The 44642-nt window shown below is 63.3% G+C and carries 48 protein-coding genes; 19 read left to right on the forward strand and 29 right to left on the reverse strand.

Translation table 11 applies throughout. The annotated features are described in order from the left end of the window. Position 1 precedes the first annotated feature (1 nt). Both gmd and fcl read left to right on the forward strand, forming a co-directional pair. Positions 2 to 1093, forward strand: coding sequence for a GDP-mannose 4,6-dehydratase (gmd, locus tag ACSQ3E_RS27745; protein ID WP_310321596.1), 1092 nt, complete (start codon positions 2 to 4; stop codon positions 1091 to 1093). Continuing rightward, the gene (gene fcl / locus ACSQ3E_RS27750; RefSeq protein WP_436125134.1) at positions 1086 to 2030 is read left to right on the forward strand and encodes a GDP-L-fucose synthase; all 945 of its coding nucleotides are present in this window, start codon (positions 1086 to 1088) and stop codon (positions 2028 to 2030) included. Before gmd ends, fcl begins: the two co-directional genes overlap by 8 nt. Positions 2031 to 2068: 38 nt before the next feature. Here the strand turns inward: fcl and ACSQ3E_RS27755 are convergent, their stop codons facing one another. Next, positions 2069 to 2530, reverse strand: a complete 462-nt coding sequence (locus ACSQ3E_RS27755) for a L,D-transpeptidase (RefSeq protein ID WP_310321591.1) — start codon at positions 2528 to 2530, stop codon at positions 2069 to 2071. A gap of 301 nt (positions 2531 to 2831) precedes the next feature. Between ACSQ3E_RS27755 and ACSQ3E_RS27760 the strand changes: the two genes are divergently transcribed. Together ACSQ3E_RS27760 and ACSQ3E_RS27765 are read left to right on the forward strand one after the other, a co-directional pair. Next, positions 2832 to 3245: a hypothetical protein gene (locus ACSQ3E_RS27760; RefSeq protein WP_436125135.1), complete on the forward strand. Its 414-nt coding sequence runs from the start codon at positions 2832 to 2834 to the stop codon at positions 3243 to 3245. A 44-nt stretch (positions 3246 to 3289) separates the two neighbouring features. Next, the gene (locus ACSQ3E_RS27765; protein WP_310321587.1) at positions 3290 to 3454 is read left to right on the forward strand and encodes a hypothetical protein; all 165 of its coding nucleotides are present in this window, start codon (positions 3290 to 3292) and stop codon (positions 3452 to 3454) included. A 22-nt stretch (positions 3455 to 3476) separates the two neighbouring features. Here the strand turns inward: ACSQ3E_RS27765 and ACSQ3E_RS27770 are convergent, their stop codons facing one another. Then, positions 3477 to 4202, reverse strand: a complete 726-nt coding sequence (locus ACSQ3E_RS27770) for a response regulator transcription factor (protein ID WP_310321585.1) — start codon at positions 4200 to 4202, stop codon at positions 3477 to 3479. A gap of 199 nt (positions 4203 to 4401) precedes the next feature. On the opposite strand from ACSQ3E_RS27770, the gene ACSQ3E_RS27775 reads away from it, so the two are divergent. Together ACSQ3E_RS27775 and ACSQ3E_RS27780 are read left to right on the forward strand one after the other, a co-directional pair. Then, entirely contained in the window at positions 4402 to 5181 is a 780-nt protein-coding gene (locus ACSQ3E_RS27775; protein WP_436125136.1) for a response regulator, read from the forward strand. A 128-nt stretch (positions 5182 to 5309) separates the two neighbouring features. Then, positions 5310 to 7394 carry a PAS domain S-box protein gene (locus ACSQ3E_RS27780; RefSeq protein WP_310321581.1) on the forward strand — a complete coding sequence of 695 codons (2085 nt, stop codon included), beginning with the start codon at positions 5310 to 5312 and terminating at the stop codon, positions 7392 to 7394. Between the two features lies 1 nt (position 7395). Here the strand turns inward: ACSQ3E_RS27780 and ACSQ3E_RS27785 are convergent, their stop codons facing one another. The 5 genes from ACSQ3E_RS27785 to ACSQ3E_RS27805 form a co-directional block, all read right to left on the reverse strand. After that, positions 7396 to 8169 carry a glucose 1-dehydrogenase gene (locus ACSQ3E_RS27785; RefSeq protein WP_436125137.1) on the reverse strand — a complete coding sequence of 258 codons (774 nt, stop codon included), beginning with the start codon at positions 8167 to 8169 and terminating at the stop codon, positions 7396 to 7398. A gap of 189 nt (positions 8170 to 8358) precedes the next feature. Continuing rightward, the gene (locus ACSQ3E_RS27790) at positions 8359 to 8769 is read right to left on the reverse strand and encodes a hypothetical protein (protein ID WP_436125138.1); all 411 of its coding nucleotides are present in this window, start codon (positions 8767 to 8769) and stop codon (positions 8359 to 8361) included. Between the two features lie 335 nt (positions 8770 to 9104). Continuing rightward, the gene (locus ACSQ3E_RS27795; RefSeq protein ID WP_436125139.1) at positions 9105 to 9404 is read right to left on the reverse strand and encodes a GNAT family N-acetyltransferase; all 300 of its coding nucleotides are present in this window, start codon (positions 9402 to 9404) and stop codon (positions 9105 to 9107) included. Continuing rightward, on the reverse strand, positions 9401 to 10027 hold the full coding sequence (locus ACSQ3E_RS27800; RefSeq protein ID WP_436125140.1) for an alpha/beta hydrolase: 627 nt from the start codon (positions 10025 to 10027) through the stop codon (positions 9401 to 9403). Before ACSQ3E_RS27800 ends, ACSQ3E_RS27795 begins: the two co-directional genes overlap by 4 nt. Before the next feature lie 10 nt (positions 10028 to 10037). Then, positions 10038 to 10970 (reverse strand): VOC family protein, encoded by a 933-nt coding sequence (locus ACSQ3E_RS27805; RefSeq protein WP_436125141.1) that lies wholly within the window; start codon positions 10968 to 10970, stop codon positions 10038 to 10040. A gap of 231 nt (positions 10971 to 11201) precedes the next feature. Between ACSQ3E_RS27805 and ACSQ3E_RS27810 the strand changes: the two genes are divergently transcribed. Continuing rightward, positions 11202 to 12758 (forward strand): alkaline phosphatase family protein, encoded by a 1557-nt coding sequence (locus tag ACSQ3E_RS27810; protein WP_436125167.1) that lies wholly within the window; start codon positions 11202 to 11204, stop codon positions 12756 to 12758. Between the two features lie 115 nt (positions 12759 to 12873). Here ACSQ3E_RS27810 and ACSQ3E_RS27815 read toward each other — a convergent pair whose 3' ends face one another. Both ACSQ3E_RS27815 and ACSQ3E_RS27820 read right to left on the reverse strand, forming a co-directional pair. Next, positions 12874 to 13815 carry a PRC-barrel domain-containing protein gene (locus ACSQ3E_RS27815; protein ID WP_436125142.1) on the reverse strand — a complete coding sequence of 314 codons (942 nt, stop codon included), beginning with the start codon at positions 13813 to 13815 and terminating at the stop codon, positions 12874 to 12876. Positions 13816 to 14026: 211 nt separating this feature from the next. After that, positions 14027 to 14197 (reverse strand): hypothetical protein, encoded by a 171-nt coding sequence (locus ACSQ3E_RS27820; RefSeq protein WP_310321568.1) that lies wholly within the window; start codon positions 14195 to 14197, stop codon positions 14027 to 14029. Between the two features lie 126 nt (positions 14198 to 14323). Here ACSQ3E_RS27820 and ACSQ3E_RS27825 point away from each other — a divergent pair, with 126 nt between their 5' ends. Next, positions 14324 to 15760, forward strand: a complete 1437-nt coding sequence (locus ACSQ3E_RS27825; RefSeq protein ID WP_436125143.1) for a sensor histidine kinase — start codon at positions 14324 to 14326, stop codon at positions 15758 to 15760. Positions 15761 to 15772: 12 nt separating this feature from the next. On the opposite strand, the gene ACSQ3E_RS27830 is transcribed toward ACSQ3E_RS27825, so the two are convergent. Together ACSQ3E_RS27830 and ACSQ3E_RS27835 are read right to left on the reverse strand one after the other, a co-directional pair. After that, positions 15773 to 16225: a hypothetical protein gene (locus ACSQ3E_RS27830; RefSeq protein WP_436125144.1), complete on the reverse strand. Its 453-nt coding sequence runs from the start codon at positions 16223 to 16225 to the stop codon at positions 15773 to 15775. Positions 16226 to 16297: 72 nt separating this feature from the next. After that, entirely contained in the window at positions 16298 to 16624 is a 327-nt protein-coding gene (locus ACSQ3E_RS27835) for a DUF883 family protein (RefSeq protein ID WP_436125145.1), read from the reverse strand. Positions 16625 to 16747: 123 nt separating this feature from the next. Here ACSQ3E_RS27835 and ACSQ3E_RS27840 point away from each other — a divergent pair, with 123 nt between their 5' ends. Further along, entirely contained in the window at positions 16748 to 17860 is a 1113-nt protein-coding gene (locus ACSQ3E_RS27840; protein WP_436125146.1) for an AI-2E family transporter, read from the forward strand. A gap of 28 nt (positions 17861 to 17888) precedes the next feature. Here the strand turns inward: ACSQ3E_RS27840 and ACSQ3E_RS27845 are convergent, their stop codons facing one another. Continuing rightward, a complete protein-coding gene (locus ACSQ3E_RS27845) occupies positions 17889 to 18650 on the reverse strand; it encodes a Crp/Fnr family transcriptional regulator (RefSeq protein WP_436125147.1) in 762 nt (253 codons plus the stop codon). Between the two features lie 159 nt (positions 18651 to 18809). Between ACSQ3E_RS27845 and ACSQ3E_RS27850 the strand changes: the two genes are divergently transcribed. Further along, positions 18810 to 19193 (forward strand): response regulator, encoded by a 384-nt coding sequence (locus tag ACSQ3E_RS27850; RefSeq protein WP_310321556.1) that lies wholly within the window; start codon positions 18810 to 18812, stop codon positions 19191 to 19193. Here ACSQ3E_RS27850 and ACSQ3E_RS27855 read toward each other — a convergent pair. Both ACSQ3E_RS27855 and ACSQ3E_RS27860 read right to left on the reverse strand, forming a co-directional pair. Beyond that, entirely contained in the window at positions 19179 to 19727 is a 549-nt protein-coding gene (locus tag ACSQ3E_RS27855) for a sigma-70 family RNA polymerase sigma factor (protein ID WP_310321554.1), read from the reverse strand. The two genes, ACSQ3E_RS27850 and ACSQ3E_RS27855, sit on opposite strands and share 15 nt — an antisense overlap. 6 nt (positions 19728 to 19733) lie before the next feature. Beyond that, positions 19734 to 19931, reverse strand: coding sequence for a NepR family anti-sigma factor (locus tag ACSQ3E_RS27860; protein WP_154385735.1), 198 nt, complete (start codon positions 19929 to 19931; stop codon positions 19734 to 19736). Between the two features lie 195 nt (positions 19932 to 20126). On the opposite strand from ACSQ3E_RS27860, the gene ACSQ3E_RS27865 reads away from it, so the two are divergent. The 5 genes from ACSQ3E_RS27865 (at position 20127) to ACSQ3E_RS27885 (ending at position 23167) form a co-directional block, all read left to right on the forward strand. Next, on the forward strand, positions 20127 to 20921 hold the full coding sequence (locus ACSQ3E_RS27865) for a response regulator (protein WP_436125148.1): 795 nt from the start codon (positions 20127 to 20129) through the stop codon (positions 20919 to 20921). 75 nt (positions 20922 to 20996) lie between these two features. Then, positions 20997 to 21161, forward strand: a complete 165-nt coding sequence (locus ACSQ3E_RS27870; protein WP_018429836.1) for a DUF1328 domain-containing protein — start codon at positions 20997 to 20999, stop codon at positions 21159 to 21161. 170 nt (positions 21162 to 21331) lie between these two features. Continuing rightward, on the forward strand, positions 21332 to 22342 hold the full coding sequence (locus tag ACSQ3E_RS27875; RefSeq protein ID WP_436125149.1) for a sensor histidine kinase: 1011 nt from the start codon (positions 21332 to 21334) through the stop codon (positions 22340 to 22342). 98 nt (positions 22343 to 22440) lie between these two features. Beyond that, the gene (locus ACSQ3E_RS27880; protein WP_436125150.1) at positions 22441 to 22761 is read left to right on the forward strand and encodes a hypothetical protein; all 321 of its coding nucleotides are present in this window, start codon (positions 22441 to 22443) and stop codon (positions 22759 to 22761) included. 160 nt (positions 22762 to 22921) lie between these two features. Beyond that, on the forward strand, positions 22922 to 23167 hold the full coding sequence (locus ACSQ3E_RS27885; RefSeq protein ID WP_067957313.1) for a YMGG-like glycine zipper-containing protein: 246 nt from the start codon (positions 22922 to 22924) through the stop codon (positions 23165 to 23167). Positions 23168 to 23235: 68 nt separating this feature from the next. Here the strand turns inward: ACSQ3E_RS27885 and ACSQ3E_RS27890 are convergent, their stop codons facing one another. The 4 genes from ACSQ3E_RS27890 to xylF all read right to left on the reverse strand — a co-directional run bounded on the left by ACSQ3E_RS27890 (position 23236) and on the right by xylF (position 28299). Next, a complete protein-coding gene (locus ACSQ3E_RS27890) occupies positions 23236 to 24837 on the reverse strand; it encodes a CHASE domain-containing protein (RefSeq protein WP_436125151.1) in 1602 nt (533 codons plus the stop codon). 118 nt (positions 24838 to 24955) lie between these two features. Beyond that, positions 24956 to 25744 carry an ATP-binding cassette domain-containing protein gene (locus tag ACSQ3E_RS27895; RefSeq protein ID WP_436125152.1) on the reverse strand — a complete coding sequence of 263 codons (789 nt, stop codon included), beginning with the start codon at positions 25742 to 25744 and terminating at the stop codon, positions 24956 to 24958. A gap of 21 nt (positions 25745 to 25765) precedes the next feature. Next, a complete protein-coding gene (locus ACSQ3E_RS27900) occupies positions 25766 to 27118 on the reverse strand; it encodes a sugar ABC transporter permease (RefSeq protein ID WP_436125153.1) in 1353 nt (450 codons plus the stop codon). 140 nt (positions 27119 to 27258) lie between these two features. Continuing rightward, positions 27259 to 28299, reverse strand: a complete 1041-nt coding sequence (xylF, locus tag ACSQ3E_RS27905) for a D-xylose ABC transporter substrate-binding protein (RefSeq protein WP_436125154.1) — start codon at positions 28297 to 28299, stop codon at positions 27259 to 27261. A gap of 249 nt (positions 28300 to 28548) precedes the next feature. Here xylF and ACSQ3E_RS27910 point away from each other — a divergent pair, with 249 nt between their 5' ends. Beyond that, on the forward strand, positions 28549 to 29790 hold the full coding sequence (locus ACSQ3E_RS27910) for an ROK family protein (RefSeq protein WP_436125155.1): 1242 nt from the start codon (positions 28549 to 28551) through the stop codon (positions 29788 to 29790). A 30-nt stretch (positions 29791 to 29820) separates the two neighbouring features. On the opposite strand, the gene phoB is transcribed toward ACSQ3E_RS27910, so the two are convergent. The 8 genes from phoB to ACSQ3E_RS27950 form a co-directional block, all read right to left on the reverse strand. After that, positions 29821 to 30510, reverse strand: coding sequence for a phosphate regulon transcriptional regulator PhoB (phoB, locus tag ACSQ3E_RS27915; RefSeq protein WP_067957297.1), 690 nt, complete (start codon positions 30508 to 30510; stop codon positions 29821 to 29823). 98 nt (positions 30511 to 30608) lie between these two features. Then, complete coding sequence (phoU, locus tag ACSQ3E_RS27920; protein WP_436125156.1) at positions 30609 to 31313, reverse strand: phosphate signaling complex protein PhoU; 705 nt, start codon at positions 31311 to 31313, stop codon at positions 30609 to 30611. Positions 31314 to 31351: 38 nt separating this feature from the next. Then, a complete protein-coding gene (gene pstB / locus ACSQ3E_RS27925) occupies positions 31352 to 32176 on the reverse strand; it encodes a phosphate ABC transporter ATP-binding protein PstB (RefSeq protein WP_436125157.1) in 825 nt (274 codons plus the stop codon). 24 nt (positions 32177 to 32200) lie between these two features. Then, positions 32201 to 33517: a phosphate ABC transporter permease PstA gene (pstA, locus tag ACSQ3E_RS27930; RefSeq protein ID WP_310321467.1), complete on the reverse strand. Its 1317-nt coding sequence runs from the start codon at positions 33515 to 33517 to the stop codon at positions 32201 to 32203. After that, positions 33514 to 34980 carry a phosphate ABC transporter permease subunit PstC gene (pstC, locus tag ACSQ3E_RS27935; protein WP_436125158.1) on the reverse strand — a complete coding sequence of 489 codons (1467 nt, stop codon included), beginning with the start codon at positions 34978 to 34980 and terminating at the stop codon, positions 33514 to 33516. Before pstC ends, pstA begins: the two co-directional genes overlap by 4 nt. A gap of 101 nt (positions 34981 to 35081) precedes the next feature. Then, complete coding sequence (locus ACSQ3E_RS27940) at positions 35082 to 36119, reverse strand: PstS family phosphate ABC transporter substrate-binding protein (RefSeq protein ID WP_310321463.1); 1038 nt, start codon at positions 36117 to 36119, stop codon at positions 35082 to 35084. Positions 36120 to 36409: 290 nt separating this feature from the next. Continuing rightward, positions 36410 to 39355, reverse strand: coding sequence for a response regulator (locus tag ACSQ3E_RS27945; RefSeq protein ID WP_436125159.1), 2946 nt, complete (start codon positions 39353 to 39355; stop codon positions 36410 to 36412). Positions 39356 to 39600: 245 nt separating this feature from the next. Next, on the reverse strand, positions 39601 to 39957 hold the full coding sequence (locus ACSQ3E_RS27950; RefSeq protein ID WP_310321752.1) for a putative quinol monooxygenase: 357 nt from the start codon (positions 39955 to 39957) through the stop codon (positions 39601 to 39603). 698 nt (positions 39958 to 40655) lie between these two features. On the opposite strand from ACSQ3E_RS27950, the gene ACSQ3E_RS27955 reads away from it, so the two are divergent. From ACSQ3E_RS27955 to ACSQ3E_RS27965, 3 genes are all read left to right on the forward strand, one after another. Further along, positions 40656 to 40883, forward strand: coding sequence for a hypothetical protein (locus ACSQ3E_RS27955; protein ID WP_067957276.1), 228 nt, complete (start codon positions 40656 to 40658; stop codon positions 40881 to 40883). A gap of 357 nt (positions 40884 to 41240) precedes the next feature. Continuing rightward, entirely contained in the window at positions 41241 to 41735 is a 495-nt protein-coding gene (locus ACSQ3E_RS27960) for a hypothetical protein (RefSeq protein ID WP_436125160.1), read from the forward strand. 58 nt (positions 41736 to 41793) lie between these two features. Further along, positions 41794 to 42564, forward strand: a complete 771-nt coding sequence (locus tag ACSQ3E_RS27965; RefSeq protein WP_436125161.1) for a TylF/MycF/NovP-related O-methyltransferase — start codon at positions 41794 to 41796, stop codon at positions 42562 to 42564. 61 nt (positions 42565 to 42625) lie between these two features. Here the strand turns inward: ACSQ3E_RS27965 and ACSQ3E_RS27970 are convergent, their stop codons facing one another. The 3 genes from ACSQ3E_RS27970 to ACSQ3E_RS27980 form a co-directional block, all read right to left on the reverse strand. Beyond that, on the reverse strand, positions 42626 to 43300 hold the full coding sequence (locus ACSQ3E_RS27970; protein ID WP_436125162.1) for an outer membrane protein: 675 nt from the start codon (positions 43298 to 43300) through the stop codon (positions 42626 to 42628). A 125-nt stretch (positions 43301 to 43425) separates the two neighbouring features. Then, complete coding sequence (locus tag ACSQ3E_RS27975) at positions 43426 to 44388, reverse strand: hypothetical protein (protein WP_436125163.1); 963 nt, start codon at positions 44386 to 44388, stop codon at positions 43426 to 43428. 19 nt (positions 44389 to 44407) lie between these two features. Further along, positions 44408 to 44642 (reverse strand): hypothetical protein (locus tag ACSQ3E_RS27980; protein ID WP_436125164.1); only part of this gene is annotated, 235 nt, incomplete at its 5' end.

A 44642-nucleotide genomic window follows, 5' to 3' on the forward strand; every position in this document is an offset into this window, starting at 1 on the left:
AATGTCGAACGAGCAGAAATCAGCGCCAGCAAAAAACGGCAAGGTAGCGCTGATCACCGGTGTGACCGGACAGGACGGCGCCTATCTTGCCGAGATCCTGATCTCAAAGGGTTACGTCGTCCACGGCATCAAGCGCCGCTCGTCGTCCTTCAACACTGGCCGCATCGAGCATCTCTACGAGGACCCGCATGTCGCCGACCCCAGGCTGATCCTGCATCACGGCGACCTCACCGACGCCACCAACCTGATCCGCATCGTGCAGGAAACGCAGCCCGACGAGATCTACAATCTCGGCGCTCAGTCGCACGTCCAGGTCAGCTTCGAAACGCCTGAATACACCGCCAACTCAGACGCGCTCGGCCCGCTCAGGCTGCTGGAGGCGATCCGCCTGCTCGGCCTCGTCGGCAAGACGCGCTTCTATCAGGCCTCGACGTCCGAGCTCTATGGCAACATACCGGCGCCGCAGAACGAGACCTCGGGCTTCGCTCCACGTTCGCCCTATGCGGCCGCCAAGCTCTACGCCTACTGGATCGTTGCCAACTACCGCGAGGCCTATGGCATCCACGCTTCCAACGGCATCCTGTTCAACCACGAAAGCCCGTTGCGCGGCGAAACCTTCGTCACCCGCAAGATCAGCCGCGCCGTGGCCGCCATCGAGGCCGGCATCCAGGATCGGCTCTATCTCGGCAATCTCGATGCCCGTCGCGACTGGGGTCATGCCCGCGACTACGCGCTCGGCATGTGGATGATGCTGCAGCAGGACAAGCCCGACGATTACGTGCTCGCCACCGGCGAGGCCCACAAGATCCGCTCCTTTGTCGAAAAGGCCTTCGCCGAGATCGGCACCAACATTGAATGGCGTGGCGAGAGCGTTGGCGAGACCGGCATCGACAGCGCCACCGGCCGCGTTCTCGTCGAGATCGACCCGCGCTATTTCCGCCCCACCGAAGTCGATTACCTGCTCGGCGACGCCTCCAAGGCGCGCAAGGCGCTCGGCTGGCACCACAACACCAGCTTCGACCAGCTGGTGGCCGAGATGGTGCGCGAGGACCGTCGCGCGCTGGCAAGAACCAGTGAGCGGACGAATGGCTGATGTTCTCTACCCGCTTGCCGGCAAGCGCGTCTGGGTCGCCGGACACCGCGGCATGGTCGGCACAGCCTTGGTGCGCCGCCTGGCGCAGGAAGACTGCGAAGTCATCACTGCCGGGCGCGACATTGTCGACCTAACCCGACAGGCCGAGGTCGAGGCCTGGTTGGGCGAGACCCGTCCCCAGGCCGTGCTGCTTGCTGCGGCCAAGGTCGGCGGCATCCTGGCGAACGCCACCTACCCTGCCGAATTTCTCTACGAGAACCTCGCCATCGAGACCAACGTCATCCACGCTTCACACAAGGTCGGCGTGGAGAAGCTGCTGTTCCTCGGTTCGAGCTGTATCTATCCGAAGTTCGCGGCCCAACCGATATCGGAGGATTCGCTGCTTACCGGCGCGCTCGAGCCGACAAACGAGTGGTACGCCATCGCCAAGATCGCCGGCCTCAAGCTTGCCGAGGCTTATCGCAAGCAGCATGGCGTCGACTTCATCTCGGCAATGCCGACCAATCTCTACGGCCCGGGCGACAATTTCGACCTGACGTCCAGCCATGTCCTGCCGGCGCTGATCCGCAAGGCGCATGAGGCTAAGCGATCTGGCGCGTCCGAGCTGACGATCTGGGGCAGCGGCACGCCGCGCCGCGAATTCTTGCACGTCGACGACGCGGCCGACGCCATGGTATTCCTGCTCAAGTCCTATTCCGGCGACCAGCACGTCAATGTCGGTTCCGGCAGCGACGTGACCATTCTCGAACTGGCGGAAACCGTGGCGCGTGTCGTCGGCTTCGAGGGCCGCATCGCCCTCGACACGTCCAAGCCGGACGGCACGCCGCGCAAGCTGATGAGCGGCGACAAGCTCGCCCATCTCGGCTGGCAGCCGCGCATCGAACTCGAAAATGGCATCCGATCGACCTACGACTGGTTCGTCAAAAACGCGCTTTAGCTAAAACCGGACGCGCCGGCCTCGGCTGGCGCGTCCGCCTACTTGACGATCTGGATGCTGGTGTTGGAGGGGCCGTTGGCCTGGACCAGCTGGTAGAAGTCGGCCGCATTGTCGGGGTGCAGGCGCACGCATCCATGCGAGGCCGGACGGCCGAGGCGGCTGATGTGGTTGGTCGCATGCACCGCATAGCCGCCGTTGAAGAACACCGAATGCGGCATCGGCGCGTTGTCGTACTTCTTCGAGTACCACATCTCGTGCATGCGGGTCGGCTTGTAAGACCCCTTCGGCGTGACGTAGCCGCGGCCAGCCGTCGACACCTTCCAGACGAAGGCCGAGCGGCCGTCGATGATGACATGCATGCGCTGCTGGCTGATCGACACCCGCGCCACGATCTTGCTTGCCGCAAATGCGCTGCCCTGGCCTGCTGCCAGCAGCAGTGCCGCGCCGGTCATCGCAATGGCGGCAATGTTGATGATGCGCTTCTTCAGTTCGGAATTCATGACGTCCCCCTTGAGCCGGCCGCGCCGGCAGTAAAAATGCATTTCGGAATGGACGTCTTTTTGCCAGTGTCGTGTTTCAGACAAATTTCGTTTAGCTATTCTTTCCGTTTCATATTCGTTTCCAGATTACTGGATTTGGTTTCGCTGCAGCCGTGTCTCCGGGGTTGTAACCGTCCCAAATCCACGCGAATTGACCTGAAACAATGCCTCCAGGCAGCCACACCCTTATGAATCCCTTGCTGCATCGGCGCATTATGCCGCTGAAAGCGCAGCGCAAGCGCCTGCCGGTCTCGCAACGTGCTTGAAACATTCGGAAGCACTAAAAGCCATCCGGCGGCATCTTCCCGATACAGCCGGCCGGCACATTCAGCCACGACGAAACGAACGTTGCGAAGGTTGGATGAGCGCGAAACGGTTGGCTGCAAGATGGTTCCTGCGGGTGGGCGTCGCTACGGCGATTCTGTCAGGAATCGGCTTTCTGGCCAATCCGGGCAACGCCATGGCAGCTGAATTGCCACCGGTGCTGGACATGACGCCGGTGGCCTCCGCCGCCATCTTCTTCGCAGCAGCCTTGTTCGTCGCAACTCTGCACATCGGCCGGGTCCATGGGCGTGGGTGCCTGGCCTGGGTGAGCAGAACCTCGCGCGTCACTCGCAGCGAGGACAGGATACCCGCGCCGTCCACGGCAGGTCAGGCGGCGCGGGTATCTCGGTAGCCGCATTTGGTTGAACCCCCTGAAACGGAAACGGGGCCACTGCAATGAAGAGACAATTCGCAGCATCGGTGCTTTCGGCACTGCTCTATGCCCAGGGCCTGCTTGGCTTCGCTGGCGTGGCGAGCGTGCTCCTCAAGGACAGGGCCCATGCCGAAGAGATGGCGATTGTCGAGATGGCCGCGCCGGCGGTCGTTGCTCCGGCACGCTGACATTTTGGTCAGTTCGGCGTCATCAGCTCGGATTTTCGGTTGGAGTGGTTGTGCCGGCCTCCTGGCCGGCCGTCCTTGTCGGGGGATCGAAACGATAACCCGAACCCCGGATCGTCGTGATGCTCTCGGTGTCGAGCTTGCGGCGCAGGCGCACGATGCGCGAGTCGATCGAGCGGTCGAATGCGTCGGCACTCTCAGCCGGCGCCGCCGCCATGATGTCGTCGCGCGTCAGCACGCGCCTCGGCTGCGACAGGAACAGCTTGAGCAGCGCGATCTGGCCAGGCGACAGCTGCTCCTCCTCGCCGGTGCTGTGCATGACGAGTGCGGAGCGCAGGTCGACCGTCGAATTCTCCAGCACCACCAATTCCTGCGTGCCGCGTCCCCGGCGCGCGAGGAGGCCGCCGATGCGCGCGGCGAGCTCCCTCACATTGAGGGGGCTCTCCACGACATCGGCGGCGCCAAGTTCGAGCGCCAGCACCTTGTCGACGAGTTCGCCGGGCCGGCAGATCAACACGAAGTCGGGACCGCCCTCGCCACCGAAACGGCGCAGCAGGTCGCGCCCCTCGGCCGGCGTCACGCCGTCGCCGACCACGACGACATCGATGCCTTTCGCCGACAGCAGCGGCTCGGCCTCCCACAGCCGCTTGGCGCAGCGCACGTCGTGGCCGCGCCGTTCGAGATGATCGGTCAGGTCGGAGGCGATGACCTCCGCGATGGCGATAAGCGCTACGACCGATCTTCCAGCCACGTTCCACCCCGCATCGTCAGCCTCAGTGCGACCATTGCATGCCGGCGCGGACTGCGCGGTGCATGCCGTGGCAAGAAAATGCCCAGGGACGCGCTCGGCCGGGGATGGGTCCCCAGTCGCCTCGCCCCTAGCCCAAAATCGCCCCTAACGAGGCAGGACGCCATTGGCAACTGCCCATCCGAAATGATCGCTGGACATCATGTTTATACCCAATCTACTTTCCGCCGGTAGCGGAGGCGAGACTAAACTGCGCGCTCGGATTGTCATCGTCGAAGATGAGCCCGACCTGAGGGATGCCGTTGCCGAGTATCTCGGCGCGAACGGCTTCGACGTGACTGCTGTCGAGAGTGCCGCTGCCCTGCGCACCCTCATCGAAACCGAACAATTCCAGCTTGCCATCCTGGACATCGCCATGCCCGGCGAAGACGGGCTGTCGCTCGGCCGCTGGCTGCGGGCGAAGATGCCGATCGGCATCATCTACGCCACTGCCGCGGGCACCGCGCTCGACCGCATCGTCGGCCTCGAGATCGGCGCCGACGACTACATGGTCAAGCCCTACGAACTGCGCGAGCTGCTGGCCCGCGTGCGCTCGGTCATCCGGCGCGTGCCGCAGCCTGAAAGCTACAGGCAGTCGCTGCTGGCCGCCCAGCCGCCACGCCGCACCATCGCCTTCGGACCGTTCCAGGCCGACCTCGACGGCCGCCTCGTCACCGGCAGCAGCGGCGCCATCATCGACCTCGCCAAGAGCGAATTCGACATGCTTGAGGTCTTCCTGACGCGGCCCAACCGGCTGCTCAGCCGAACCACCATCTCCGAGGCCATCGGCTTTGCCGAAGACCCCGAATCCTCGCGCGCCGTCGACATTCGCATCATGCGACTCAGGAAAAAGATCGAAGACGATCCGGCGAACCCGAAATTTCTGCGCACCGTGCGTGGCGAAGGCTACATCTTCTCCTTGCCCGGCAGCGAAGGCTACTAGCGCATCGGCCCGAAGATCGGACTCGATTTTCGCAAAGCACGATGCGCAGAATCAGAAACTGGAGCGTCCTTCGTGCGTCCGATTGGACGCACGGCGCTCCAAAGCCTCCGGCCCCGCCAGGAACCGCGATGACATTGTTGACAGTCTCACGCACCGACAACCCGTCGGGCACGCCGAGCCCAACCATCGTGGCCGGGCAGATCGTACGCCGCCTGCGTGCTGCCCAGGATTGGCAGATCGAGATCGACACGATCCTGCGCAGCCTTGCCACTGGCTTTGGCGGTCATCGCACCATCCTGTTTCGGCTGCGCGACGTGCCCGGCCAGGGTTTCGCGCAGTCGATCGCCGCCTTCTGGGTCGACCCCAAGATCGACGCCATTGCAGCACCACCGACGACGATCAACCAGACACTTGTCGATTCCGACCCGCTGCTCGAACGCCTTGCCGAGGAAGGCCGCCAGGGCAAGATCTTCACCGGCCTGACCCGTGACCTCAGCGGCTTCCTGCGCAATGACTTCGAAAAGCAGCACATCAAGTCGTTCCTGTCGGTGTCGGTGTCGGCGCATGGCCATCTCTGGGGCACGCTCGCCGTCAACGACTGCGTCGTCGAGCGCCACTGGAACGACGACGAGATCGCAGCGCTCGAAATCATAGCTGCAGCCCTTGGCGATGCCATCGAGCGTTCGCTGTCGGAGTATCATGTCAGCGAGATCATCCGCCGCACCATGCTGCAGGCGTCGCTCGACGCCATCATGGTGGTCGACGAGACGGGCTCGATCATCGAGTTCAACCCGGCGGCCGAAAAGATGTTTGGCTGGACCCGAGACGAGATCCTGGGCAAGGACCTGCTCGACACGGTGATCCCCACCTACTACCGCAAGGGCTACAACAACGGCGCCGAATATTTGGCCGGGCGCGGTTCGCCGATGGTCGGCCACCGCCTCGAGACAGTGACCCAGAACGCGTCAGGCGAGATCATCCCGATCGAGCTCACCGCCAACGAGATGCGGCTTGCCGACCGGCGGCTCGTCCTCGGCTCGATCCGCGACCTCAGGGAAAAGCACCGCGCCGAAGAAGAGATCAACCGCCAGCGCGAAAAGCTGCACCAGAACGAAAAGATGGCGGCCATGGGCTCGCTGCTCGCCGGCGTCTCGCACGAGCTCAACAATCCGCTCGCCGTGGTGGTGGCGCAATCGACGCTGCTGCACGAGTTCGCCAACGACCCGCAGACCAAGATCCGCGCCGAAAAGGTGCGGGCCGCCGCTGAACGCTGTGGCCGCATCGTCAAGAGCTTCCTCGGCATGGTCCGCCTGCACCCGACCTCGCGCGCAGAAACCGACCTCAACCAGGTCATCCGCGCCGCCCTCGAAGTCACTGCCTATGGCGCCCGCTCCAGCGGCATCAGCATCACCACCGAGCTTGCAGCAGGCACGCTGAGCGTCATGGCCGATGCCGATCACATGACCCAGGTCGCGGCAAACTTCCTGGTCAACAGCCAGCATGCGCTGGCCGCGGCGCCCGGCGATCGCGTCATTCGGGTCAGGACCTTCCGCAATGCCGACGGCAGCGCCGGCTTCTCGGTCGAGGACTCCGGGCCCGGCATCGCCGAGGCGATCCGCGACCGCATCTTCGAATCCTACTTCACCACCAAGCCGGTCGGTGTCGGCACCGGCATTGGCCTGTCGATCTCGAAGGCCATCGTCGACCGCCACAACGGTAAGGTCTGGTTCGAACCGGTGGCGCCGACGGGCGCGCGTTTCATCGTTGAACTGCCGCCGATGGGCGACGGCCACGGCACGATATTGGAAGCGACGCCGAAGTCGAGCGGACTGCGCAATGCTGTCATCATCGACGACGAGCCCGATGTTGCCGCCTCGCTGGCCGACATTCTCGAACTGATGGGCGTCAAGTCACGCATCGTCTCGACCTGGGATTCGGTCTCGGAAGCGCTTGCCGACCAGCCCGACATCATCTTTTCCGACCTGCGCATGCCCGACCGCAGCGGCATCACCATCTTCCGCGAGATCGTCACGACACAGCCCGAGATGGCGCCACGCTTCGTGCTCGTCACCGGCGACCTGATCGGCGCCAAGGCCGAACTCGAGCAGCTGCCGCCCAACCTCAAGCCGCACATTCTGGAAAAGCCGTTCAGCACCTTCGACGTCCGCAGCGCCTTGAGCGCGGTCAGCGAACAGGTCGCCGACGGCGCATGACTCACTGGGCCGTGTAGCCGCCGTCGATGACGAGTTCGGTGCCGGTCACGAAGCCAGACTCGTCCGAGGCGAGATAGAGCACGCCATAGGCGACGTCGTCGGGTTCGCCGACCCGGCCGAGCGGTGTCAGCTCGACCGCCTTGTTGCCCGCGCCGCTGGCCGCAAGCTTGTCGAGCGCGCCCGACGACATCGGCGTACGGATCCAGCCCGGACAGATCGAGTTGACGCGGATGCCGTAGCGCTCCTTGGCGCAATGCAACGCCGCTGACTTGGTGAACAGCTTCACCCCACCCTTGCTCGCGACATAGGCTGCGGTCGACGGGCTGCCGACGATGCCCATCGTCGACGAAAAGTTGACGATCGACCCACCCTTGCCGGTCTTTCGCATCGCCTCGATGCCGCATTTGGTGCCGAGGAACACGCCTTCCATGTTGACGGCCATCACCTTGCGCCAGTCGTCGAGGCTGAGATCTTCGACGCTGCCGAAGGGAGCACCTACGCCGGCATTATTGACCAGGATGTGGAGCCCGCCGAACGCCTCGAGCGTCTTTGCCATCACGCCCTGCCAGCCAGCTTCAGAAGTCACGTCATGTTCGGCATAGAGGCTGCGACCGCCAGCGATCCGGATGGCTTCGGCGACCTGGCGGCCCTTGTCGGCCTGCAGGTCGCTGACGACGACGGCCGCACCGTGGCGCGCCAAAAGCCTGGCGCTCGCCTCCCCCATGCCCGACGCGGCACCGGTCACGATCGCAACTTTTCCTTCGACGCGGCCCATCGCTGATCCCCCTGCATGAGGAACTCATGGTCGCGCGGTGAAGATCGGCCCTGCATCGTCCTGAGGGACTAACAAGACGCTCGCATCAGAACAAAAAAAGCCCCCGCAGCCGAAGCCGCGGGGGAGGTACGCGCTGGAGGATCTGTGTGCAGGCGCGGGGATAGTGGCGGCGCTCGGAGCGCCGAAACGTCAGAAAATGTTGGGCGTGGTGCGGACCGGCTCGGCGCTGGCGATCAGCCTGACCTTGCGGGCCTCGCGCATGCCGGTTTCCTTGGCGATGGTCTCGACGCAGGTCTTGCTTTCCGCACCCCAGGCCTGCCCACGGCAGGCGATATCGGTCTCGGACAGCGGCAGCCGGTCGGTCTTGGCGGTGGTGTGCGTACCCTGGATCGCACCGAGCCCGGAACCCATCGAGGCAAAGGCCGGGCCGCTGGTCGGCGCCAGGGCCATCGACGACAGCGAGGCAATCACGAAAATCGAAAACATGGCCATCGGGTGCTCGTTGGCACGCTGGCGAATGGCAAGGCGCGGGCGGCGGTAGATATGCGAACGCGGCTGGAACTTGTGGTCGAACTCGGAAAGCTGGGTGGAACCGGACATTGGGAAGCTCTTTTCGTTAAATTTCATTCCCCTGTTGATATGAATGTAACCGCGCTTTGTAACACACCGATGCTGATCAGTGACACCTAATGCAACAACCGATAAACGTCATAAACGGTCAGTATTTCTGTCTAATCGGGCATAATCAGTCGTCATTTCAGTCATTTCCGCCTGACGGCTGTACCAATTCGAGAAACAGCCAAAATCGCCTTTGTAACAGCCTGCCTGAAATTCAGGCACATACGAAAATAACGAAAGGCCGATGCAGTCGCCTGCACCGGCCTTTCAAATCATCAACCATGCTGCCGGCCTGAGCCCGGCAACGGCGGCCAATGTCAGCTGTTGAGCACGTCGGCCCATTCGGGATGGCGACGGAATTGCGCCGCGGCAAACGGGCAGAGCGGGATGATCTTCTTGCCCTCAGCACGCGCGTCCTCGACCGCCCGCGTCACCAGCCTCAGGCCGGCGCCCTGGCCGCGAAATGCGTCGGGCACCTCGGTGTGGTCGATGATGAACAGCGTCTCGCTGACATTGCTGTAGGTCATCTCAGCCTCGGCCCCGTCGGCGCCGCGTATGACATAGCGCCCCTTGCTGCCGCGGTCCTCGCGTTCGATCGCCGCCAGTTCTTCAGTCATGCTGCCGCTCCTTTTGTCGCGCTGGCGAAAAGGCTTTTCACCGCTTCGATTTCGTTGGGCCGTACCTCATGGCCGCCGTCATGCCATTCGAGACTGACATCGGCGCCGGCTTGCCGCAAATAGGCGTCGAGCCGGGTCGTAAGTTCCGGCGGACAGATCGGATCTCGCCGCCCGGCGGTGACAAGCACTTGCCGGCCGGCAAGGCTGCCCTTCACCTCAGGCGCAAACGGGATCAGCGGATGCATCAGCGCAACCGCGTCGAACAAAGCGGGCTCGGCAAACAGCACCGAGGCCAGGATGTTGGCGCCGTTGGAATAGCCGAGCGCCAGCACCTGCGACGGCTTTGCCGCCGCAATATGCGCCTTGACGAAACCAGCCATCTTGCTGGTTGCCCTGATGAGATCGTCCATGTCGTAGACGCCCTCACCGGTGCGGCGGAAGAAGCGCGCCGCCCCCATTTCGGACACGTCGCCGCGGGGCGACACAACGGTCGCCCCCGGCACCAGCTCGCGGGCAAAGCCCAAAAACTGGTTCTCGTCGCCGCCGGTACCGTGGAAGGCGAAAATCAGCGGGCTGCCGGGTTCCCCCGGCAGCAGCTTGTGGATGTAGCTATCCTTGCTCATCGGTCTCTCCTCAGTCGCTCAGCGGCTGCAGGTTGTTTTCCAGATAGTCCCGCAGATGCGCATGCTGCGACGGCAGCTTCAACGCCTCGCCGAGATGGGCAGTGTCCTCGTCGCGGTCGAAGCCAGGCTCGTTTGTCGCGATCTCGAACAACACGCCGCCCGGCGTGCGGAAGTAGATTGCCCAGAAATAATCGCGGTCGATGACAGGCGTCACCTGGTAGCCCGTCTCCATCAGCGCCTTGCGCACCTCGAGCTGCTTTTCCCGATTCTCCACCGCGAAGGCGATGTGGTGCACCGAACCCGCGCCGAGACCGGCGAAGGATGCCCCTGGCAACGTCTCGATGTCGATGAAGTCGGCGCCATTGCCGTCCTTGACCGCCAGCCGCTTGATGTTGCCAGACGTGTCGACGGCCTCATAGCCCATGAACTTCAAGAGCTCCTCGGTCGCTCCGCCATCACGCAGCCTGAGCGTAGCCGAGTGAAAGCCGCGGATGGCCTCGTCATTGCCGACGCCGCCCTTGATCCAGGGTGCGCGGGTATCGCCCTTGGCCTCGACAAGAGCGAAACCATCGCCGTCGGGCCCGGCGAAGCTCAGGCGCTTCTCGCCGAACTGCTCGTCACGAGACAATCCAGCCACGCCCTGCTCGGCAAAGCGCTTTTCCCAGAAAGGCAACGTGCCCTCGGGAACGGAGAACACAGTGGTGCCGACCTCGCCGACGCCGGGGCGGCCCTTGCCGATGTTGTGGAACGGGAAATAGGTCATGACAGAACCGGGCGTGCCCAGCTCATCGGCATAATAGAGGTGGTAGACGTCGGGCGCGTCGAAATTGACGGTCTTCTTGACCCGGCGCAGGCCGAGCTTGTGGGTGAAGAACTGGTTGTTCTCGGCCGCATCGCTGGCCATCGAGGTAACGTGGTGCAGGCCCTTGATCTGGTTGAGCATCGTCTTGCTCCTTTCGCATGCTGCGGCCCCTGCCGCTCTGTTGGGGCGAATATGGGCGCATCGATTGGGAGCGGATAGTGGCCGGTCACAGAATGGTCCGTATTCAAAAAGTGAACAATGAAAGTGAATTCGTTCACACTTTCTGGCCTGACCGCTGCGACGGCAAAGACGCTTGCGCACATCGGTGAATCCGGCTTCCTTGGCCCGCGATTTCAGTTCCAGGGGGCGAGCTTGGCAGGCACCGGCAGACGGCAGAACATTCTTCTCATCACGTGCGACCAGTGGCGTGGCGACAGCCTGTCGGCGGTCGGCCATCCCGTGGTGAAGACGCCAAACTCGGATGCGCTGGCGCGCGAGGGTGTGCTGTTTTCGCGCCATTATGCCGGAGCAGCCCCCTGTTCGCCGGCGCGCGCCTGCCTCTACACCGGCCTCTACCAGATGAACAACCGCGTCTGCCGCAATGGCACGCCGCTCGACGACCGCCACGACAACATCGCCCGCGCCGCGCGCCGCGTCGGCTACGACCCGACATTGTTCGGCTACACTGACGTCTCGCCCGATCCACGCAACCGCGCGCCCGGCGACCCGTTCCTGCGCACCTATGAAGGTGTCCTGCCCGGCTTCACCACGCGCCAGCTCTTGCCCGAGCACCAGAAGGGCTGGCTGTCCTGGCTCGCCGCGCGCGGCATCGATTCCAGCGCCGGCTTCCCGGATATCCATCGCCCGGCCAATGCCGATGCTCAGGAAGTCAGCAATGCGGTTCCCGTCTATTCGAAGGACGAAACGCCTGCCGCCTTCCTCACCGGCGAATTCCTGCGCTGGCTCGGCGAGCAGGACAAAGGCGAGCCATGGTTCGCCCATGTCTCCTTCCTCAGCCCGCACCCGCCCTTCATCGTGCCCGCGCCGTTCAACACCATGTACGACCCGGCCGAAGGCCCGGCCTATGCACGTGCGCCAAGCCTCGAGGCGGAGAAGGCGAGCCACCCCTTCCTCGCCTACCACCTCGAGCGCCACCAGGGTAAGTCGAGCTTCATCCCCGGTGCCCCGGGCAAGGTCGGCGACTGGAGCGAGGAAGAGTTCCGCAAGATCCGCGCACTCTATTACGGCATGATCTCGGAGGTCGATTCCCAGCTCGGCCGCATCTGGCAGGGCATCAAGGACAAGGGCGACTGGGACGGCACGATCGTCATCCTGACCTCCGACCACGCCGAGATGATGGGCGACCACCACATGCTCGGCAAGGGCGGCTGGTTCGACGGCTCCTACCACATTCCGCTCATCGTCAAGGCTCCCGGCCACGAGCGGGCGGCGGGCAGCACCGTCGACAGCTTCACTGCTGCCGTCGACATCATGCCGACGTTGCTCGAGCTGATCGGCGGCGCAGCAGAGCCTCATCTCGACGGCCAGTCGCTAAAACCCTTCCTCGACGGCGAAGAGCCGGCCGTCTGGCGCGATGCCGCCCATTGGGAATACGATTTCCGCTCGGTCGCCGACGGCACCACGGAGGCTTACTTCGGCACCGGCTCGCGGCAGCTCAACCTGTCGGTCATCCGCACCGAGACGGTCAAATACGTGCATTTCGGCGGCGGCCTGCCGCCCCTGCTCTACGACCTGACCAACGATCCCGGCGAAACGCGCAACCTCGCCAACGATCCGGCGTGGCTGGCCGTGCGGCTCGAATTTGCCGAAAGGCTGCTCGCCTGGCGCGCCAGGCACCTCGACCAGTCACTGGCGCTGTCGGAGCTGGCGGAGAATGGTCCAACCGGCCATTTCTTGCGCCTGCCCTAGAGCAATTCCAGGAAAAGTGCGCGGCGGTTTTCCGCCCGGAATTGCGCAAGCATTTTGTCACGCCAAGAAAAGGCCCGCGCCGAAGCGCGGGCCTCTCCTCTCAGGTACACCGCATCTACTGAACGATGATCAGACGCTGCTCGTCGCGCTTTTCGGCCCAGCTGCTGGCGTCATAAGCGGGCTGGCCTTCGAGCTGCTCCTTGGTGAAGGTCGTGTAGAGATACTTCTTGCCGTCGGCATCGACCATGAAGGCGAGGTTATCGCTGCCAACCGCAACCTTCTTTTCACCAATGCCAAGGAAGCCGCCAACGTCGATGACATAGGCATCGATCTTGCCGTCGGCCGTCATCAGGATATCGCCGATCTCGCCGATGTTGGCATCATCCGCGCCATAGACGGTGGTGCCCATCAGCTCTTCGGCACGCAGGTCGGCAGCCGGCAGTTCCTTCAGCGTCGACTTGTCGATCGCCGCCGTCTTGGTGTCGTCGGTTGTCGCTGCATCAGGCGTGGCGGCGGGTGCCTGGGCGGTCTCATTTGTTGTTGCAGGCGGTGTCGCCTCAGGCGTTGCCGGCGCCTGCGCCGTCTGGTCGGTCGCCGGAGCCGCCGGATCGGTCGCGGCTACCGGCGCGGGAGCCGGATCATAGGCGCGGCGATTGAAGTCGGGCAGTGCCTGCAGCTGTTCCTTGGTCGTCGACATCACCAGCCAGCGATCGCCATTCTTCTCGGCCCAGTCGAACTTGTCGAAGCTGACGGCGACGTTCTTTTCGCCGATGCCGAGGAAGCCGCCAACGCCGATCACCAGCTGGTCGGCCTTGCCGTCGGCGGTCAACACGATGTCGTTGACGTTGCCGATGTTCTCGGCGTCGTCGGCGGTGCCGTTATAGACCTTCTCGCCAATGATGTTTGCGGCGAGGAAGCCATCGGCGTGCGGGACCGGGGCTGCCGGAGCTTCCATAGGCGCTGCCGGAGCCGGCGCTGGCGCAGTGGTGTCCTGCGCATAGGCGCCCGTCGCAAGCAGGGCGGTGATAGCGGTCGTGGCCAAAAGATTGCGGATCATGATAATCTCTCCTCGTGCGTGTTTTCATGCATGCCGCGCCTCGACCAGTCTTTTGCGGGAAGGGTCCGGCGCGGCCCCTTTACGGGTTCACAACGTCGTGACCCGGTCATGGTTCCGAATTTGTGGCAGGCTTATTTTCGGCCGATGCCGGGAACCGAAGCGTCACTCGCATTTCTGCAAGCATTTCAAATTCCTCATTCCCCGAGGGCACTTAGCCGGGGACGGCAGTGGTCTGATTGGCGTTTTTGTCGATCATCTCGCCATAGAATTCCGCGGCACCCCATGCCGCCATTGCCAGCATCAGCGCCGCCAGAAGCACCAGCAGGACGTGACGGCCGCGCGTTCCCTGGCGCGCATTTCGGGCTGGAATGATCCTCGTCATCTTTGCTCTCCCAAATGGTTCCAGGAGGGCTAACGACAGCATCACGGCATGGTTCCCAAGTTTCGGCCGAGGCTTTTCAAGTGTGCCGCGCCCGTCTAGTTTCCCCGAGCCAAGAGGGATGGCTAAGTGCAGGACGACAGAACCAACGCGGTAAGCAGCGCCGGCGACAGCGCCAACGATGTGCGCAGCCGCGCGCAGCACGACCCTGATTTCGACCGGCTGGCCAAGCTTGCGGCAACGCTGATGTCGACACCCGCAGCCCTGATGACCCTTGCCGACGCGGACGGGCGGCAAGTCGTCTATGCTCATGTCGGAATGTCTCCGGCAGAGGCCGCTGAAGCCCTCGCCCTTACAGAAAGGTTCCTGGCAAACGACCCTGTTGAAGCGCGTGGTCGTACATTTCTCCTGCATGCCGGCGCGCCGATCCTCATCTCAGGTCGTATCGTCGGAGCACTGCTGGTCCTCGACGGCGAGCAGCCCCCTGCCCCAGATCCGGACAAGCTCGCGCAGTTGCAGGATGTCGCAGCACTTGCCGGGAGCCTCGTCGTCCTGCGCGACCGCTCGCAGGCCGGCGCGCGCGCAGAGGCGGCCCTGGTACATGCCGAAACTCGCCGCGCGCTGGCGCTCGAAGCTGCTGCCCTCGCCAGCTGGGTCTGGGATCCGCGCACGGGCGTCGTCGAATGCGACACGCTGCTGCCCGAACTCTTCAACATGCCGCCGGCAGCGAAAATGCGGGCACGCGACATCGTCGTTGCCATCGATCGCCGCGACATCGGCAAGACGCGGAAGATTTTTCAGGAAGCGCTTGAGGGCAGCGACGACTATTCCGGCGAATACCGCATCCGCGGCTTCGATCCGCCGCGCTGGCTCGCCGCCCGCGGTCGCGTCGTCGAGCGCGATGCCGACGGCCGTCCGACGCTGGTCTTCGGCGTCAATTATGACATCACAGAGCGCCGCAATGCCGAAGAGCGCCAGCGCCTTTTGCTGCGCGAGATCAACCACCGGGTCAAGAACACGCTCGCCACCGTCCAGGCGCTGGCCACCCAGACGGTGCGCCACGCGCGCGAGCCGCGCGAGTTCCTCGACGCCTTCAGCCAGCGCCTGCGCGCCCTCGGCCTCGCGCATGGACTGTTGTCGGAATACGAATGGCGCGGCATCGGCATCCGCGATCTCGCGCGGCTGGAACTCTCGCCATTCGACGAGGACGACAACCCGCGCATTTCGATCACCGGCCCCGATGCGCTGCTCACCCCTGACCAGACGCTGGGCCTGGCACTGATCCTGCATGAACTCGCCAGCAACGCGCTGAAATATGGCGCCCTTGCCGTGCCAGGCGGCAGTGTTGCAGTGTCATGGACGGTGAGCGGCGACAAGCGGCTGGAGCTGCAATGGACCGAAAGCGGCGGACCGAAGGTCACCCCGCCCAGCCATCACGGTTTCGGCTCGATCCTCATCCGCCGCAGCCTCGCCAAGGTCATCTCCAGCGAGGTGACACACGAATTTGCGGCCGAGGGCGTGCGCGCCCACATCTCGATGCCGCTGGGCGAAACGGCTGAGGCCTGACGCGGGCCAGGCCTATTCGCCGGCCACGCCGTCGCTGTCGTCTGGCTTGCGGTTCTCGCGGTAGATCGCATAGGCGGCCATCGCCACCACCGGCCCCAGCAGCGCACCAATGCCGCCCTTGCTCCGCAGCAAAGTCGGCAGCACGGCCATCACGGCCGTCGTGCCCAGTGCCGCAATGTCGGCGCGCCGGCGCCGTTCATCCTCGCGGGCCCGCGACCCGGCCAACTGCTTGTGCACAAGCAGGATCAACCCAGCCAGCACCAGGAAGCCAAGGCCGAAACCGATTGCCGCTTCGAGCTGACCATACCTCTCAGCCGCCCAGATGAAGGCGGCGCCGACGAGAAAGCCCACGCCGCACAGGCCGGCGATCCCGGCCGCCAGATAGGCGCCCGCGGCGCGGCGCGTCCGCCTCAGCGCCAGTGTCGTCTCGCCGGTGGCGAAACTCGCGATCAGAGATGCCAGCATGTGTCCCCCGGCCTGTGGTGCTTGAAATTACGCATCGTGATTGCCGAAGATCGATTGTCTTCGGCCGACGCGCTAGCGCCGCGCCAACAGCGCGACCAGGAAACCAACGCCGGCGGCGATGGCAAGCGACGTCACCGGCTTCTCGCGCACGGTGGTCATGATCTGGTCTTCGATGTCACGGGCATTACTGCGCAGCGCCTCGACAGCCGCGTCGCTCTGGGCCTTCATCTGCTCTGCTCCCAGCGCCGCAGCGCGCCGCGCAGCGCCATAACCATGTTCGCCGGTCGCAGCCAGTTGCTTCGCCAACGCCTCGATATCGGCCTTCAATTGCTTGATGTCGGCCTCGAGGTCCGGCGTCGTCTTTGTGCCGTTGCCAGTCTTTCCTGCAGCTGCTGCCATGTCATTGCTCCTTGCGTTCGATGGGTTCGAAACGCCTCATGCGCTTGTCGGTTCCGTCGCTCCAAGGAACCATCGCCGACCACCAGACGTTTTGCCAGCCTCATTCAGCTGGAAAAATCGTCGATGCCGTCCCGCACCATCAAGAAGGCGCCAACCGTGCGCCTGCCGCCAAAATCCAACTTCGAGATCCTGCTCACGCGCGGCGCACAGGTGTCGATCATCTTTATCGGTATCGTCGTTACGGTCTTCGCCCTTCATGCCGGCGAGTTCATCCTCACCCCCATCGGCCTCGGCGTCGTCATCGGCCTGATGCTCGGCCCGCTTGCTTCGCGGCTCGAGCGCTTCAAGGTACCGCCGGCACTGTCGGCGGCGATCGTCGTCCTGCTTTTCATCGTCTCGGTCTGCGTCTTCGCGCTGCTGGTCAGCTCCCCGCTCAGCTTCTGGCTCCAGCGCCTGCCGCAGATCTGGTCCCAGCTCGCCACCCAGCTGGCTGATCTCAAGGGGCCGCTCGAAACCTTCAAGAGCATGCGCGACCAGCTGCGCCAGGTCACCGGCGGCGAAGGCGTGTCGGTCTCGGTCGACGAAGGCATGGGCGTCGAGACGATGGCGACGCTGGCGCCCGCGGTCATCGCCCAGATCCTCTTGTTCTTCGCCAGCTTGTATTTCTTCGTCGCCACGCGCGACCAGACCAGGATCGCCATCCTAAGGGTCTGCTTCAACCGCCGCCTGCGCTGGCGCGTCGCCCATATCTTCCGCGACGTCGAGCGGCTGGTGTCGCAATATCTGCTGTCGATCACCGTCATCAACGTCGCCGAGGGCGTCACCGTCGGCATCGGCCTCTACCTGCTCGGCGTGCCCTCGGCGCCGCTATGGGGCGCGCTCGCCATCATCACCAATTTCGTGCCCTTCATCGGCCCGCTGGTCATGGTGGCGATCCTGTTCGCCGTTGGCCTGACCGAGTTCGACACCCTGGCCACGAGCCTGCTGCCAGTGATCCTCTATCTCGGCGTCAACACTATCGAGGGTCAGTTCGTCACCCCGCTGGTCATCGGCCGGACGATGACGCTCAATCCCTTCGTCGTGCTGTTGGCGCTGGCGTTCTGGATCTGGCTGTGGGGTGCCATCGGTGGATTCATCGCCATCCCCGCCTTGCTCGTCGGCTACGCCATCATCCGCAACGTGCTCCCCGGAGTGAACTGGGGCGTCGACGAACTCGACCGGCAGTACGAGCGCTAGGCCCGGCCGCCAAAGCGTGCCGACACCGTCAGAGCAAAGGACGGACGCCTTCGTCGAGGCCGCTCCAGTTGGCAAGCGCCATCAATCCCTCGATGTCGAGCACCTTGCAGCCCCCGTCGCGCCACTGCACGAGCTTGCGGTCGATCAGCTTGCGGATCGTCTTGTTGGTGTGAACCAGCGACAGTCCGAGCGTGTCGGCGACGTGCTGCTGGGTGATCGGAATTTCCACCTTGCCGGTACCGTCCATGCCGACCTTCTGCGCCCTGCTGGCAATGAAGGCGAGAAGATAGGCGGCGCGCTCCAGCGCCGACCGGCGCCCGACACTCAACAGGTTCTCGTCGAGCATGCGCTCCTCGCGCGAGGCGATCCAGGTGATGTCATAAGCCAACCCGGGATAGCCGCGATACAGCTCCATCAGCCGGTCGCGCTCGAACATGCACAATAGCATTGGCGACAGCGCTTCCACTGAGTGCTGCATCTCGCCCATCAGGCTGCCTTGCAGGCCGATCATGTCGCCTGGCAGCACGTAGTTGAGGATCTGGCGGCGGCCATCCTCAAGCAGCTTGTAGCGAAACCCCCATCCAGCAAGGACGGTGTAGAGATGCGCGCTGTTGCTGCCTTCGGAAAGCAGCGTCGCGCCCTTGTCGACGGACAGTTCGCCGCGCTTGAAGCCGCTGACGAAAGCCAGTTCGTCCTTGTCGAACGGCCGGAAGGTCGGCAACAACCTGAGCGGACACTTCTCGCACGAAACCTGCCGCACCGTGTCGGTCGCAACGCCCTGTTCGGTCATGAAATCCTCCAGGAATGTGACCGCCAACGCCCTGGGTGCGCCGAAGGTTCCTCGTCCGCGCATCAAAGGCTGAGACTGTGCCGCAGCATGTCTTTTTTAAATGACAGCGGGCGCGACTGCCGTCATGTTCGGCTTCGATTCCATGGAGTGCCCCGCGACGTGCCAAGCCCGCTTTCAGGACTTCGTATCCTTGTGCTCGAAGACGAGGCGCTGATCGCACTCGATGTCGAGCAGCTTTGCCGGGACCACGGCGCCGGAGAGGTCGCCATCGCCGGCAATCTTCGTGAAGCGCGCGAAGTCGCCGTGTCCTACGATGCCGCCATCATCGACGTCATGCTCGGCGGCGAGCCGACCTTCGACTTCGCCCGCTCACTGGAGGCGGCAGGCGTGCCGTTCGTTTTCGCTTCGGGCTACGACAAGCTTGACGAAATCTTTGCCGACTTCCCTGATGTCACCCTGGTAAGCAAGCCTTATGCCGGCGCCGACCTCATCGAGGCCGTTGCCGAGAGCATTCGCAAGCGCGCCCGCTCAGCTGACAGTTGATCCCATCACTTGCGCCGCAATCGCATCGGGGCCGTAATCGGCCTCGCCTGAGATATCGAGTATCTCTTGCAGCCTGTTGCGGGCACGGCTGACGCGGCTCTTGATCGTGCCGACGGCGCAGCCGCAGATTTCCGCTGCCTCTTCGTAGGAAAAGCCCGACGCGCCGATCAGGATGATCGCCTCGCGCTGGTCTTCCGGCAGCTGCTCCAGCGCCTTTCGGAAGTCGTCGAGATCAAGCCGGCCAGGCTGGCTAGGATGCACGGCGAGGCGCGCGGTCAAAAGGCCGTCGCTGTCCTGCACTTCGCGGCCACGCTTGCGCATCTGCGAATAGAATTCGTTGCGCAGGATGGTGAACAGCCAGGCCTTGAGATTGGTACCGGGCTGGAAACTCGTTTGCTTGTCCCACGCCTTGACCAACGTTTCCTGGACGAGATCGTCGGCCCTGTCGGCGTTCTGCGACAGCGACATGGCGAAAGCGCGCAGGCCAGGAATGGTGGCGAGCAGGTCGCCCTTGAAACCGAGAGATGCTGCCATGCCCGGTCAGTCCTTCTGCTGCTCAGGTTCGGCCTGTTCCAGCTGGCTGAGCAGCTGGGCAAATCGATCCGGCACCTCGTCGGACACCAATTCATCGTAATATTGCTTGAGCTTGCGGCCGATTTCAGAATTTGCCCCAAGAGGCTCACCGTCGCGAAGACGGTTCGGCCTGGCGCTGGCTGCGCCACTTGTCTGCCTTGTCATATGCTTGCTTTGCCCTTTTGCCCCGTCGGACGTCCCGCCCCAAACGGCGCGCAACAACCTTGTCGGTTTATCGAATTTTGCACCCAACTCCTCAAATGCGGATAGGTTCCACAAAAGAGGAACTTTTGCACCGACCAAGCGTTGTGTGTCGCTTCACAACAGTTTCAGCAACGTCACATGAGGGAGACGTCAATCATGACACTATCCACGAGAATCGCCCCCCACCTGCCTTATCTCCGCCGTTTCTCGCGTGCGGTGGCAGGGTCCCAGGAGAGCGGCGATGCGCTGGTGGCTGCGATGCTCGAAGCACTGATCGACGACATCGATGTGTTCCCGTCTGCTTCCAACGATCGTATTGCGCTCTACAAGATATTTGCCCGCCTTTTCACGTCAGTCTCCATCCGCGTGCCCCAGGATGGCCCGAGCCTCGCCTGGGAAAAGCGCGCTGCGGCCAATCTCTCGGCGCTCTCGCCGCGCCCGCGCCAGGCGTTCCTCTTGGTTGCCGTCGAAGGTTTCAATGAAGCCGAAGCCGCCGAGGTGCTCGACGCCGACGAGGTGGAGTTCACAAAGCTCCTGCAGGAAGCGAGCGGCGAAATCTCGCGCCAGGTCGCAACCGACATCCTGATCATCGAAGACGAACCGCTGATCGCCATGGACATCGAGGAAATGGTTGAAAGCCTCGGCCATCGCGTTGTCGGTACCGCCCGCACCCGTGCGGAAGCTATGTCGCTGTTCAAGCGAACACATCCCAAGATGATCCTGGCCGACATCCAGCTCGCCGATGGCAGCTCCGGCATCGATGCCGTCAACGAGATGCTGGCGTCATCGCCGCTGCCGGTGATCTTCATCACAGCCTTCCCCGAGCGCCTGCTGACCGGCGAGCGCCCCGAGCCGGCCTTCCTCGTCACCAAGCCGTTCAACCCTGAAATGGTCAAGGCGCTGATAAGTCAGGCTTTGTTCTTTGACAGACAGGCAAAGGCTGCGGCATAGGGCTTTTTAGCCCCGCCTCAGGGAACCAACCTTGGGGCGGCACGTTTTTCATACGTCATTTGAAGGAGATAGATCATGCTGTATTGGGCGCTAGTATTCCTCGTCGTCGCGATTATCGCCGGCGCCCTCGGCTTCGGCGGTATCGCCGGAACATCTGCCGGCATCGCGCAAATCTTGTTTTTCATCTTCCTGGCGTTTCTTGTCATTTCGCTCATCGCGGGCCTGTTCAGGCGCGCATGATCACGCTGGCAACATGAAGAACCAACCCGAGACTGGAAGCCGGCCCCCTCAGTCGGAGTCCAGCGCCGCCGGGTAGCGCTCAGCACTGACGCGTTACCCGGCGGTCCCATTTGGTTCTTGTCGAGATCATTCGGCTGAACCGCAACGAGAAGAGCAGAGGCTCTCGTGGCATGGCCAATCCCTCCTCATCCATGGGACAGAGCTCACGACTGGACGCCGCTCTTCTTCACGTCTCCCGCAATGCCGGCATTGCCGTGCTTTACCAGGATCACACACTGCACACGGTGTGGTCGCACAATCTGCAGCCACCCTGGTCGGAGGTCCTGGAAGAACAGCCCGGCGTCGGCAACTCCCTGCCACAACAGCAAGCCGACCGACTGGTGGCCGCCAGGAAGAACGTCCTTGCCACCGGCAATTCGGACGGGCTTGAGGTCAGCATCGCCGACAACTCCGCAGGCATGCGCTGGTACGATGTCTGCATCGACGCCGACCATTCTCCGGGCGGACAGGTCCAGGGCGTCGTAGTCACCGTCATCGAAACCACCGAGCAGAAGCGGCGCGAGCAGACGCTGAAGGCGCTACTGCGCGAGGTCAGCCACCGTTCCAAGAACCTGCTCGCCATCATCCAGAGCATCGCCAGCCAGACCGGCCACTATTCCGGTTCCATAGACGTCTTCCTCGAGCGCTTTCGCGGTCGGCTCCAGTCCCTGGCCTCGTCACAGGATCTCGTCACCTCGTCCAACTGGCGCGGCGCAGGTTTTCGCGAGTTGGTGATCGGCCAGGTCAAACGCTACAGCAGCGACACCGAACATGCGGTCCACATCCTGGGCGAGGATCCATATCTCACCCCCAATGCCGCCCTGCACATCGGCCTTGCCGTGCACGAACTGGCGGTCAATTCGGTAAGCTTTGGCGCGCTTTCCCGCGCCGACGGCCATGTCGAGGTGACAGCCAGCAAGATATCTGGCCCCGATGGCGATGAGCAGATGGCGCTGCATTGGTCGGAGGCAATCGGCCCGATTGCCGATGCGACAGCACGCAAGAAGCGCTTCGGCTCGGTAGCGCTCGAACGCGTCGTACCGGCGGCGCTGAACGGCAATGCCGAGCTCGAAATCGGCGTCGACAAGCTGCAATACCGCCTCGTCATGCCCCACGCCAACTTCGAAATCGACCAAGATTAGCCCTCCGCACCTGACGCCCGAGATTCAAACGGTTTAGCTCGATTGGATCACGGAACTTTTGCCAGCCACCCGCCGTTTCTTGGCCGAGGTGGTTTGTCATGGAACACATCGCAGCATTTCTGTTGGTCGTTTCCTGCTCGCAGGATTTGTCGGGCTGCCGCGAGACTCCGGCACCGGCACCCTTGTTTGAGGCATATGATGCCTGCCAGGCCGAATTGCCGAAGGTTCTGACCGCGTTCACATCGCGCGACAAACGCACCTTTGCCAAATGCCTGGAGGTCGATCCCGCGCTTGAAGACGACTACGACCAGTTGACCTGGAACGTGCTGCCCAACGGTTCGCTCGAAGCGTCGCTGTCAGTTTCCAGCGTCGTCGTGGCGTCGGATGCGGCGAGCGGCAAGCCGGCCTATCTGCATTGATGCGCAAGCGTATCAGCCTGTCCCCTTCAGACCGAGGAGCCGACATCATGCGGATACGCTAAGCCGTTGAATTGATGCGGCGAGCGGAAAAACGATTCCGATTTTTAGACCGATACGCTAAGTATTCACCGGGCGATGTTAAAGTGAGAGGACTGACCACATGAAGAAGCTTATCCTTGTCGTTGCAGCCGTCGTTGCAATCTCAGGCTGCACGACGACCGAGCGCGACGTCGCGACCGGCACGGGTGTCGGCGCAGTTGCCGGCGCTCTCATCGGCGGCGGTCGTGGCGCACTCATCGGCGGCGCTGTTGGCGCAGCCTCGGGCCTGCTGGTCCGCAACCTGCGCAATGGCTACTGCGAATACCGCAACAGCCGCGGCCAGATCTACACCGCGCGCTGCCGCTAACAGGTTTGACTGACAAAGCCCGGTGCCGCTGGTCGGCGCCGGGCTTTTTCGTGCCTGAGCACAGGCGCTCAGCTGCGATAGGGGATGTCTATTTCCACCCTCAGTCCGTCCTCGGCGTAACGCCGCTCGATCTTGCCATCGAGTTCGCGGGTGATGTTCATGTCGATCAGCTTGGTGCCGAAGCCGGTCTTCTCCGGTGCCGAAACGCCATTTGCGTTGCGCTCGGCCCAGTTGAGCACCAGCCGCCGCTTCTTGCCCTGGCCGTTCAGGCGCCAGTTTACCTTGAGACCGCCGACCGAATTGTCGCTGTCGCCATACTTCAACGCGTTGGTCGCAAGCTCATGGAAGGTCAGGCCCAGCGCCTGCGTCGTCGTTTCGTCGAGTTCCACGACAGGCCCGGTCATCATGTCGCCGGGCAGTTCCTTGCCGAACACCTGCCCCAGCTCGATGCGCAGCAACTCGCCGAGATCGGCCTTTTGCCAGCGCGAGCGGGTCAGCATGTCCTGCGATGCCGCCATTGCCTGAAGCCGCGCCGAGAACGACGACGAGAACTCGTCGATGCTTTCGGAGTGCGCCGCCGTCTGCCGCGCCATCGCCAGCACGCGGGCGATCGAGTTCTTGATGCGATGCTTCATTTCCTGAAGCATCAGGTCCTTTTCCAGCAGGCTCTTTTCGGTCGTCTCGTGGAGCTGCGCCGCAGCCTCATAAGCTCGCTGCTGATAGCGCGCGACAAGCGCGATGGCACCCGCCAGCACCAGCCCGAAAACCCCGAGCATCAGCGGCGCGGCACGCGGTGATGGCGGCGCAAACGCGGTGCTCGGCTTGAAATTGACGGTCCACTTGCGGCCGGCGACGTTGGCCTCGCGCGTCACCGAGAACTCGTTGCCATAGCTGGGATCGGGCGGCACCTGCGAGCGGAACAACAGCGTGTCGTCGCCCATGGTCCCGTCGAAAACCTCCACCGCCACCGGCAGCAGCGGCGCCTTGCCGAGCGCTGCCTGGAACAGCTCCGACGTGCGGAAGGCGACATAGAGGAAACCGGCCGGCGCCGGGCCCTCGGCAGCCGGGCGGTCGACGCGCGAAAACACCAGGATCCCCGGCTGCTTTTCGTTGTCGCCCTGGCCGAGCAGCACCCTGCCGGTCGCCCTGGGTTCGCCCTGGGCGGCCATCGCCGATTCGATGGCGGGCCGGCGCAGCGGGTCGGTCGCCATGTCGTAGCCCATCGCATCGAGGCTGGCCTTGCTCATCGGCTCGAACAGCACGATGGGCGTCCGCCAGTTCAGCGTCGTCTCCGGAAACAGCGCACGGTCGATGCCGTAGCCGTCCTTCAGCTCACGCGTGACAGTCTCGCTCTGGCTGCTGTCGATCAGCCTGAGGAAGCCTATGCCGCGCAGGCTCGGGAAATTCTTCTCCGCATCGAGCGAGGCGAAGTAATCACGGAACTGGTCGCGTGAGAGATGGCCCTTCTGCGCCACGAACATCGCCTGCGTCGCGTGCAGCAGGGCAAGGTCGAATTCCAGCCTGCCCTCAATGCGGTTGAGCGCATCGTCGGCGACCGACTGGAACTTGATCCGCGCCGCCTCTACCGTTGCCAGATAGACGAGCCCGGCCATCGTCAGGCTGACGAGGGTCACGGCAACAAAGATCAGACTGGGAAAGTACTTTCTCAATTCCGGCTGGCTCGCGTCACCCACGAACCATTAAAGCACGATCGCGCAAAGGTGAAACTGCTTTTCGCGATCGTGCATTGAGCCAGATTGGTGGCGCCTGGGCCGGCAAAGCGCCTGTTCAGGCGGCGATCTGCATCGCTCCCGGTCCAGGTGTGGCGCCGGGCGGGCACTTGCCCAGGATGATCATGCCCAGCACTTCGTCCTTGGTCACATCCTCGGTGCGGGCCGTGCCGACGACCTGGCCGTTCTTCATCACGCAGACGCGGTCGGCGAGATCGAACACGTCGTGGATATCGTGGCTGATCAGGAAGATGCCGATGCCGTCGGCCTTGAGCTGCTTGACCAGCTCGCCGACCTGCGCCGTCTCCTGGGGGCCGAGTGCCGCCGTCGGCTCATCCATGATCAGGATGCGGGCGTTGAACAGGATGGCGCGCGCGATAGCCACCGACTGGCGCTGGCCGCCCGACAGCTTGCTGACCGGCTCCTTGAAGCGTTGGAAGCGCGGGTTGAGCCGGCCCATCACCTTGCGCGCCTCGGCCTCCATGGCGACGTCGTCGAGCGTGCCATAAGAGGTCATGATCTCGCGGCCGAGGAAGAGGTTGGCGGCAGCGTCGACATTGTCGGCCAACGCCAGCGTCTGGTAGATCGTCTCGATGCCATACTTCTTGGCGTCGCGCGGGTTGGCAATCGATGCCTCCTCGCCCCGGACCATGATCGTGCCGGCGTCGCGCTTGTAGGCGCCCGACAGGATCTTGATCAGCGTCGACTTGCCTGCGCCATTGTGGCCGAGCAGCGCCACCACTTCACCGGGATAGAGGTCGACCGAGGCGTCGTCGACGGCGCGGATGCCGCCGAAGGCGATGGAGATGTTCTTGAGGTCGACGAGCGGGATACGGGTCTGTTCCATGATCTTGGCTCCCGGATTTCGTTAGACGCGCTTGCGGTAGAGCGTGTCGAGCCACACGGCCACGACCAGCACCAGGCCAACGACGATGTTCTGCAGCGGCGTGTCGATGTTGAGCAGCACCATGCCCGACTGCAGCGACTGCATCAGCAGAGCGCCCAGCATGGCACCGGCAACCGTGCCGGAACCGCCGGCGAGCGAGGTGCCGCCGATGACCGCAGCAGCGATGACCAGAAGCTCGTCGAGCGTGCCGAGCGAATTGGTGGCCGAGTTCAGGCGGGCACTGGAAACCGCCGCGCTGATCGCCGCCAGCACGCCCATGATCATGAACACCTTCATGGTGATCCAGCGTGTGTTGATACCGGCGAGGTTGGCTGCTTCTGGATTACCGCCGATGGCGAAGACATAGCGGCCGAAGCGTGTGCGGTTGGTGACGAAGGTCATGACGATCCCCACCGTCACCGCGATCAGGACGGGAATGGCAATGCCGTGGGCGATGAACAGGCCGCCTTCGGGAATGGTGATGCCGTTGGCCTCGGCGTAGCGACGCACGATGCCGATCGGCCAGGGGTAGGAATTGGCGATCCAGATCGCGCCAAGGATGACACCGCAGGTGACGGTGCCGAGAAATGCCTCGGCCCAGACCGGGCGCAGCGGAAACTTGAAGCGCTTGCGTTGCTGGCGGCCGCGCAGCAGCAGGAACACCACGGCCAGGCATGCGACAAGACCGACGATCCAGCTCCACGTCGCGCCGATGGCGCCCTGCGGACCACCGCCCATCAGCTGGAAGGTCGCATCGAGCGGCGCGATCGTCTGGCCTGACGTGACCCACCAGGCCGCCCCGCGCCAGATCAGCAAGCCGCCCAGCGTCACGATGAAGGCGGGAACCTCCATGTAGGCGATGACGAAACCTTGCAGCGCGCCGATCATCAGGCCGAGTGCTATGCCTATGGCAAGCGCCAGTGCCCAGATCCACGGATTGCCGAGCTCGAGGCCGACGGCTTTGACAAGGAAATGCACCTGGGCAAAGCCCATCACCATCCCGATCAGGCCTTCGGCCGAGCCGACCGACAGATCGATGTTGCGCATGACGATAACCAGCACCATGCCGGTCGCCATGATCGCCACGGCGGACGCCTGCACCGACAGGTTCCAAAGATTGCGGGCGGTCAGGAAGGTGCGGCTGTCGAAATCGAGCGGATTGACGCCGAGGCGCAGGCTCGAAATCACCTGCAGGCCGACCCAGATCAGCAGCAGCGCGCCGACCATGCCGAGCATGCGGGTGTCGATCTCGGTTGCCTTGAGGAAACGGCCGACCGGGCTGAGTTCGGTCGTTCGCGCTCGGTCAGCCGGCGCGTTGGTTGTCGTGTCTGTCATTGTTACCTCCCGACCGGATAGCCGTCTAAGCGGCAGCCGGTGTGCGCATGATAGGGTCAATCCGCCATGTCATGAAGCGGGCGCTTTTGAAAAACGCCGCGGGCAAGCCGCGGCGTTTGACCGATCGGATGAAGCCGATCTTAGTTGCAGGCTGCGACCGAACCGGCCGCCACGCCCTGGCAGACCACGTCCTTGCCAACCCAGCCGGCGTCGATGACGACGTTGAGGTTGTCCTTGGTGATCGGAACCGGCGTCAGGAAGACCGAGTTGAGCTCGAGGCCACCAGGCGTCTTGAACTTGGTGACGTTGGCGATCTCTTCCATCTTCTTGCCATCGGCAAGCTGCGAGGCGATTTCAGCCGCGTTCTTGCCGAGTTCGCGTGCATCCTTCCACACCGACACGGTCTGGGTGCCGAGCGCGATGCGGTTCAGCGCGGCATGGTCGCCGTCCTGGCCGGAGACCGGAACCGAGCCGGCAAGGCCCTGTGCCTGGAGCGCAGCGATCGCGCCGCCGGCGGTGCCGTCGTTCGAAGCCACGACCGCATCGATCTTGTTGTCGTTGGCGGTCAGGAACTGCTCCATGTTCTTCTGGGCGTTGGCCGGCAGCCAGCCGTCGGTATAGGCCTCGCCGACATTCTTGATCTTGCCGGAGTCGACGGCTTCCTTGAGCACTTCCATCTGGCCAGCGAACAGGAAGTCGGCGTTCGGATCAGCACCCGAGCCCTTGATGAAGACGTAGTTGCCTTCAGGCTTGGCGGCGAACACGCCCTTGGCCTGCATGCGTCCGACTTCCTTGTTGTCGAAGGTCAGGTAGAAGGCGTCCTTGTTTTCGATCAGGCGGTCGTAGCCTACAACAGGAATACCTTCGGCGACGGCCTTGTCGACCGCCGGTCCGATGGCCGATGCGTCCTGAGCCAGGATGATCAGGGCGTTGGCGCCCTGCGAGATCAGGCTTTCGACGTCGGTCAGCTGCTTGGCCGGCGACGACTGCGCGTCAGCCGAGATGTACTTGTCGCCGGCGGCCTCGATGGCGGCCTTCATGGCGGCTTCGTCGGTCTTCCAGCGCTCTTCCTGGAAGTTCGACCAGGAGACACCGATGACCTTGTCCTTTGCCGAAGCCACTGCCGTAAGCGACAGAGTCATGGCAACACCCGCCAGGATGGCGGTGGTAAACTTTTTCATTATTTCCTCCCTGCGCCCAATGGGCGCGCCTACTTCGCGATAGCCCTTGGAGAAGCTCTTTTTTTCGAGCCTCGAAAAAATACTGACTCAATGCCCGGCCAGTGTCAACATGGTTTCGCGCGCGCTCCGTATTTTTTTCGGAGCCCGAAATAAATAGAGACAATTGGCGCAGGCTCTGTCACAATCACTTGGCGCGTAAGGGACTGCCGCTTAAGAAGGGCAGCGCTTCGCCGGGAGGAAGACGAGCACATGTCGGTCGGCATACGTCACGACGATCTGAGACGGCGCAACCGCGCCATGGTTATATCCGCTGTTCGCCGTGCCAGCCAGCCGTCGCGCACCGAAATCGCCGCCACCACCGGCCTCAGCCATTCGACGATCTCGACGATTTCCTCCGATCTCATTTCAGAAGGCATCCTCGCCGAAGCCAAGGTCAGCGAGCCGGTTTCGATGAAGCGCGGCCGGCCGCAGGTCGGGCTGACGCTCGAACCCAATGCCGCGTCGATCGTTGCCGTCGTGCTCTCGCTCAACAGCCTGTCCGCCGCCGTCATCGACTATGCCGGCAACACGGTCGTCGAGGAAACGAAGCGGCTGGTGACCCAGAAGATGACCGCCGAGGCGCTGATTGACGAGTGCGTCGCCATGGTCCGGCGGCTGATCGACGATGCTGCTGCCTCCGGCGGGACCGTGCTGCGCATCGCCATGGCCGTCCAGGGCATCACCGATGCCGCTTCGCGCAAGCTGTTGTGGTCGCCGATCACCCAGCACGACGACCTGCCTTTCGCCGACCGGTTCGAGCAGGAATTCGGCGTCCCGGTTTCGGTCGAAAACGACTGCAACATGATCGCCGAGGCTCTGCGCTGGCGCGATCCGGTGCGCTATCGCGACGATTTCATCGCCATCCTGTTGTCGCACGGCATCGGCATGGGCCTGGTCATCAAGGGCGAGTTGTTCACCGGCACGCAATCCTCGGGCGCCGAGTTCGGCCACATGGTCCACCGGCCCGACGGAGCGCTCTGCCGCTGCGGCCGCCGCGGCTGCATCGAGGCCTATGCCGGCAACTACGCCATCTGGCGCAACGCCAGAATTGGCGACGAGAACGCCGAACCGCTGGCCGACCTGTCCGACGACGACATCAGGTCGATTGCCGATGCCGCCCGCGACCATGACGGCCCCGAGCGCGAAGCCTTCCGCAGGGCCGGCGAGGCGATCGGCTTCGGTTTAGGCTCGATGTTCGCCCTGTTCGACCCTGCCCCCCTCGCCTTCGTCGGCGTCGGTGCAACAGCCTTCGACATCATGGAGCCGCATGTGCGCGCTGCCATCGCCAAGACAGCAGGCGGGCTGCATTCCAAGGCGATCTCGTTCGACACCGAACCCAACGAGGTTCCGCTCAAGCGCGAGGGCGCGATGATGCGCGCCCTGCTCACCGTCGATCAGGAAATCTTTGCCGCAGGCACGGCACCTCGCCGCGCCGATGCCGATGTCGCCTAGAGCCAGATCCCGAAAGGGACAGAAGCCCGGCTAGTCCTCGCGGATGGCGTAACCGGCGCCGCGGATGGTGCGGATCACGTCGGGCATGCGGCCATTGTTGACCGCCTTGCGCAAGCGTCCGACATGGACGTCGACGGTGCGTTCGTCGATGTAGATCGTCTCGCCCCAGACATTGTCGAGCAGCTGGCTGCGCGAGAACACCCGGCCCGGATGCCGCATCATGAATTCGAGCAGGCGGAATTCGGTCGGCCCGAGCTTGATCTCGCTCTTCTTGCGGTAGACCCGGTGCGACTCGCGGTCGAGCATGATGTCGCCGACCTTGAGCACTGACGACAGCACCTCGGGCTTGGCCCGGCGCAGCAGCGCCTTGACGCGCGCCATGAACTCCGGCGTCGAGAACGGCTTGACCAGATAGTCGTCGGCGCCCGTCGAAAGCCCGCGCACCCGGTCGCTCTCTTCGCCGCGCGCGGTCAGCATGATGATCGGCAGGCGTTCGGTGTCCGGGCGCATCCTGAGCCGGCGGCACAGTTCGATACCTGACAACGCAGGCACCATCCAGTCGAGCACCAGAAGGTCGGGCACGTTTTCCTGGAGCCGGATTTCGGCCTCGTCGCCACGCGTGACGACTTCGACCTGGTAGCCTTCGGATTCGAGATTGTAACGAAGCAGCACGCCCAGCGGCTCTTCGTCTTCGACGACCATGACCTTGGGAGCGATCATCGGCTATACCTTGTCCTTGCGCATGGCCGCTTCTGGACCATGCGCTGATTTAACCTATGCAGCGCCCCCGCGCCAAACGCATGCGGTTGCGGAAGTGCTCAGGCCGGAACCGTCGTCGTGGTCTCGTCGACCTTTGGCCGATTCAGCGGCAGCTGCGTACCTGTCACGACGAAATAGGCGTTCTCGGCGATGTTGGTGACGTGGTCGCCGATGCGCTCGAGGTTCTTGGCACAGAACAGCAGATGCGTGCAGGCCGTGATGTTGCGCGGATCTTCCATCATGTAGGTCAGGAGCTCGCGGAACACGGCGGTGTACTGGATGTCGATCTTCTGGTCGTCGGCGCGCAGGTTCTTCAGGCCTTCGGCCTGGCGTGCGACATAAAGATCAACGACGCCGCGAACCTGGCCGAGCACCAGCTGCGCCATCGCGTCGATCGAATGCGAGAGGTTGCGCGGGGTCGGCGACTGGCCAACGGCGCCAACACGCTTGGCGATGTTCTTGGCGAGGTCGCCGATGCGCTCGAGATCGCCCGCCATGCGGATGGCGCCGACGACGGCGCGCAGGTCCTGCGCCATCGGCTGGCGCTTGGCGATCAGTGTGATCGCGGAATTGTCGAGATCGCGCTGCTTGGCATCCATGATCGTGTCATCAGCCACGACGTTCTGCGCCAGCGCCTGGTCAGATGACAAAAGCGCGCGGATGGCGCCAGCCACCATCGCGCCGGCGAGATCGCCCATGTCGCGGATGAGCTGGTCGACGTGCTGGAGTTCTTCGTCGAAGGACCGGACTGTATGTTCGCCCATGATTTCTTCCTCGTATCGTGTGCCGCGACGAAACCCACTCAGCCGAAGCGGCCGGTGATGTAGTCCTGCGTCCGCTTGTCGTCGGGGTTGGTGAACATCTTGTCGGTCGGGCCTTCCTCGACGAGATAGCCGAGGTGGAACATCGCCGTGCGCTGCGACACGCGTGCCGCCTGCTGCATCGAGTGCGTGACGATGACGATCGTGTAGTTCTCGCGCAGTTCGTCGATCAGCTCTTCGACCTTGGCGGTAGCGATCGGATCGAGCGCCGAGCACGGCTCGTCCATCAGGATCACCTCGGGCGAAACCGCGATAGCGCGCGCGATGCAAAGGCGCTGCTGCTGGCCACCCGACAGGCCGGTGCCCGGCTCGTTGAGACGGTCCTTGGCTTCGTTCCAGAGCGCGGCCTTCTGCAGGGACTTCTCGACGATGATGTCGAGCTCGGCCTTGTTCTTGGCCAGGCCATGGATGCGCGGGCCGTAGGCAACGTTCTCGTAGATCGATTTCGGGAACGGGTTCGGCTTCTGGAACACCATTCCGACGCGAGCGCGCAGCTCGACGACGTCGATCTTGGGATCGTAGATGTCCTCGCTGTCGAGGGTGATCTTGCCGCCGACGCGGGCCGCATCGATGGTGTCGTTCATGCGGTTGAGGCAACGCAGGAAGGTCGACTTGCCGCAGCCCGACGGGCCGATCAGCGCCGTCACCTGGTTCTGGCGAACGTCGAGGTCGACGCCGAACAACGCTTGCTTGTCGCCATAGTGCACGGTGACCTTGTCGCCGCGCATCTTGATGATTTCGTTCGTTCTGGCGTTCATCTCAGCATTCACCGCGTCGTCGAGGGATTTTTCGGTCATGATGTTCATAGCAGGATGCTCCTTGTCCATGCCCTACCAGCGGCGCTCGAAGCGGCGGCGGAGGACGATGGCGACGATGTTCATGGCCATGAGGAAAATCAGAAGGATGATGATGGCGCCCGACATGCGCTCGACGAAGGCGCGTTCGGCCTCGTTCGCCCACATGTAGATCTGCACCGGCAAGGCCGTCGCCGGGTCGAAAGGCGTCTTGGGATAGTCGGCGACGAAGGCGACCATGCCGATCAAGAGCAGCGGTGCGGTCTCGCCGAGCGCGCGCGCCAGGCCGATGATCGTGCCGGTCAGGATGCCGGGGGCGGCCAGCGGCAGGATGTGCTGGAACACCATCTGCATCTTCGACGCGCCGAGGCCAAGGGCTGCCGAGCGGATCGACGGCGGCACGGCGGCAAGGGCGGCGCGCGTCGCGATGATGATCGTCGGCAGCGTCATCAGCGTCAGCACCAGGCCGCCGACGAAGGAGGCCGAGCGCGGCAGGCCGAGGAAGTTGATGAACACGGCCAGGCCGAGCAGACCGAAGACGATCGACGGCACCGCGGCGAGGTTGTTGATGTTCACTTCGATCAGGTCGGTGAAGCGGCTCTTCTTGGCGAACTCTTCCAGATAGATCGAGGCGGCGACGCCGATCGGCAGCGCCAGAAGCAGCACGATCACCATCATGTAGAACGAGCCGATGAGGGCGACGCCAACACCAGAGGTTTCAGGACGGCTCGATGCGCCGTAGCTGAACAGGCCGGTGTTGAAGTGCTCGGCCATCACGCCTTCGGCCTTGAGCTTGTTCATCCACTCGACCTGCTGGTCCGACACCTTGCGGCGGCTTTCCGGCACCTCGAGGTCGATCTGGCCCTTGAAGGCCGAGTCGAGATTGGCAGCGGCGAGGATGTCGACGTTGCGCGTCGTGCCGATCACCGATGGGTCGGCGGCGACGATCGCCCTGAGCTGGACGCGCGAGCTGTCGGACAGGAAGCCCTTGAGCTTGCGCACCTCGGCCTTGTCGTTCGGGTCGATGCCGAGCTTTTCGATCAGTGCGGCCTCGGCAAGCTTGGGATAGTTCGCCGTGATCAGCACGTTCGGATCGGTCGCCCGCTTGTTGGACGGGTCGATGACCTTCTCGTCGAAGTTGATCGCCAGCGTCACCGTCGTCTGCCAGAAGGCGGTGTAGCCCTTGGAAACGATCGAGGTCAGCATCACGGCCAGGAATGCAAGGCCGATGGCAATCGCCAGCACGCCATAGAGGCGGAAGCGGCGTTCGGCGGCGTAGCGCTTCTTGAGGCCGATGTCGCGGCGCGGACGGGCAGCCGACGCAGTCAGCGTGTCGAGCGAAATATCGGTCATTCGTACTGCTCCCGGTACTTCCGGACGATGTAAAGGGCGACGATGTTCATCACCAGCGTCAGCGCGAACAGCGTGATGCCAAGCGCGAAGGCCACCAGCGTCTGCGGCGTGTTGAACTCAAGGTCGCCGGTCAGCTGGTTGACGATCTTGACCGTGATGGTGGTCATCGCCTCGAAAGGATTGATCGTAAGGTTCGCCGCCACGCCCGCTGCCAGCACCACGATCATTGTTTCGCCGATGGCGCGCGAGGCGGTGAGCAGGATGGCACCGACGATGCCCGGCAAGGCGGCTGGGAGGATGACGCGCTTGATCGTTTCCGAGCGCGTGGCGCCGAGGCCGAGCGAGCCGTCGCGCATGGCGCGCGGCACCGCGGTGATGATGTCGTCGGAGAGCGACGAGACGACCGGGATCAGCATCACGCCCATCACCAGGCCGGCAGTCAGGATCGACTGCGCCTGGATGAACGGGGTGCCGCCGGTCAGCGCCGCGCTGATGTCGCGCAGGAAGGGTCCAAGCGTAACGAGCGCGAAGATACCGTAGACGATGGTCGGGATGCCGGCGAGCAGCTCGAGCGCCGGCTTGACCACCGCACGTACCTTGGGGGCGGCATATTCCGACATGTAGACCGCCGACATCAGGCCGATCGGCACCGCGACGAGCAATGCGACGAAAGCGATGTAGAGCGTGCCGGCGAGCAGCGGGATCAGGCCGAACTGGCCTTCGCTGGCGCCTGCGCCAGCAGCAGCGAAGCGCGGATCCCATACCGTGCCGAAGAAGAAGTTGGTCAGCGGCACCTTCTCGAAGAAGGCGATGGTCTGGAACAGCATCGACAAGACGATGCCGATGGTCGTCAGGATGGCGAGCGTCGAGGCGCCGAGCAGGCTCCAGAGCATCACCTTCTCGACATTGTTGCGCGCCCTGGCGCGGGGGCTGATGCCCTTCAGGCCGTAACCGACGCCTATCAAGGCGAGGCCGATCGAGACGACGGCCGAGATCATGCCGAGACGATCGGAGACGCGGTTGGCGTCCGTTGCGATCGGGATCATGTAGTCCTGCGTGTCGGGCGCCAGCGCCACGCCCTTTGCGGCGAGCATCGGCTGCAACTCGGCAAAGCTCGAAGGCAGTGCTGCAAGCGTCTGGCTGTCGAGCTTGCGCAGCCCGCTGGCGAGGCTCTTGACCAGGCCGGCGGCCAGATCTTCATGCGCGACGGTGCCGTCGGCGACATCGGCCGGCAGGGACGAATGGATGTGGCTGTTGAGATAGGCACTGGCGCCGATATCCCAAGCGGCGAGGAACAGCACCGCCGGCACGACGCCGGTCAGGAATGCCCACCAGCCATGGTAGTGCGCCCGCGAGTGCGGCTTGACGGTTCCGTCGTCCTGCGCGCGCGCCCTTTGTCGGCCGACCACGAAGGCCGCCAGACCTATTGCGAGCACGATGGCGAAGACAAGCAGGAATGACATGGGCCGGCCTCGGTGAATTCGGTTCTCTGTGCCGAACGGGACAGTCGGCGGAATATTCCATGGGGCGGCGGATTTTTCCGTCGCCCCATGGCAGTTCGATATTACATGGTCTTGCCGGCGCCGAAGGCTTCGCGCTGGGCAGCGCGCTCTGCGTCAGGAGCAGCAACCAGGCCGTAGTCGGCAAGCGGGCTTTCCGGGCCGACCATCTGGTCGTCGAGGAAGAACTCGACATATTCCTTCAGGCCGGGAACGACGCCGAGATGTGCCTTCTTGACGTAGAAGAACAGCGGACGGGACACCGGATACTCGCCCTTGGCGATGGTCTCGACCGAAGGCGTGATGCCGCCGACGGTGGCGACCTTCAGCTTGTCGGCGTTGTTTTCGTAGAAGGCCAGGCCGAACACGCCGACGCCGGTCTTGTTCGAGTCGATGCGAGCCAGCGTCTCGGAGTAGTCGCCGTCGATGTCGACAGCCTTGCCATCCTTGCGCACGGCCTTGCAGGCAGCTTCCGCAGCCTTGTCGTCGAGGCCCGAAGCTTTGCCGGCGTCAACGCCGCCGAGCTTCTTGCAGCCGGCGATCAGCAGCTTCTCTTCGAACACTTCACGGGTGCCGTGCTTTTCGCCCGGGATGTAGGCAGCGATGTCCCAGTCGGGCAGGTTCGGGTTGACCTGGTTCCACTTGGTGTTCGGGTTGTCGACCAGCTTGCCGTCGACAGCGATCTTGGCGGCCAGCGCCTTGTAGACGTCCTCAGGGGTCAGCGCCCAGTCCGGGCCCTTGACGTCGGTTGCGAAGACAATGCCGTCATAGCCGATCTTCACTTCCTGGATGTCCTTGACGCCGGCGTCGACGCAGGACTTCACTTCGTCCTTCTTCATCGGACGCGAGGAGTTGGCGATGTCGATGGTGTTCTCGCCGACGCCCTTGCAGAATTCCTTGATGCCAGCGCCCGAGCCGCCCGATTCAACGACGGGGGTCTTGAAGTTGGTGAAGGTCTCGCCGAACTGTTCGGCAACGATCTTTGCATAGGGCAGAACGGTCGAGGAACCGGCAACCTGGATCTGGTCGCGGGCCGAGGCATAGCCTACCGAGGCTGCGATCGCGAAGGCAGCAGCCGACGCAGTGAGAAGAGCTTTTTTCATTGGGGCCTGCTCCTGTTGGAGTATCTCTTATGACGCCATTCCTCGGCGCCCGGTGAGCCAATAGCCCCCCTCTATTACAGTTGCATGACAGTTTCGTGTCACCCCTGTAACGGTTGCTGTGCATGGCGCTGAAGGGGTCGTTTCCTCGGTCCTTTGCCGGCGCGAGGCAAACTACAGGCAGGCAACGAAAGCAAGCCGCCTACCCAGCGGCAGGCCGGTCTTTGGCGTGCAGTACCGTCACATTTCCACAGTCTTTGAGAGCCGGCCGGAAGCTGTGTCCTGGATTCGGGTCAGACGGCGCCGCGGCGCTCCTCGTCCTGCCACGACCAGCGCTCGATCTTTTCGAGCAGCGCGCGCGGGCTGATCGGCTTGGGCAGGTAGTCGTCCATGCCAGCTTCGAGGCAGCGTTCTTTATCGCCTTTCAGCGCGTGCGCGGTGACGCCGATGATCGGCACGCGCATGCCGGTGCCGCGTTCGAGCTTGCGGATTTCGCTCGTTGCTTCGAGCCCGTTCATCTCGGGCATCGACACGTCCATCAGGATCATCCTGGGGCGACGCTCGCCATAGGCGGCAACCGCGCGCCGCCCATTGCCGACGATCTCGAAACTGAGCTCGGTCTCGGCCAGGATCTGGCTGAACACCATCTGGTTCACCTCGTTGTCTTCGGCAACGAGAATGTCGAGCCCGCCATCGCCGGCCGGCCGCTGGCCGCCGCGCAGACGGGTGGCTTGCGGCGCCGCGGCGCTTGAATGTTTAGCCGGCACTTGCGCATCGGCCATCTGCGCCGCTGTGAGGTTGGGCGCCCGCTTGCGCTGGATCGCCGCGACCAGCGCTTCCAAAAGCGCCGACGAGCGCGCCGGCTTGATCAGCTGGGCATCGATCGCAAGGTCGCGGTGCCCAGGCCCCGAAAGCGACTGGTCGACCGAGGTCAGCATGACGATGGGCGTCTCCGACAGGGTCGGCGACTGCCTGACGATCCGCGCCATCTCGGCGCCGGTCATGCCGGGCATCTGGTAGTCGAGCACGATGCAGTCGACGGTGACACCCATCGCCTGCGCCGCCTGCAGCACCTGCAGGCCCTCGGCGCCGCTCTTGGCGGCACAGGAATCGAAACCCCATGACAGCATCTGCTCGGTCAGGATCGTGCGGTTGACCGCATTGTCGTCGACGATCAGCACGCGCGCGCCAGTCACGTCGATCAGGGCAGCCGGCCGCGTCTCCAGCCGACCGGCATTGGGCAGCGTCAGCGTGAACCAGAAGGTCGAGCCGGCCCCCTCGCCACTTTCCACGCCGATCTCGCCGCCCATCATGTCGACGAGGCGCGAGGTAATGGCGAGGCCGAGGCCGGTACCTTCGTGCCGTCGCGTCGACGACGCATCGACCTGGCTGAACTTCTCGAACACCAGCTTGAGTTTGGCCTCGGGAATGCCGATGCCGGTATCGGTCACCGCTACATGCAGCTTGGTCTGCTCGCCGTCGCTACGCCCCGTCACGTCGACCAGCACATGGCCGGAATCGGTGAACTTCACCGCGTTGCCGAGCAGGTTGGTGATGATCTGCCTGATGCGGCCGACATCGCCGACATAGAGGTGCCGGAGATCGGGCTGCATCCTGACGATCAGCTCGAGGTCCTTCTCCTTGGCACGCGTCGACATCAGCGTTGCGACGTCCTCGATCGCCTCCGACAGGTTGAACGGGATCGGGTCGAGCACCAGCTGGCCGGCATCGATCTTCGAGAAGTCAAGGATGTCGTTGATGATCGTCAGCAGCGCGTTGCCTGATTTGACGATGATGTCGGTGAAGGTCTTCTGCTTGGGGTCGAGGTCGGATTTCGCCAGAAGCTCGGCCATGCCGAGCACGCCGTTCATCGGCGTGCGGATCTCGTGGCTCATATTGGCGAGGAATTCGGACTTGGCCCGGTCCGCCAGCACCGCCCGGCGCTGCGCTTCCTCGAGCTCGACCTCGCGCTGCTTGAGTTCGGTGATGTCGGTCGTCGAGCCGATCAGGTAGAGCGATCCGTCAGATGCGACCATCGCGCCCTTGCGCGCGAACTGGTGGCGCACCATCCCGTCGGCGCATGTCGCCGTCTCTTCGATCTCCACCGTCGTGCCACGGCGCATGACCTCGCGGTCGGCCTCCATGAAGGGCTCGCCCTCGGCGCCGAAAATCTCCAGGTCGGTCTTGCCGATGGCTTCTTCCTTGGAATAGCCGGTCAGCTCGCACCAGCCCTGGTTGACATACATCAGCCTGAGGTCGGCGTGCTTGGCGTAGATCGACACCGGAACATTGTCGATCAGGCTGCGGAACACTTCGTTCTCGCGCATCGAGTCCTGCAGCGCGCGCTCGCGCTGCTTGAGTTCGGTGATGTCGACGCGCACGCCGATGAAGGTGCCGTCGGCCAGCCGCTGGTCGAAGATCTGGTACCAGCGCCCATCGGGATTGCGCCGCTCCCTAACCGCCTGGCTGGAGTGGTAGCGTTCCATCATGCCCTCGACCCAGGCGTCGGGATCGGCGTCATAAAGGGCGTCAAGGTCGTCGTCGCTGGTGTCGCGGAAATAGCCCGAGCGCTGCGCCGCCACCATGCTGTCACGCAGCGTGCGGCCTTCGGCCAGCACGTCATGCAGTGCCGGCAAGGCGCTCTTGAGCTTGCGGTTGGCGAGCACGAAACGGTCGTCGCGATCATAGATGACGACGCCTGCCGGCAGCGATTCCAGCACCTCGGCCAGCCGGTGGCGGGCCTCGACGGCCTCGACCTCGCGGCGCTTCATCTCGCTGACGTCGTAGTAGGAGACCAGCCGCTTGCCACCGGACAGGGCGGTGACCGAATAGATCATGGTGCAGCCGTCGGCACGGCGGAATTCGCGCGGCGCGACGTCGCCGGCCGAAATCTCGGACTCGCGCAGGGCGACGTAGCTTTCCCAATCCGCGTCGGCGACGGCATAGACGCCGCTGTAGCGGTTGATGTCCATCAGCGCCCGGAACGGGCAGCCGACGGCGACCTGGCCGATGGTGAGTTTCCAGATGTCGTGGAAGGCCCGATTGATGAACTGCACGTTGAGGCCGGCATCGACCAGCACCACGCCCATGTTCATCGATTCGATGGTGCGTTCGAGATCGGCATAAGGCAGGTCGAGATCGTCCAGGGCCCGCGCGCCGCCAGCCTCGTTCGTCAGTTCCCGCTCATTGGCCGGCTCGCCGGTCGGATCGTTGGCGTCCGAGCCCAGAATTTTCCGCATCCGTCAGCCCTGCATGCATGGCGCGATGCTGCTCCCCCGCAGACCGCCACGACAAACCTTGCCGCAGAAGCATTAACGACTGACTAACCTTAACGCAGCAGAGCCTCACATGAGCAATTGCAGATGTAACTGGAGCGAGAACCCGCAGAAAACTGCACCGAACCTGCGTTTACTTTCCGCAACGTCAGAATCGGGCAATAGGGAAACGGCCCCGAGCGGAGCCAGGTCGACCCGAAACCTCCGCCCTAGTCGTCATTGGCGGCGTTGAGTTCTTCTGGCCGCATGCCGCCATTGGGATCGACGAGACCGAGCGACCGCGCCAGGATCAGCCGGCGCGACTTCAGCAAGGGCGACAGTGCCGCCTGCACATCGGGCATGCGCGGGTTGCGCTCATGCGCGGCAACAGCCGCATCGTCGGCATAAAGCTCGTTGACCATCACCTTGTTGGCGATCGGCGTGCCGTCGCGCTCCACCGGCTTGATGACCTCGAAGCGCAGGCAACCCGGCTCTTCCTGCAGCGTAGCGCGGGCATGTTCCGAAATCAGGTCGAGGAACTGCTCCTCCGCCCCGTCCACTGTCTCGAATTCGACGATGATGGTCATTTCAGCCAAGAGCTTATGCCTTTCCTGCGATCCTGCCGGGCAGCGGCGGTGACGTCAGGCTAAGTCATGCAGGCAGCGTTGGAAAGGCCAAGTCACGGGCCTTGAGGCGCACCGGCGGGCGAAGGGTTGTGCAGCCCGCCGGGCGTTGCCAAAGACGCGCACTCGATACATTGCGCACATGAATGGTGGGGAGTTGATGGTGAACAAATGATGAAGGCAAACGATCACTGTCGGTGACCTGATGTAACGTAAGCCCGCCTCAAGGGAACCATTTCCCGCCCCGGAGAGTTGCGTTCTGGCACACCGGGCGTGGTCTTTTCCTTTCAGCCACGCCCAGAAAGGGCCTGCCGTTCCCCTCCTGGCGGGCCCTTTCGCCTGTTTTCGGGCGCCTTTTCCTGCAACTCCGTTGCAACCCAGAGTGACTCGACATCACACAGGTTGTAGAGCAGAATTTCCGCCCTGAAATGACCCACGCCAGCATGCAACCTTTGCCTCAAGGAGGCATATTGATGCGATCGCCTGCGGCAGATGCTTCCACATACGTGACGATGCTGAACTCTATCCTCGTTCTATACCCTCGGGCATGAGCGCGGATTTAGTTATTGATCGCGATCAGCTTTGCTGACCGCGCAGCAAGCAGGCAAAAACTCAGCAGCAAAGCATAAGACAAAAGAACAAGCACCATATGGGAGAAGACTATGGAGCACGTACTTTTCACCCAGCCTAACTCCCCGATTTATCCCAGGGATCTCGCGCTTCTTCAGCATGTGTTCGACCAGATTTGCCACGAACGCGGCGAAGACCCGAGCTCCGTGTGGGCAAGCGAGATAGCGAGGACGCTCCTCAAGCTTTATCGTAGCGGCGTGCGTGACAAGGATCTGCTGCTGGCAAGCATACCCCGTTTCAGGGCAAGAGCCGCCGCCTGACCAAAAGGCGGACTGCAACCCCGAATTGATAGCCCGGAAGCGTCAGGCTTTCGGGACCGGGTGATGTCTACGCCAGCCCGCTGGCGTGCGTCACCAAGCCTCGGCATCGCCCTGATGTCGGGGCGCGCGGGTCATTCATCTCGATTCAAATTTCCAGATATTTTTTCCGCTCCATCATGACCTTTGGCGATCGATCTGCGGATTTGGTCCCGCCATTGATCCCGTTACGTCAAGCAGCGACAATGATGTCGACTGATTCTTTCCCGAAAACCGGGAAACGGGTTTCCGGGCAAGGTCACGCTCCAACGAGAAATTGGCGCTCGTTCCGAACAGGGACAGGCTCTAAGGCCCGGGCACATGTCGCGACGCATCGCAATGCTGCTTGCCGCCATCGCTGCCGTTGCCATGGCAACGACGGTCCATGCTGCCGAGAGCCGTGCCCGGCAGTTGCTGGTCGATCCGCACCAGCATGGCGTTGGCATCCTTTATGCGCGCTGGCCGTCCATCGCCGCCGACTACACCACCGCAATGATGCGCTATCGCATGGCGACCGAATATGAAGACCTGCCGCCGAGGACCTATCCCTTTGTCATGTTCTCGCGGCCGCCTTTCGGCGGGCCGTGGACCTGGACGGCGACCAACGGCTCCCATGCCCGGCGCCTCAAGGACGGCGCCTTGCACATCAGCCTGACCGACCAGCTCGGCAACTGGTTCGTCGAGATCCTGTGCGCCGACAGCGGTTGGCCGGTGTTTTCCTGCAGCGACGGCGTCCAGCGCATCGCCGCCGCCCCCGAGCCCCGCCTGCTCGTCATCGACGGCGTCGAATTCGCGCGGGTTCTGCCGAATGAGTGAGCGCTAGCCGGAGGCGACGGCCTTGTCGGTACGGGGTCTTGCGCGCTAAAGCGCGACAATGAGCGACACGAGCAAACGACCGATCATCTATTCCTCGCGGCATGCTGCGGAGGTAGAGGACCAACCCATTGCCGATATTGATCGCGACCCCCTTTTTACGGAATTGTTCGCGATAGCCCGCGAATACACGATGACTTCCAAGGAAGTGATGTTTTCGCTCTATCAGGCGGCCAGATATGTCGCCGTGCGTCAGATTCCAGGCGATTTCGTCGAGTGCGGTGTTTGGCGGGGCGGAAGCTCGCTTCTTGCAGCCCTCACCTTCCGGCATCTCGACAAGCCGGCGAAGCGCCATTTGCTCAAGAAACCTCGGCCAAGACAGCTCTGGCTCTACGATACGTTCGAAGGCATGACCGCGCCGACGGCTGCCGACGTCGACATCGGAGGCAACAGCGCCAGCGGATACATTGAGCAGTTCGCCGACGACGGGCGCTGGTGCTATGCGGATGCCGCTGACGTCCGCAATACGTTCGACACCAACGGCTTCGACGACAGCCAGGTACGGCTGGTCAAGGGCGACGTGCTGGAGACGCTCCGGAAACCGGTCCCCGAAGCGATATCCATCCTGCGGCTCGACACCGACTGGTACGAGTCGACCAAGCTTGAACTCGAAGTGCTTTATCCCCGCCTGGTAACGGGCGGGGTACTGATCATCGACGACTACGGGCATTGGGAGGGATCCCGCCAGGCCGTGGACGAACTCTTCGCCAAGACCCCGTCCCTTCTCCTGCATCGCACCAGCTACGCGGTCCGGACGGCGATCAAGCTCTAGCCCGGCGTCCGGAAGAAACAAAGCCCGGCACGAGGCCGGGCTTGTTTTGCAAGCACTGCGGTCAGAACTTGTAGCTGATGCCGGCGCGCACGGTGTGTTCCTTGAGATCGATATTGATACCTCCCGGGAACGCCTCGGAGCCGAAGTCGGCATAGCGGTACTCGAAACGGCCGATCCAGTTGTCGGTGAACGCATGCTCGATGCCGGCGCCCGCGGTCCAGCCGAGGAACGTATTGCTTTCGTCGTATGCCTGCATCTTCACATAGGTATTGGCGAAGCCCACGCCGCCGGTCGCGAAGATCAGCGTGCGGTCCATCGCGTAGCCGACACGCAGGCGTGCGCTGCCTTGCCAGTTGGTCCCGGCTTCGACAGGAATGTTCATCGGCAGGAAATCGGGAACACTGACGCGGACGACCAGATCCCGCTTGGTCCATGTATGCGAGATGTCAGCCTCGACGCCGGCGACGAAGTTGCCATTGAGCTGCCAATTGTAGCCCGCGTGGACGCCGAGCAGTCCGTTGTCGAAGCCGTCGATATCGAAGGGCCGTTCGGCCGTAGCGACATCGACCGTGCCGTTCAGCCAGGCATAGCCGCCATGCAGGCCGACATAACCACCGGTCCAGACAAAACCTGCCGGCGCTGCCGCGGGCGCCGGCTCGTGAGCAACCACATCGGCAGCAAAAGCGCTGCCTGCAACGGCAAGCAGGAAGGTCGAGGCAAGTAGAACTGTTTTCATGAAAAACCCCTGAAATGACGGGGCACAACACGGCAACTCTTCGTTGCCCTGAAACCTGACTGCTGCACGCCCTGCGGTGCGTGATAGGGGTTAGCTCCGCGCCCGGTAAACGACCAAATCTGGTGCTATCCTCCCGCTCCATCATGTTGTGGCAGTTCTGCCGCATCTGGCGGTGACGTCGTCGTGTCTCCGGCGACGTTTTGAACCGCCCAGCAATAGGCCTCGTCCAGCGCGGCAAATTTCTGCGCCTGCCACAGGAGATAATCGTCCAGGAACGTAGCCGACAGCCACAACACCCGCTGGTCCGATGCCTCCGCCCAGCCCATCAGTCCGCTTGTCTCCGCCTTCTTGAACATCCTGCGCAGGTTCGTGACGGAGATGAAGTATTGCGCGGCGAGGTCCGCCAGGCTGGAGGGGCCGACGACCACCTTGCCGTCCCGCGGCGTGAAGTCGTCGATGCGCGAGATGATTTCGTGCAGGATCATGCCGCCCAGTTCCGACTGCAGGAACGAATTGATGCTTTCGGCCGGATAGCGCCACACCGGGTTCTCGATGAGTCGGCGCGCGGCGCGCGGCTGTGCCGCCCGGAAGATCCTGCCGTCGGCCACGCAGCGGGCGTGGCGGCCGCCATTGTCCAGTTCATCGAGGCAGCTCATATGCCCCATGAACCACCCCGTCATCGCCTTGCGGCTCGCCTCGGTGGTGTCCAGCAGGCGCAGCCGCTTGTCGTGAGGGGTGGGGATCTCAGTCAGGAACTTGTAGGTCAAAAGCTCCTGCAGAAACGCCCGTGCCGTGTTGTGGCTCACCGCGCCGATGCTGGTGGCGATGTCGACAAGGCGCGACTGCGAAAGACCGGAGTGAGGGTCGTCCTCGGTGCGCTCGAGAGTCAGTGCATAAAGCGATTGGGTCATCAGCCATTTGCGGTGCGAAGCCTTGAGCCGTGCCAGCCTTGGCGTCTGCTCGTGGATGGCGATCAGATGCATCGCCAGGCGCCGATCGATGCGTGGAAAGAGCGGATGCGCAATCAGCTCCGCTGCGGTCATCGGGTCTGTCGACTGGTAGGGCGAACTCTGGACAGGCAGGTGCATTTGAAAGTCGCGATTGAAATTACATTGTTTGGCAATGAGCCCCTCTGGGCGGCTCGTGGCAGTAACCCGGCCAGTTGATATCAAGCAATCCTGAATTGAACATTGCTGACGCCTGCAGGAAAACCGATAGCACAGGGCGGTTTCGTGCCGGCTTGGCAAGTCCGGTGCTGTCGGCCAACGCTTTCTCCTGACTGCGCAATGCCACTGAACGACTGGCGCCGATACCAACCAACAACCACAGGACAAGGCCTCGG

The sequence above is a fragment of the Aminobacter sp. LjRoot7 genome (assembly GCF_964252895.1).
Classification (GTDB): Bacteria; Pseudomonadota; Alphaproteobacteria; order Rhizobiales; family Rhizobiaceae; genus Aminobacter; species Aminobacter aminovorans_B.

Excerpts from the sequence above, each read along its gene's own strand:
- gmd (WP_310321596.1), top strand. The coding sequence starts at position 2 with ATGTCGAACGAGCAGAAATCAGCGCCAGCAAAAAACGGCAAGGTAGCG.
- fcl (WP_436125134.1), top strand. The coding sequence starts at position 1,086 with ATGGCTGATGTTCTCTACCCGCTTGCCGGCAAGCGCGTCTGGGTCGCC.
- ACSQ3E_RS27755 (WP_310321591.1), bottom strand. The coding sequence starts at position 2,530 with ATGAATTCCGAACTGAAGAAGCGCATCATCAACATTGCCGCCATTGCG.
- ACSQ3E_RS27765 (WP_310321587.1), top strand. The coding sequence starts at position 3,290 with ATGAAGAGACAATTCGCAGCATCGGTGCTTTCGGCACTGCTCTATGCC.
- ACSQ3E_RS27775 (WP_436125136.1), top strand. The coding sequence starts at position 4,402 with ATGTTTATACCCAATCTACTTTCCGCCGGTAGCGGAGGCGAGACTAAA.
- ACSQ3E_RS27780 (WP_310321581.1), top strand. The coding sequence starts at position 5,310 with ATGACATTGTTGACAGTCTCACGCACCGACAACCCGTCGGGCACGCCG.
- ACSQ3E_RS27785 (WP_436125137.1), bottom strand. The coding sequence starts at position 8,169 with ATGGGCCGCGTCGAAGGAAAAGTTGCGATCGTGACCGGTGCCGCGTCG.
- ACSQ3E_RS27790 (WP_436125138.1), bottom strand. The coding sequence starts at position 8,769 with ATGTCCGGTTCCACCCAGCTTTCCGAGTTCGACCACAAGTTCCAGCCG.
- ACSQ3E_RS27795 (WP_436125139.1), bottom strand. The coding sequence starts at position 9,404 with ATGACTGAAGAACTGGCGGCGATCGAACGCGAGGACCGCGGCAGCAAG.
- ACSQ3E_RS27800 (WP_436125140.1), bottom strand. The coding sequence starts at position 10,027 with ATGAGCAAGGATAGCTACATCCACAAGCTGCTGCCGGGGGAACCCGGC.
- ACSQ3E_RS27805 (WP_436125141.1), bottom strand. The coding sequence starts at position 10,970 with ATGCTCAACCAGATCAAGGGCCTGCACCACGTTACCTCGATGGCCAGC.
- ACSQ3E_RS27815 (WP_436125142.1), bottom strand. The coding sequence starts at position 13,815 with ATGATCCGCAATCTTTTGGCCACGACCGCTATCACCGCCCTGCTTGCG.
- ACSQ3E_RS27820 (WP_310321568.1), bottom strand. The coding sequence starts at position 14,197 with ATGACGAGGATCATTCCAGCCCGAAATGCGCGCCAGGGAACGCGCGGC.
- ACSQ3E_RS27830 (WP_436125144.1), bottom strand. The coding sequence starts at position 16,225 with ATGCTGGCATCTCTGATCGCGAGTTTCGCCACCGGCGAGACGACACTG.
- ACSQ3E_RS27835 (WP_436125145.1), bottom strand. The coding sequence starts at position 16,624 with ATGGCAGCAGCTGCAGGAAAGACTGGCAACGGCACAAAGACGACGCCG.
- ACSQ3E_RS27840 (WP_436125146.1), top strand. The coding sequence starts at position 16,748 with ATGCCGTCCCGCACCATCAAGAAGGCGCCAACCGTGCGCCTGCCGCCA.
- ACSQ3E_RS27845 (WP_436125147.1), bottom strand. The coding sequence starts at position 18,650 with ATGACCGAACAGGGCGTTGCGACCGACACGGTGCGGCAGGTTTCGTGC.
- ACSQ3E_RS27855 (WP_310321554.1), bottom strand. The coding sequence starts at position 19,727 with ATGGCAGCATCTCTCGGTTTCAAGGGCGACCTGCTCGCCACCATTCCT.
- ACSQ3E_RS27860 (WP_154385735.1), bottom strand. The coding sequence starts at position 19,931 with ATGACAAGGCAGACAAGTGGCGCAGCCAGCGCCAGGCCGAACCGTCTT.
- ACSQ3E_RS27865 (WP_436125148.1), top strand. The coding sequence starts at position 20,127 with ATGACACTATCCACGAGAATCGCCCCCCACCTGCCTTATCTCCGCCGT.
- ACSQ3E_RS27870 (WP_018429836.1), top strand. The coding sequence starts at position 20,997 with ATGCTGTATTGGGCGCTAGTATTCCTCGTCGTCGCGATTATCGCCGGC.
- ACSQ3E_RS27875 (WP_436125149.1), top strand. The coding sequence starts at position 21,332 with ATGGCCAATCCCTCCTCATCCATGGGACAGAGCTCACGACTGGACGCC.
- ACSQ3E_RS27880 (WP_436125150.1), top strand. The coding sequence starts at position 22,441 with ATGGAACACATCGCAGCATTTCTGTTGGTCGTTTCCTGCTCGCAGGAT.
- ACSQ3E_RS27885 (WP_067957313.1), top strand. The coding sequence starts at position 22,922 with ATGAAGAAGCTTATCCTTGTCGTTGCAGCCGTCGTTGCAATCTCAGGC.
- ACSQ3E_RS27895 (WP_436125152.1), bottom strand. The coding sequence starts at position 25,744 with ATGGAACAGACCCGTATCCCGCTCGTCGACCTCAAGAACATCTCCATC.
- ACSQ3E_RS27900 (WP_436125153.1), bottom strand. The coding sequence starts at position 27,118 with ATGACAGACACGACAACCAACGCGCCGGCTGACCGAGCGCGAACGACC.
- xylF (WP_436125154.1), bottom strand. The coding sequence starts at position 28,299 with ATGAAAAAGTTTACCACCGCCATCCTGGCGGGTGTTGCCATGACTCTG.
- ACSQ3E_RS27910 (WP_436125155.1), top strand. The coding sequence starts at position 28,549 with ATGTCGGTCGGCATACGTCACGACGATCTGAGACGGCGCAACCGCGCC.
- phoB (WP_067957297.1), bottom strand. The coding sequence starts at position 30,510 with ATGATCGCTCCCAAGGTCATGGTCGTCGAAGACGAAGAGCCGCTGGGC.
- phoU (WP_436125156.1), bottom strand. The coding sequence starts at position 31,313 with ATGGGCGAACATACAGTCCGGTCCTTCGACGAAGAACTCCAGCACGTC.
- pstB (WP_436125157.1), bottom strand. The coding sequence starts at position 32,176 with ATGAACATCATGACCGAAAAATCCCTCGACGACGCGGTGAATGCTGAG.
- pstA (WP_310321467.1), bottom strand. The coding sequence starts at position 33,517 with ATGACCGATATTTCGCTCGACACGCTGACTGCGTCGGCTGCCCGTCCG.
- pstC (WP_436125158.1), bottom strand. The coding sequence starts at position 34,980 with ATGTCATTCCTGCTTGTCTTCGCCATCGTGCTCGCAATAGGTCTGGCG.
- ACSQ3E_RS27940 (WP_310321463.1), bottom strand. The coding sequence starts at position 36,119 with ATGAAAAAAGCTCTTCTCACTGCGTCGGCTGCTGCCTTCGCGATCGCA.
- ACSQ3E_RS27945 (WP_436125159.1), bottom strand. The coding sequence starts at position 39,355 with ATGCGGAAAATTCTGGGCTCGGACGCCAACGATCCGACCGGCGAGCCG.
- ACSQ3E_RS27950 (WP_310321752.1), bottom strand. The coding sequence starts at position 39,957 with ATGACCATCATCGTCGAATTCGAGACAGTGGACGGGGCGGAGGAGCAG.
- ACSQ3E_RS27955 (WP_067957276.1), top strand. The coding sequence starts at position 40,656 with ATGGAGCACGTACTTTTCACCCAGCCTAACTCCCCGATTTATCCCAGG.
- ACSQ3E_RS27960 (WP_436125160.1), top strand. The coding sequence starts at position 41,241 with ATGTCGCGACGCATCGCAATGCTGCTTGCCGCCATCGCTGCCGTTGCC.
- ACSQ3E_RS27965 (WP_436125161.1), top strand. The coding sequence starts at position 41,794 with ATGAGCGACACGAGCAAACGACCGATCATCTATTCCTCGCGGCATGCT.
- ACSQ3E_RS27970 (WP_436125162.1), bottom strand. The coding sequence starts at position 43,300 with ATGAAAACAGTTCTACTTGCCTCGACCTTCCTGCTTGCCGTTGCAGGC.
- ACSQ3E_RS27975 (WP_436125163.1), bottom strand. The coding sequence starts at position 44,388 with ATGCACCTGCCTGTCCAGAGTTCGCCCTACCAGTCGACAGACCCGATG.